This is a genomic window from Alcanivorax sp. 97CO-5, assembly GCF_000524665.1.
In the GTDB taxonomy this organism is placed as follows: domain Bacteria; phylum Pseudomonadota; class Gammaproteobacteria; order Pseudomonadales; family Alcanivoracaceae; genus Alcanivorax; species Alcanivorax borkumensis.
On sequence record NZ_KI965904.1, the window covers coordinates 1 to 57,671 of the forward strand.

The 57,671-nt window shown below is 53.6% G+C and carries 57 protein-coding genes and 1 tRNA gene; 19 read left to right on the forward strand and 39 right to left on the reverse strand.

Translation table 11 applies throughout. The features are described 5' to 3' along the window. Window positions 1–3: 3 nt before the first annotated feature. The 10 genes from Y017_RS10590 to Y017_RS10630 all read right to left on the reverse strand — a co-directional run bounded on the left by Y017_RS10590 (window position 4) and on the right by Y017_RS10630 (window position 9,515). Entirely contained in the window at window positions 4–1,143 is a 1,140-nt protein-coding gene (locus Y017_RS10590; protein WP_051428757.1) for a DEAD/DEAH box helicase, read from the reverse strand. A gap of 1 nt (window position 1,144) precedes the next feature. Continuing rightward, window positions 1,145–2,062 carry a DUF1837 domain-containing protein gene (locus tag Y017_RS10595; protein WP_035460770.1) on the reverse strand — a complete coding sequence of 306 codons (918 nt, stop codon included), beginning with the start codon at window positions 2,060–2,062 and terminating at the stop codon, window positions 1,145–1,147. 562 nt (window positions 2,063–2,624) lie between these two features. Next, on the reverse strand, window positions 2,625–3,623 hold the full coding sequence (locus tag Y017_RS10600; RefSeq protein ID WP_035460771.1) for a DUF5924 family protein: 999 nt from the start codon (window positions 3,621–3,623) through the stop codon (window positions 2,625–2,627). A 113-nt stretch (window positions 3,624–3,736) separates the two neighbouring features. Continuing rightward, window positions 3,737–5,035 carry a sodium ion-translocating decarboxylase subunit beta gene (locus tag Y017_RS10605; protein WP_035460772.1) on the reverse strand — a complete coding sequence of 433 codons (1,299 nt, stop codon included), beginning with the start codon at window positions 5,033–5,035 and terminating at the stop codon, window positions 3,737–3,739. Next, entirely contained in the window at window positions 5,028–6,827 is a 1,800-nt protein-coding gene (gene oadA, locus Y017_RS10610; RefSeq protein ID WP_035460773.1) for a sodium-extruding oxaloacetate decarboxylase subunit alpha, read from the reverse strand. Before oadA ends, Y017_RS10605 begins: the two co-directional genes overlap by 8 nt. 15 nt (window positions 6,828–6,842) lie before the next feature. Beyond that, entirely contained in the window at window positions 6,843–7,088 is a 246-nt protein-coding gene (locus Y017_RS10615; RefSeq protein ID WP_046961737.1) for an OadG family protein, read from the reverse strand. A 414-nt stretch (window positions 7,089–7,502) separates the two neighbouring features. Then, window positions 7,503–7,579: transfer RNA gene (locus Y017_RS10620), tRNA-Arg, on the reverse strand. A gap of 90 nt (window positions 7,580–7,669) precedes the next feature. Beyond that, window positions 7,670–8,149, reverse strand: a complete 480-nt coding sequence (bfr, locus tag Y017_RS10625; RefSeq protein WP_011588126.1) for a bacterioferritin — start codon at window positions 8,147–8,149, stop codon at window positions 7,670–7,672. Between the two features lie 123 nt (window positions 8,150–8,272). Further along, window positions 8,273–8,509 carry a bacterioferritin-associated ferredoxin gene (locus Y017_RS15080; RefSeq protein WP_081424053.1) on the reverse strand — a complete coding sequence of 79 codons (237 nt, stop codon included), beginning with the start codon at window positions 8,507–8,509 and terminating at the stop codon, window positions 8,273–8,275. A gap of 280 nt (window positions 8,510–8,789) precedes the next feature. Continuing rightward, window positions 8,790–9,515, reverse strand: coding sequence for a hypothetical protein (locus Y017_RS10630; protein ID WP_011588125.1), 726 nt, complete (start codon window positions 9,513–9,515; stop codon window positions 8,790–8,792). Window positions 9,516–10,466: 951 nt separating this feature from the next. On the opposite strand from Y017_RS10630, the gene Y017_RS15240 reads away from it, so the two are divergent. After that, window positions 10,467–10,643: a hypothetical protein gene (locus Y017_RS15240; RefSeq protein WP_155849262.1), complete on the forward strand. Its 177-nt coding sequence runs from the start codon at window positions 10,467–10,469 to the stop codon at window positions 10,641–10,643. 398 nt (window positions 10,644–11,041) lie between these two features. Here the strand turns inward: Y017_RS15240 and adk are convergent, their stop codons facing one another. The 5 genes from adk to Y017_RS10655 form a co-directional block, all read right to left on the reverse strand. Further along, a complete protein-coding gene (gene adk, locus Y017_RS10635; RefSeq protein ID WP_011588124.1) occupies window positions 11,042–11,698 on the reverse strand; it encodes an adenylate kinase in 657 nt (218 codons plus the stop codon). Between the two features lie 284 nt (window positions 11,699–11,982). Then, the gene (locus Y017_RS10640; protein WP_011588123.1) at window positions 11,983–13,008 is read right to left on the reverse strand and encodes a cytochrome c biogenesis protein; all 1,026 of its coding nucleotides are present in this window, start codon (window positions 13,006–13,008) and stop codon (window positions 11,983–11,985) included. Beyond that, entirely contained in the window at window positions 13,005–13,442 is a 438-nt protein-coding gene (locus Y017_RS10645) for a cytochrome c-type biogenesis protein (protein WP_011588122.1), read from the reverse strand. The genes Y017_RS10640 and Y017_RS10645 overlap by 4 nt, the downstream gene beginning before the upstream one ends. Then, window positions 13,442–13,990 (reverse strand): DsbE family thiol:disulfide interchange protein, encoded by a 549-nt coding sequence (locus tag Y017_RS10650; protein ID WP_035460776.1) that lies wholly within the window; start codon window positions 13,988–13,990, stop codon window positions 13,442–13,444. The genes Y017_RS10645 and Y017_RS10650 overlap by 1 nt, the downstream gene beginning before the upstream one ends. Continuing rightward, window positions 13,980–15,950: a heme lyase CcmF/NrfE family subunit gene (locus tag Y017_RS10655; RefSeq protein WP_035460777.1), complete on the reverse strand. Its 1,971-nt coding sequence runs from the start codon at window positions 15,948–15,950 to the stop codon at window positions 13,980–13,982. The genes Y017_RS10650 and Y017_RS10655 overlap by 11 nt, the downstream gene beginning before the upstream one ends. Window positions 15,951–16,337: 387 nt before the next feature. Here Y017_RS10655 and fabA point away from each other — a divergent pair, with 387 nt between their 5' ends. Together fabA and fabB are read left to right on the forward strand one after the other, a co-directional pair. Then, complete coding sequence (gene fabA, locus Y017_RS10660; protein ID WP_011588119.1) at window positions 16,338–16,865, forward strand: 3-hydroxyacyl-[acyl-carrier-protein] dehydratase FabA; 528 nt, start codon at window positions 16,338–16,340, stop codon at window positions 16,863–16,865. 9 nt (window positions 16,866–16,874) lie between these two features. Further along, the gene (gene fabB, locus Y017_RS10665; protein ID WP_011588118.1) at window positions 16,875–18,089 is read left to right on the forward strand and encodes a beta-ketoacyl-ACP synthase I; all 1,215 of its coding nucleotides are present in this window, start codon (window positions 16,875–16,877) and stop codon (window positions 18,087–18,089) included. Window positions 18,090–18,594: 505 nt separating this feature from the next. On the opposite strand, the gene Y017_RS10670 is transcribed toward fabB, so the two are convergent. Continuing rightward, on the reverse strand, window positions 18,595–20,382 hold the full coding sequence (locus Y017_RS10670; RefSeq protein ID WP_035460779.1) for an acyl-CoA dehydrogenase: 1,788 nt from the start codon (window positions 20,380–20,382) through the stop codon (window positions 18,595–18,597). Window positions 20,383–20,474: 92 nt separating this feature from the next. On the opposite strand from Y017_RS10670, the gene Y017_RS10675 reads away from it, so the two are divergent. From Y017_RS10675 to Y017_RS10685, 3 genes are all read left to right on the forward strand, one after another. After that, window positions 20,475–21,467: a GlxA family transcriptional regulator gene (locus Y017_RS10675; protein WP_035460782.1), complete on the forward strand. Its 993-nt coding sequence runs from the start codon at window positions 20,475–20,477 to the stop codon at window positions 21,465–21,467. 171 nt (window positions 21,468–21,638) lie between these two features. Beyond that, the gene (locus Y017_RS10680) at window positions 21,639–22,328 is read left to right on the forward strand and encodes a response regulator transcription factor (RefSeq protein ID WP_197017562.1); all 690 of its coding nucleotides are present in this window, start codon (window positions 21,639–21,641) and stop codon (window positions 22,326–22,328) included. A gap of 66 nt (window positions 22,329–22,394) precedes the next feature. Beyond that, the gene (locus Y017_RS10685; protein ID WP_101235022.1) at window positions 22,395–23,261 is read left to right on the forward strand and encodes a GAF domain-containing protein; all 867 of its coding nucleotides are present in this window, start codon (window positions 22,395–22,397) and stop codon (window positions 23,259–23,261) included. A gap of 30 nt (window positions 23,262–23,291) precedes the next feature. Here the strand turns inward: Y017_RS10685 and Y017_RS10690 are convergent, their stop codons facing one another. From Y017_RS10690 to Y017_RS10705, 4 genes are read right to left on the reverse strand one after another with little or no spacing between them, the layout of a single operon-like run. After that, window positions 23,292–24,551 (reverse strand): HAMP domain-containing sensor histidine kinase, encoded by a 1,260-nt coding sequence (locus Y017_RS10690; protein ID WP_011588113.1) that lies wholly within the window; start codon window positions 24,549–24,551, stop codon window positions 23,292–23,294. Window positions 24,552–24,600: 49 nt separating this feature from the next. Next, window positions 24,601–25,617 (reverse strand): cyclopropane-fatty-acyl-phospholipid synthase family protein, encoded by a 1,017-nt coding sequence (locus Y017_RS10695; RefSeq protein ID WP_011588112.1) that lies wholly within the window; start codon window positions 25,615–25,617, stop codon window positions 24,601–24,603. Beyond that, the gene (locus Y017_RS10700; RefSeq protein ID WP_011588111.1) at window positions 25,614–26,387 is read right to left on the reverse strand and encodes a DUF1295 domain-containing protein; all 774 of its coding nucleotides are present in this window, start codon (window positions 26,385–26,387) and stop codon (window positions 25,614–25,616) included. Before Y017_RS10700 ends, Y017_RS10695 begins: the two co-directional genes overlap by 4 nt. Beyond that, a complete protein-coding gene (locus Y017_RS10705) occupies window positions 26,380–26,916 on the reverse strand; it encodes a DUF2878 domain-containing protein (RefSeq protein WP_011588110.1) in 537 nt (178 codons plus the stop codon). Before Y017_RS10705 ends, Y017_RS10700 begins: the two co-directional genes overlap by 8 nt. Before the next feature lie 138 nt (window positions 26,917–27,054). On the opposite strand from Y017_RS10705, the gene Y017_RS10710 reads away from it, so the two are divergent. From Y017_RS10710 to Y017_RS10725, 4 genes are all read left to right on the forward strand, one after another. Next, window positions 27,055–27,624, forward strand: a complete 570-nt coding sequence (locus tag Y017_RS10710; protein ID WP_035460783.1) for a nuclear transport factor 2 family protein — start codon at window positions 27,055–27,057, stop codon at window positions 27,622–27,624. Beyond that, window positions 27,606–28,130, forward strand: coding sequence for a chalcone isomerase family protein (locus Y017_RS10715; RefSeq protein WP_035460785.1), 525 nt, complete (start codon window positions 27,606–27,608; stop codon window positions 28,128–28,130). The genes Y017_RS10710 and Y017_RS10715 overlap by 19 nt, the downstream gene beginning before the upstream one ends. 88 nt (window positions 28,131–28,218) lie before the next feature. Beyond that, window positions 28,219–29,076 (forward strand): GGDEF domain-containing protein, encoded by an 858-nt coding sequence (locus tag Y017_RS10720; protein WP_011588107.1) that lies wholly within the window; start codon window positions 28,219–28,221, stop codon window positions 29,074–29,076. A 176-nt stretch (window positions 29,077–29,252) separates the two neighbouring features. Further along, window positions 29,253–30,407, forward strand: coding sequence for an OmpA family protein (locus Y017_RS10725; RefSeq protein WP_011588106.1), 1,155 nt, complete (start codon window positions 29,253–29,255; stop codon window positions 30,405–30,407). A gap of 140 nt (window positions 30,408–30,547) precedes the next feature. Here Y017_RS10725 and tadA read toward each other — a convergent pair whose 3' ends face one another. After that, complete coding sequence (gene tadA / locus Y017_RS10730; RefSeq protein WP_011588105.1) at window positions 30,548–31,006, reverse strand: tRNA adenosine(34) deaminase TadA; 459 nt, start codon at window positions 31,004–31,006, stop codon at window positions 30,548–30,550. Between the two features lie 161 nt (window positions 31,007–31,167). On the opposite strand from tadA, the gene purT reads away from it, so the two are divergent. Beyond that, window positions 31,168–32,361: a formate-dependent phosphoribosylglycinamide formyltransferase gene (purT, locus tag Y017_RS10735; RefSeq protein WP_011588104.1), complete on the forward strand. Its 1,194-nt coding sequence runs from the start codon at window positions 31,168–31,170 to the stop codon at window positions 32,359–32,361. A 25-nt stretch (window positions 32,362–32,386) separates the two neighbouring features. Then, a complete protein-coding gene (locus Y017_RS10740; RefSeq protein WP_011588103.1) occupies window positions 32,387–32,782 on the forward strand; it encodes a TM2 domain-containing protein in 396 nt (131 codons plus the stop codon). Between the two features lie 113 nt (window positions 32,783–32,895). Here the strand turns inward: Y017_RS10740 and Y017_RS10745 are convergent, their stop codons facing one another. Next, the gene (locus Y017_RS10745) at window positions 32,896–33,318 is read right to left on the reverse strand and encodes a DoxX family protein (protein ID WP_011588102.1); all 423 of its coding nucleotides are present in this window, start codon (window positions 33,316–33,318) and stop codon (window positions 32,896–32,898) included. Window positions 33,319–33,436: 118 nt separating this feature from the next. Between Y017_RS10745 and Y017_RS10750 the strand changes: the two genes are divergently transcribed. Beyond that, window positions 33,437–34,468, forward strand: coding sequence for a medium chain dehydrogenase/reductase family protein (locus Y017_RS10750; RefSeq protein WP_035460787.1), 1,032 nt, complete (start codon window positions 33,437–33,439; stop codon window positions 34,466–34,468). A gap of 26 nt (window positions 34,469–34,494) precedes the next feature. Here the strand turns inward: Y017_RS10750 and Y017_RS10755 are convergent, their stop codons facing one another. From Y017_RS10755 to Y017_RS10765, 3 genes are all read right to left on the reverse strand, one after another. Continuing rightward, window positions 34,495–34,809, reverse strand: coding sequence for a thioredoxin family protein (locus Y017_RS10755; protein ID WP_011588100.1), 315 nt, complete (start codon window positions 34,807–34,809; stop codon window positions 34,495–34,497). 387 nt (window positions 34,810–35,196) lie between these two features. Beyond that, entirely contained in the window at window positions 35,197–36,579 is a 1,383-nt protein-coding gene (locus tag Y017_RS10760) for a DegQ family serine endoprotease (protein ID WP_035460788.1), read from the reverse strand. Between the two features lie 169 nt (window positions 36,580–36,748). Continuing rightward, complete coding sequence (locus Y017_RS10765) at window positions 36,749–37,420, reverse strand: methyltransferase (RefSeq protein ID WP_035460790.1); 672 nt, start codon at window positions 37,418–37,420, stop codon at window positions 36,749–36,751. Between the two features lie 194 nt (window positions 37,421–37,614). Here Y017_RS10765 and Y017_RS15340 point away from each other — a divergent pair, with 194 nt between their 5' ends. Next, window positions 37,615–37,848: a hypothetical protein gene (locus Y017_RS15340; protein WP_162488612.1), complete on the forward strand. Its 234-nt coding sequence runs from the start codon at window positions 37,615–37,617 to the stop codon at window positions 37,846–37,848. On the opposite strand, the gene trmH is transcribed toward Y017_RS15340, so the two are convergent. Then, window positions 37,833–38,525, reverse strand: coding sequence for a tRNA (guanosine(18)-2'-O)-methyltransferase TrmH (trmH, locus tag Y017_RS10770; RefSeq protein ID WP_011588097.1), 693 nt, complete (start codon window positions 38,523–38,525; stop codon window positions 37,833–37,835). The two genes, Y017_RS15340 and trmH, sit on opposite strands and share 16 nt — an antisense overlap. Before the next feature lie 202 nt (window positions 38,526–38,727). Here trmH and Y017_RS10775 point away from each other — a divergent pair, with 202 nt between their 5' ends. After that, on the forward strand, window positions 38,728–39,936 hold the full coding sequence (locus tag Y017_RS10775) for a CaiB/BaiF CoA-transferase family protein (RefSeq protein WP_011588096.1): 1,209 nt from the start codon (window positions 38,728–38,730) through the stop codon (window positions 39,934–39,936). A 281-nt stretch (window positions 39,937–40,217) separates the two neighbouring features. Here the strand turns inward: Y017_RS10775 and Y017_RS10780 are convergent, their stop codons facing one another. After that, the gene (locus tag Y017_RS10780; RefSeq protein WP_011588095.1) at window positions 40,218–40,691 is read right to left on the reverse strand and encodes a group III truncated hemoglobin; all 474 of its coding nucleotides are present in this window, start codon (window positions 40,689–40,691) and stop codon (window positions 40,218–40,220) included. Window positions 40,692–40,740: 49 nt separating this feature from the next. Further along, entirely contained in the window at window positions 40,741–41,058 is a 318-nt protein-coding gene (locus tag Y017_RS10785; protein WP_011588094.1) for a DUF962 domain-containing protein, read from the reverse strand. A gap of 286 nt (window positions 41,059–41,344) precedes the next feature. On the opposite strand from Y017_RS10785, the gene Y017_RS10790 reads away from it, so the two are divergent. Next, a complete protein-coding gene (locus Y017_RS10790) occupies window positions 41,345–42,577 on the forward strand; it encodes an EstA family serine hydrolase (protein WP_035460791.1) in 1,233 nt (410 codons plus the stop codon). A 241-nt stretch (window positions 42,578–42,818) separates the two neighbouring features. Here Y017_RS10790 and Y017_RS10795 read toward each other — a convergent pair whose 3' ends face one another. From Y017_RS10795 to xerD, 6 genes are all read right to left on the reverse strand, one after another. Further along, window positions 42,819–44,387, reverse strand: coding sequence for a BCCT family transporter (locus Y017_RS10795; protein ID WP_011588092.1), 1,569 nt, complete (start codon window positions 44,385–44,387; stop codon window positions 42,819–42,821). A gap of 617 nt (window positions 44,388–45,004) precedes the next feature. Beyond that, window positions 45,005–46,087 carry a threonine synthase gene (gene thrC, locus Y017_RS10800; protein WP_011588091.1) on the reverse strand — a complete coding sequence of 361 codons (1,083 nt, stop codon included), beginning with the start codon at window positions 46,085–46,087 and terminating at the stop codon, window positions 45,005–45,007. A 134-nt stretch (window positions 46,088–46,221) separates the two neighbouring features. Then, window positions 46,222–47,523: a homoserine dehydrogenase gene (locus Y017_RS10805; RefSeq protein ID WP_011588090.1), complete on the reverse strand. Its 1,302-nt coding sequence runs from the start codon at window positions 47,521–47,523 to the stop codon at window positions 46,222–46,224. A gap of 42 nt (window positions 47,524–47,565) precedes the next feature. After that, window positions 47,566–48,756, reverse strand: coding sequence for an alanine transaminase (gene alaC / locus Y017_RS10810; protein WP_035460794.1), 1,191 nt, complete (start codon window positions 48,754–48,756; stop codon window positions 47,566–47,568). A gap of 121 nt (window positions 48,757–48,877) precedes the next feature. Continuing rightward, on the reverse strand, window positions 48,878–49,621 hold the full coding sequence (locus Y017_RS10815) for a DsbC family protein (RefSeq protein WP_011588088.1): 744 nt from the start codon (window positions 49,619–49,621) through the stop codon (window positions 48,878–48,880). A 45-nt stretch (window positions 49,622–49,666) separates the two neighbouring features. Further along, the gene (gene xerD / locus Y017_RS10820; protein ID WP_011588087.1) at window positions 49,667–50,605 is read right to left on the reverse strand and encodes a site-specific tyrosine recombinase XerD; all 939 of its coding nucleotides are present in this window, start codon (window positions 50,603–50,605) and stop codon (window positions 49,667–49,669) included. Window positions 50,606–50,790: 185 nt separating this feature from the next. Here xerD and Y017_RS10825 point away from each other — a divergent pair, with 185 nt between their 5' ends. Then, entirely contained in the window at window positions 50,791–51,045 is a 255-nt protein-coding gene (locus tag Y017_RS10825; RefSeq protein WP_011588086.1) for a GlsB/YeaQ/YmgE family stress response membrane protein, read from the forward strand. Between the two features lie 345 nt (window positions 51,046–51,390). Here the strand turns inward: Y017_RS10825 and rplS are convergent, their stop codons facing one another. From rplS to ffh, 5 genes are all read right to left on the reverse strand, one after another. Then, on the reverse strand, window positions 51,391–51,747 hold the full coding sequence (gene rplS, locus Y017_RS10830; RefSeq protein ID WP_011588085.1) for a 50S ribosomal protein L19: 357 nt from the start codon (window positions 51,745–51,747) through the stop codon (window positions 51,391–51,393). Between the two features lie 10 nt (window positions 51,748–51,757). Beyond that, window positions 51,758–52,555 carry a tRNA (guanosine(37)-N1)-methyltransferase TrmD gene (gene trmD, locus Y017_RS10835; RefSeq protein WP_011588084.1) on the reverse strand — a complete coding sequence of 266 codons (798 nt, stop codon included), beginning with the start codon at window positions 52,553–52,555 and terminating at the stop codon, window positions 51,758–51,760. Then, window positions 52,556–53,146, reverse strand: a complete 591-nt coding sequence (rimM, locus tag Y017_RS10840; protein ID WP_011588083.1) for a ribosome maturation factor RimM — start codon at window positions 53,144–53,146, stop codon at window positions 52,556–52,558. Continuing rightward, window positions 53,146–53,394, reverse strand: coding sequence for a 30S ribosomal protein S16 (gene rpsP, locus Y017_RS10845; RefSeq protein ID WP_011588082.1), 249 nt, complete (start codon window positions 53,392–53,394; stop codon window positions 53,146–53,148). Before rpsP ends, rimM begins: the two co-directional genes overlap by 1 nt. 378 nt (window positions 53,395–53,772) lie before the next feature. Next, on the reverse strand, window positions 53,773–55,194 hold the full coding sequence (gene ffh, locus Y017_RS10850) for a signal recognition particle protein (RefSeq protein WP_011588081.1): 1,422 nt from the start codon (window positions 55,192–55,194) through the stop codon (window positions 53,773–53,775). A 229-nt stretch (window positions 55,195–55,423) separates the two neighbouring features. Between ffh and Y017_RS10855 the strand changes: the two genes are divergently transcribed. Both Y017_RS10855 and Y017_RS10860 read left to right on the forward strand, forming a co-directional pair. Beyond that, complete coding sequence (locus Y017_RS10855) at window positions 55,424–56,224, forward strand: inner membrane protein YpjD (protein ID WP_011588080.1); 801 nt, start codon at window positions 55,424–55,426, stop codon at window positions 56,222–56,224. A gap of 175 nt (window positions 56,225–56,399) precedes the next feature. Beyond that, window positions 56,400–57,662 carry an HlyC/CorC family transporter gene (locus tag Y017_RS10860; RefSeq protein WP_011588079.1) on the forward strand — a complete coding sequence of 421 codons (1,263 nt, stop codon included), beginning with the start codon at window positions 56,400–56,402 and terminating at the stop codon, window positions 57,660–57,662. Window positions 57,663–57,671: the final 9 nt, after the last annotated feature.

The window sequence follows — 57,671 nt, forward strand, 5'->3', positions numbered from 1 at the left end:
TGTCTAGCAAACTGGTGGCGATTCAATAGAAGATGTAGATACAATGCCTTTTAACCCGTCCTCGATTTCGAAAAGCCTTATCTGTATTTGCGTTAATGACCTATGAAGCTTCCCGTTATGTACACCAAAACCCCGATCAATCATTGATGTTAAAGGCCAGTTTCTGGCGTAATTCTTTGATAGCCATCTAGAAAAATCTGTTAAAATTCCGCCTTTACGAGGAGGCAACTTATCTATAATAAGATTAGATATCTGGGTTATGTTGCTGTAAGTTCCTGCGTAAATAAGCGTTTTTTGGTGCCTATCCTTTATCAATGACAAAAGTGCCGCACTTTTTCTGGTAACATCATTCCCAATCTCTTCATAAAGGTTGTGTTTTTCAAGAAATACGGTGTTGAAGTCTAAGTGAATAAACTCGACATCTCTCGTAAACGGGTTATCTTTAAGAGTCGATATGTTTGGAGCAAGAAAATATTTCTGCTTCGATATCTTTCCAAGCTGAATCATAGCTCGAAGTAACGAGGGTGCGCGCTCTTTATCATGCTCAGCACTTGCTTTGTAAAATTCATCGATGACGAGAACATCGATAGAATCTAGCTTGTCAATATAAGAAACCGCTCTTTCCTGTGGAAATATAAAAATGTTTTTATCAGAAATTTCAACATCAGTTGTCGTGATTATTTTGTAATCACCAGAAAACTTCTGTTGAAGCCTTCTTCTTGTCTCATCCGCAAGAGCTATTGTAGGCACAATAATAACAATATTCTTAGGGTTACCTATTGATATAAAAGCATCTATCACAAAGCTCTTACCGAAACTGGTCGGCGCACTAACTGCTAGACTTTTTCCTTCCAGTAATTTTTTTAGTAGCAGAGACTGTTCTCTATGCAAGGTGACAGGCAACTCAAAGCCTATGTCAACCTTAAAAGATTCATAGACAAATCTATCTTCCCAGCTCGACGTTTCAGGATCGAGATACGGATAAAGTCCGGTTTCACGAATTAGGTGATTCACGAGAGGGGAATAGGAAACACCCTCTTTTTTGTGAAAATGCAGAACCTTTATTAGCTCATTTCTCGCCAACAAATCATCTCCACTTTGGATGTGATCGCTGATGCTACTACAGGTTTCAAAGATATCCATTTTATTGATCCTTGTAGTGTTCGACATTCTTCACGAACATATCGACTATCTTGTCTTTGTTAGGAACAGGGAAAAGAATTATGTGGAACGTTATGTCGGAATATAGATGGACGCTACCTTTAAGCTTCTTTATCTGCTTATTGAAATAGCTTGTCGCCCTATAGCAATGAAAGGACAGAACCTCACTTTTGTAACGCTCATCAACTTGAGTCGATTTTGCGGTTATTTCACACTCGTGCATAATCAAAATTGGTATGTGTAATCTAGGCTTTAAATCATCTATAGAGCTTTTGTTAGAAAGCGTGTTTTTTATTGTTTCCTTTAATTCTTTATCAATTAAAAGCTCGTCTAAGTCCTGGACATTGGTTATTATGGAATTTTCTTTTTTTAGCTTGTCTGTTTTGAGTGAGTTTTCTACTGAGGTGACAATGCTTGACAGTCGTGCATCTTCAATATTGTTATAAAACTTGGCTTCGCCAAACCATATCGAGAAATCACCATTAGACTCCACCACTATATGAACACTGTCAGCACCTTTTGCATTATCTTGTGAATTCTGTTTGTAAAATATTTTTGGGACAACAGGAAGTGCCTGATAGTGATGCTTCATCAGTCCGTAAAGAACGATTTCGGCAAGCTCGCTCCCTCGGCCAATATCTTCTTTATCAGAGTCTGTAAGGCGTAAGTTCTTCGCTGCTGCTACGAGCAGGGAATGATTAACCAAAGACTCCCTTTCCTTAAATGAAAGCGAAGTCTCAGCAATATTATCCCAGATAAAACTCTGAAACTTCGAATATCTCCACTGGCCATCCTCGAAATCATTTAGAAAGCTTGTAGTGAACTTTTTATCTATTGGGGCCAATGATTGATTTAAATTTATCTCTGAAAAAGAGCAATCAATTAATATTTCGAATTCCATGCTCAACACCTACTTCCTAAGTCGTCTCGGATTCTTTTGGTTTGTGTCATGATAATCAAACATGCCCGCAGATTGATCTTTGCATCAGTTCTGATTGCATATAACAGCGTATTCAGTCGAACGATTCGACCTATCTCTTTTCGACATAATTCTTTATGGCTTTCGAGAGAAACACAGAAATTCGCAAGGCCGTCAGATTCTTACCGTGAAAAAAAGAATCCATCTCGTCTGGCAAAACGCGAAGAAGCGGCCTATTTCCTGACTTTCCCCCGATACTCCCCAGTTCCAAAAACCACTCTATATCAACCGTTTAGCTTTTTCTGTAAGCCATATCCTACAAAGATATGGCGGGTTCTGTTGAGCACGGCATAGTCGGGATAGCGGTTTGGAGGGCTTCGGCCCAAAAGGGTCTGAAAAACCATTGGGCCTAGCGTCCGAAGAGGCAGAGGCTCGCGAAGGCACGGCAGTGACGTCAGCCTCTTCGCCTTGCGAGCAAGGCGCCAACGAGGGTTGGGGTGTTGAGGGGCTTAGGGGCGAAGGGGCGACTGAAGAGCCGCAGGAATCAAGGTGTGATAGTAAAGCGCATCACGCCGATGATCTGGTTATCCCCGGTACGCACTTCTACCCGCCAGTGCCCCTGTGACGGCACAGGAATGTGGCGTTTGTGGGACCAGGTGCGAAAGCCCGATTCCCGCCCGCCAGAGACGTTCAACGGAATGCGGTCCACCTGTTCGCCGTTGCGGAACCAGTAGTGGTACACCTCCTGCCCGAGCCCCAATGGCGCCTTGATGGCGGTGTAGGCATACAGCCCTTCGGCCACTTCGTTTGCGCTAAAAACTTCGCCACTCACCAGCGGCTTGCGCTCGGCGCGATTGAATGACAAAGCGACGGCGCGCTCCTGCAAAGACAACGTTAGCGGTGGCACCAGCGGGGCTAGCCAGCGCGGGGCCAGCGCAATTAGGCACGAGATCAGTATCAGCCCCAGCCAGCGAAACCACTTTCGTGGCCCGCCAAACCGCCAGAAGCTGGGCAAGGCAAACAGGGCGGTGAGCCAGCCTGCCCACGCCAGGGCCGAGTCGGTACTCCAGTGAAAGATTAGCGGCAACAGCACTAGCAGGGCCACAAACAACGCCCAGGCGTGGAAGCCGAAATACAGCGCCCGATGCCGGGCCAGCCAAAAATAGACCGGATCAATAATACTGGCCAAGGCCGCACTGACCACCAGGGTGGTGAAGAAAATATATTCCGCGCCACCGGACCATTGCAGCAACACGAATGGCAAACTGAAAAAGAAAGCCTCTTGATGCACTGCCTGCAATAACAATTTGAGCATGCCCTGGGGCAAGCCATCAAAACGGGTTCCGATGAATTTGTTCTGCCAGATCCCTTCGGTAAGCAGTAATAACCAGCTCAACACCAACAGCCCGGTGAGTACCGCCGCCAGCCAGGGCTGGCGATCCACTAGGAAATAACTACTCAGGCCCAACGAAAAACTGATAAACGCCCAGACATGTCGGATCCGATACAGTTTTTCAGTCAGCGTTTGTAGCGTCAGCGGCAACGGGAGAACTCCATCGAAGGGTGGGGATTGCGTCTTCGACGTACTATAACTCTGCGGGTTCCCCGTGGCAGCAAAGGATCGCGTGACCCTGGGGCCACCGCGGGGAAAATCGATCAGCCGGCAAAGTTGAGCAGCACGCCGGCGGCCACAGCAGAGCCGATAACTCCAGCCACGTTAGGGCCCATGGCGTGCATCAGAAGGAAGTTATGGGGGTTGGCATCCAGCCCTACCTTGTTAGCCACCCGTGCCGCCATAGGCACGGCGGAGACACCGGCAGCGCCAATGATGGGGTTAACCGGGTGGCGACTAACGCGGTTGAGCAGCTTGGCCATTAACACGCCGGTTGCGGTGCCAATCATGAACGCCGCCAGGCCCAAGGCTAGAATACCCAGGGTTTCCATCACCAGAAATTTGTCGGCGCTGAGTTTCGAGCCCACGGCTAACCCCAGCATGATGGTGACCACATTAATCAGCGCGTTACTGGTGGTATCCACTAACCGGTTCACAACACCGGATTCCTTCATCAGGTTACCCAAGCAGAACATGCCCAATAGCGGCGCGGCATCGGGAAGCACAAGGGCCACCAACACTAACAGCAAAATCGGGAACAGAATTTTTTCCACTCGACTGACAGGACGCAATTGTTCCATTTTTATCTGGCGTTCTTTTTCCGACGTCAGCGCACGAATAATGGGAGGCTGAATAATCGGCACCAGCGCCATGTAGGAATATGCGGCTACAGCAATGGCACCGAGTAAGTGTGGCGCCAGTTTGGTGGTGACATAGATCGAGGTGGGGCCATCCGCGCCACCGATAATGCCAATGGCCGCCGCATCCGATAGGGAAAACTCCAACCCTAGAAAATTCAGAGCCAACGCTCCCATCAAGGCGGCGAAAATACCGAACTGCGCGGCAGCACCCAGCAACAGGGTGCGAGGGTTCGCCAGCAGCGGGCCGAAATCCGTCATCGCTCCCACGCCCATGAAGATCAACAACGGAAAGATCCCGGTGGTCAGGCCCACGGTATAAATTAAATACAGAATTCCGTCACCGTAATTGGCGTTGCCGGCCAGATGGTGCAACTGGTCCTGTACTGAGGGGCCTGCCGATTGAGCCGCCGTATAAAGCGCCTCACGGCCAGCGTCGGGTTCCATGCCCAGCACCTGCGCCATGGAGCCCAACAGCTCGGCTGGACCAAAATGCAGCGCCTGGCTAATGGCAGACTCCGCCAAGCCCGCCAGAGGAATATTCGCCAGCAGGCCACCAAAACCAATGGGCAACAACAGTAGCGGCTCGAATTTCTTGTGAATCGCCAACCACAACAACACCAGACAAACCAGCAACATGACTAACTGGCCGCCGCTCATGTGAAACAGCCCGGTGCTGTGCCAAAGGGTTTGCAGCTTATCCATGGGCAGGCTCCACGCTGAGCAAGGCTTGCCCCACAGTCACGGCATCGCCCTCTTTCACAATAACCTCGCTGACCACACCGGCACAGGTACTGGACACATCGGTTTCCATTTTCATGGCTTCCAACACCATGATTTTTTGCCCTTCGCTGATCTGATCGCCAGGCTTTACCAGTACCTGAAAAATATTTCCGGCTAACGGCGCAGCCACCGGCACACTGTTGGCCGGGTTTGCGGCGGGCGCGGCGGCAGCCGTTTGATCGGCCCGGTCTCCCATTTCACGCAGGCCGGTGACTTCACCGCCCTCGTTCACTTTTACCGTGTACTGCTGGCCATCCACTTCCACGGTGTAAACGCCTTCAGCCTGAGCGCTATCACGCGTGTTCGCCCCGCGTTCATTGGGCGCCGCCTCAAACGCCGAGGCATCGCCACGGTTTTCCAGAAAACGTTGGCCAATTTGCGGGAACAGCGCGTAGGTGAGCACGTCATCGGTTAACCGCGGCCCTTCCTCCAGCGTCAGGCCTTTGTCTTTTGCCAAGCACAGCACTTCGTCACGCAGGCTGTCCATTTCGTTGTCGAGCAAGTCACCGGGGCGGCAGGTGACCGGCTCATCGCCATCCAACGCTCGCTGCTGCAATTCGGCATTGTACGGCGCGGGAGCAGCGCCATATTCACCACGCAGAATGCCGCGGGTTTCCTTGCTGAGCACTTTGTAGCGCTCGCCGGAAAGCACATTAAGCACTGCTTGGGTGCCGACGATTTGCGAAGTAGGCGTCACCAGGGGAATAAAGCCCAGGTCCTCGCGAACGACGGGAATTTCCTTCAGCACTTCATCGAATCGGTCCGCCGCGCCCTGCTCTTTCAGCTGGCTTTCCATGTTGGTCAGCATGCCGCCCGGCACCTGTGCCACCAGGATGCGTGCATCCACTCCACGCAAGCTACCCTCGAAGGCGGCGTACTTTTTACGCACCTCACGAAAATACCCGGCAATACGGGTCAGCTTTTTGATATCCAATCCGGTATCCCGGTCCGTACCTTCCAGCATGGCCACCACTGATTCTGTAGGGCTGTGGCCGTAGGTCATCGACATGGACGAAATGGCCGTATCCACGTTATCGATACCCGCCTCCGCCGCTTTCAACGCCGTGGCCGTGGACAGCCCAGTGGTGGCGTGAGACTGCATGTGCACGGGAATATTCAGGGCCGCTTTCAAGCGAGTTACCAGTTCATACGCCACCGCAGGCCGCAACAGCCCGGCCATGTCTTTAATGGCAACCGAGTGGGCCCCCATCTGTTCGATAACTTTGCCCTGCTCCACCCACATATCCAAAGTATGAACCGGGCTGACCGTGTAGGCGATGGTGCCCTGGGCGTGCTTGCCCTGTTTCACCACGGCGGCGATGGCCCGTTCAATGTTGCGCATGTCGTTCATGGCATCAAACACACGAAACACGTCCACGCCGTTTTCTGCTGCCCGCTCCACAAAGGTATCCACCACATCATCCGCGTAGTGGCGATAGCCCAGCAGGTTTTGGCCGCGCAGCAACATTTGCTGCGGCGTTTTCGGCATGGCCTGTTTCAATTCTCGGATACGTTGCCAAGGATCTTCACCCAGATAACGGATACAGGCGTCAAAGGTCGCCCCACCCCAGGATTCCAACGACCAAAAGCCAATGTCATCCAGTTCCGCGGCAATCGGCAACATGTCATCCAAACGCATACGGGTGGCAAACAGGGATTGGTGCGCATCGCGTAACACCACATCAGTAATGCCCAACGGTTTCAGGTCACTCATGGAATAATCCGGTATCTATGACAGAGAAGTCTGACGGTGCTGCTGCACCGCTTTTTCGATCGCTTTGATGATTGCCGGCGGCGGCAAATCTTGAGAAGGGGGTGAAGCAAGCTGCGGCGCCGGAGCTGATTGCTCTGGGGCAAATTTCTGGACCAGTGCCGACATAATGGTTGTCACAGCGACCAGCACAATCAGAAAAACAAATACAACCCCCATGCCAATCAGCATGAGTTCGACACCCTGGGCCATCATGGTGTTCATGGAACACTCCTTTTGGTTCCAAAAGCGGATTCAGTCACCGCGTGCGAAAGCATGAGGCACCGCCGTTTGGGCGGGCATCGTAGTGGCCTTGTGAGCCGATACTGCTTTCGCAGTTTAAAGGGCAATGTAGACAGATTGTCGACAATCTGCAATGAACCGTGCGAGGCTCTGGATGGTGATTTTGGTCAACTAACCGTGTGAAGGGAAGAACTCTCTAGGCCATTGAATAAAAAAATACCGCTGTACCTAGTATGAAAAGCAATGTGGTGTGTCGGGGATATTGAAAGCGCCTCACACTATAGAGCATGAGTGTGCCCACCAAGTCCGTAACGTGTTGCCTACGAGATGAAGCATCTGGCGCCCGCAGAGCGGCATAAAAAAAGGCTCCCATTTGGGAGCCTTCTTTTAATCGTATGGTGCACCGGGAGGGAGTCGAACCCCCGACCTACTGGTTCGTAGCCAGTTGCTCTATCCAGCTGAGCTACCGGTGCAAGTCTCGTTGCTGTAACGCCCCGAGAGGCTGCGCATTATTCCGAAAGCCCCGCGGTGAGTCAAGCGCATATCGGTTAAAAGTTCAGCAGTCAGCCTTCTGCAGACGCCATTTGTTTTTGCATGTAATTTTCCAAGCCCACTTTATCGATCAAACCGAGCTGAGTTTCCAGCCAATCGATATGCTCTTCTTCGGATTCAAGAATCTCTTTGAGCAGGTTACGACTGATGTAATCCTGAATGGATTCGCAGTAAGCAATACCTTCGCGTAGGTCAGGCACAGCCATTTGCTCCAGCTTGAGATCGCACTCCAGCATTTCCTTGGTGTTCTCACCAATCATCAACTTGCCCAGGTCCTGAAGATTAGGAATACCTTCCAGAAACAAAATACGCTCGACTAACATGTCAGCATGTTTCATCTCATCAATAGATTCGTGATATTCCTTGGCGTAGAGAGCCTGCAGTCCCCAGTCCTGATACATTTTGGCGTGGAGGAAGTATTGGTTGATCGCAACCAGTTCATTGCCGAGTGCACGGTTGAGGAATTCAATCGCTTTGGCGTCGCCTTTCATTGGGGTATCTCCGTCACATGAACTTGGGGGTAGGCGCCCATTGTTCAGCAAGAATGTGGCAGAGACAAGTCAAACAAAGAAAAGCGCTTCAAATACAAGCGCTTATGAAAATGAGAACGATTTTTATGCGGTTTGTGGCCAGAAAACAACGGCTTCACCAGCGGTAGAAGAATTCGAGAAAGAGGTCGCCTCATTCACGCTACGGGTTTCACGCAAAATTTGGCGGGCGTGACGGGCACATTTACCACACTGACTTCCAACCCCAAGTTCCCGACGAAGATCACGCAGGCTGTCGCAGCCAGAATCGACCGCTTCCCGTATATGGTTGTCAGTAATGCCCTTACAAATGCATATGTACATAAGTCGCCTTTCCTCAATCTCTGGAAAGGATGCTAACCCTAACGCGAATCATTATCAACTCCTTTTGGCGATCTATTCTTTACCTCTTCTACCCAGACCATAGAGGTCAAGCAGACCCATATCCCCATTCACTCACGCGGGTTACAGCCTCAAAGAAGCCCCTCGTCACTTCCCCGCCTTATTGAGCCCACCCTGCTCCCTTCCCGGCTAGGCAATATTCGCAGGCATAAAAAAGCCCCGCAGTGCGGGGCTTTTGGACTCTATAAAGCTCGCTAACGTATCAGGAAGACGCAGCCTTCTTGGCCGGAGCACGCTTAGCTGCCGCCTTCTTAGCAGGGGCTTTACGAGGGGTTGTTTTCTTTGCCGCAGGTTTACTGGCCACCGCTTTTTTGGCAGGCGCCTTCTTAGGCTTGCTTGGCGCTGCCTTCTTGGCAACACGCTTGGCTTTGGCTGCCGCTTTACGAGCTGCCACTTTCGCCTTTTGTTCAATCTTCTTCTGTTCTGCTTTAGCTTTCTTCGCCAGTTTACGTTCGTGATCACGTAACTTCGCTTTCAGATTACGCTCAGCTGTGCGCATTTTTTTCACTTCGCGGGCGACAACTTTCTTCGCGGCCTGGATCTCGGCGCGAATCAGTTTTGCTTCAGCACGAATATCCTGAAGTTTCAAGCGTCCGGTATTCATACGGCCACGAGCGGTATCAACAGCACGCTTAGCGGCTGCAGTAGGAGTTTTTTGTGCTTTTTCACGCTTGGCAGCAACATCAGCACGCAGCTTCGACAGCTTGGCATTTTCAGCGTCGATCTTGGCGCGATGTTTATCTAGTTTAGTTTGTGACTGGGTAACTTTCTTTTCTGCCTGAGCAACGGCTTTACCTTGTAGCTTAACCTTGGCCTCAGCGTTGGTAACAGATTTAGGAAGAGCCGGTGCTTTTACTGCAGCAGCTTTTTTTGCTGCGGGCCTACGTGCCGCAGTTTTTTTTGCGGCGGCTTTCTTTGCTTTAGCCATGATTGATCTCCTAAGCTATGGCATTGTCATCAATTACTGCGACAAATGGAAAATAGCATAAAAGAAAATCGGTTGGTACATTATTTAACCAACTCAATTTTTATTTCCTGATTTTTCACCGTTTCTGATAACTCTTTTTCCTTTCGTTTATCTTAATCGCTTCTTTGTTTTATTTTTCACAGCTTTTATTTCTTAACAAGTTAAGATCGGGCCTTACTAACACCACATCTTCGTTCCTTTGCCCTTCCCTACTGCACGCCCTAAGAAGCCTTTATTTCACCACTCCGCCCACCACCTTCATGCCATAGATAACCCGGCCCTTTAATACTCACATAGCTGCCAGATACAGATTCAAACCAACCTATCTATACAACCTATTTCATTTCTCACCGCATTTAAGACTGCAGTGGCCGAATGAACCCGTGCACCAACTACGGTAATAAAGTTGCCACCCTAAATGAGGAATCAAATGACCAAAAGAAGACGTTCCTTTACATCTGAACTCCAGCAGCAAGCCTGCCCACCGAGCTTTGGATCAGCGCTACACATTTTCTCAGGTCAGAATATCGCTGGGTGTTATCGAGGGTGCGCTGCAGCGCTGGGTTAAACCGTTTGAGGGTAAGCATCATGGCTAGAGGCCAAACTCTCGGCTCTGAACAGCGCGTGCAGAAGCCGCTCCAGCTACTACGAGCACCCTCATCAGCGGCGCCACCATATTAATGCGGAGCCTGTGGCCCTGAAGCTATCGTTAATCACGTGTTCAGGCAAAGTAGAAGCTCAGGGACAAGCCACACGATACAAAAGGCTCTTAATGGGCAAGGAGAGGAAATCGATCACATCACGGTGTGAAGCCTGTGACGTGAAATCGGCTTGATCTTTAAGCCGCCAGGCCCATATGCCTGCAAGCAAGCAGGCCAGATATACCGAACCATGGAGGGACGAAGGTTTACCGTGGCACCCCCGAATAAAATGTGGTGCGCAGAGATCCTCTATATCTGGATGGAGCAGAACATCCGCCTGCGAGGTAGAGAAAAAGATATCGGTGACTACCTGATGGGTTACTACAACCAGTACCGTCCTCATTCCTTTAACGGCGGCATCGCCCCGTTGTGGCAGAGGAATTCTTAAATCACTGTCCGGTATTCGTTGACCACTACAAGGTCAGCCGGGAAGAGAACCGCAAGGTAAACCCCCCAAAAATAATCGATATGCATATCATCCGCGCAATTGCGCTAACCGCGATGGCGCTAAAAGTAAGCCAGCAGCCGGCGAATTAAGTCCAGCCGCGCCTCTAAGGATGGCGCGTTTAGAATCACACACACGTTAGAAAGGCTTTGCGCTGGCAGGAATAGTAAACGGCCAAGAACACGGACCGGATGTGGTGCTAGGCAAGGCTAGGGCCCTGTGCACTGTGAATCCGCAAAAAAGAATACGCCATTATGTAACTGTGGTGGTAATAGGCAAAAAAACGGGAAGCCTCAGCTTCCCATTCTTTTTTTGCTATTCAGGTACCGGCAAAGCAGTAATCAGCCTTTAAGAGCAGACAGTACTCGATCGCGGATATCGTCCACGGAGCCAACGCCGGCAACACGCACATAACGTGGGGCGTTAGATTCTCCCTGTGTAGCCAGATCCTGGTAGAAGTCCACCAGAGGACGTGTCTGCGCTTGGTAAACCTCTAGCCGCTTACGCACCGTCTCTTCTTGATCGTCATCGCGCTGAACCAGCTCATCACCGGTTTCATCGTCTTTGCCTTCAACTTTTGGCGGATTGTACTTGGTGTGATACACACGACCGGAGGCCGGGTGAACACGACGCCCGCTCAAACGTTCAATAATTTCTTCATCATCGACATCGATCTCCACTACAAAATCGATATCAACGCCCTGCTCAACTAGCGATTGCGCCTGTGGGATAGTGCGTGGGAAGCCATCGAACAGGAACCCGTTGGCACAATCATTTTCCGTAATACGTTCTTTCACTAGACCAAGGATAATATCGTCGGAAACGAGACCACCCGCATCCATCACTTTTTTAGCTTCCAGGCCCAAGGGAGTGCCTGCTTTTACCGCAGCGCGCAGCATGTCACCGGTGGAAATCTGAGGAATATTGAACTGTTCCTTGATGAACTGCGCCTGGGTGCCCTTGCCCGCACCGGGGGCACCAAGCAGGATGACACGCATAGGATTCTCCATCTTTCTATCGTCAGAAGAGGTAAAAAGTGCCTCTGATTTGTTCACCTTCACCGCTGCGGCCCTATGTGTTCCAGCCCAGAAGCGACTCACACCTCTCTCCTTTGGGAGAGCGAAGGCCCGCCGTAGACGGCGCTAATCGGCGCAGTTTCAAGCGTATGGATGTACAAATCAGAGGAACCCAGCCTCCGAAGGGCTGCAACTTTACCTTGAGGCCCCGTTCATCACAAGGGATAGGGGCTGCTACTTAGGTAGCAGCCCAAGGCAACAAGCCCCTATTGGCGGGACAAATTAAGCACTGCGGGCTGGCGCTGGGGGAGTTTGAGCGGGGTGGGGACGGCGGTAATGGCAGCTTGGTCCACCGAGGCTCCAGGTGCCGGTGTATAACGTGCGCCAATGACAAGATCTGCCTGCTCGTCCGGATAGGACTGTAGCCAGTTAGCCGCCGTAAGCTCAATATTAATAGGGAAATGAGGGACAACTTTTCGTTGCGCAGCCAAGGGCTGCCCCGCACTACCCGCTTCACGCAGAAACACAAACAAAGTGCCCCCAGCGGGTAGATTTTCGCCATGAACTGTAGCGCTGAGATTGGCGAAAAGCCCTTCCCGTTGCTTCTGTTCTCTTGCTCGATTCAGTCCTCGCTGTAACAGATCTGCGGTTTCACCCTGACTGTGTCGCGACAGCAACGACGCCCAAGCCTGTTCCGCCAACGCGTAACGACCAGCTCGATCGGCCGACATGGCCAACAGCATCCAGGCACCATCATGATTCGGTTCACGATCCAGTACCCAGCGAATCTCATCTAAAGCGGGATCAGTTAGTCGTGCCTCGTTCTTTTCGATCAGTGCCCGAGCCAGTAATAAATGCATGGCGGCATTCTCTGGGTTGAGCTGCAGAGCCTTACGGGCAGCTTCCTCCGTTTGTACCGGCGCGCCTAGCTGATCATACAGGGCCCCCAATGCATACCAGCCCACGGCAGAGGGCGTTTGCGAAAGTTCAGACTGAAGAACCCGCACCAGAGCGCCAGCGGGCACTTCGGAGGCCGCCTTCTCCGGTGGTTGGCCGGCAATGATTTGCTGCGCAACATCACCGTATTCCTGCTTATGCGTTAACCAGGTGCCAGTGTGCTCATTTAGCCCAATTAATCCGTAGCCAGCACCCGCCAGAATCACCATCACCAATGGAATCCCCAAAGCCCCGGACATGTTTTTGCCGGCCTTGCGGGCTTCACTCCGCCACATCAACCACAGCATGGCAGCCAATATCAGTAACAGAACCAGCGACATCACCCACAACATCATTTTGTTCCCTCTCCCGGCTCTTTATTCTGCAATTTCTGTTCTTCCAGTGCGGCCTTACGGCTGGCTTTTCGCAGCAACAACACGATCAAAACGGCACCGCCCAGCAATAACAGTATTGGCCCTAGCCACAGGATCGAGGTGCCGGCATTCACTGGTGGCCGATAGCTGACAAAGTCTCCATAGCGGGAAACAAAATAATCAACGATCTGTTCATCGCTCTTGCCTTCCAGAATCATGGTATGCACCCGCGTACGCATGTCCTGGGCGATACCCGCATCCGAATCGGCGATGCTTTGGTTCTGACATTTCGGGCAACGCAGCTCTTCTGAAAGGATACGAAAACGCTGCTCCTGCTGCTGATTATCGAACTGGTAAACATCGATAGCGGCAAAAGCTGACATGGACAAGGTGAGCAACAAGACAATACGTAGCATTATTGGCCCCCCTTACCCTGCCCCGCCTGAGCGGGCAGTAACGGCAGGAATTTTTCTTCCCAAACACGGGCATTCAGATCACCCGCATGGCGCAATACGATCTCGCCAGCCGGGTTAATCAAAAAGGTTTCCGGGGCACCGTACACCCCTAAATCCAGACCCAGGTGACCATCCGCATCGACAATGACATGGGTGAATGGATTGCCCAAGTTGGCCAAATACTGGCGGGCAGCGGGCAGCTCGTCTTTATAATTCAAACCGGCAATGGCCACGCCCCGAGCGGCCAGCTCCAGTAAATAGGGATGTTCAACATGGCAAGTCGGGCACCAAGTAGCCCATACATTGAGTAACTGCCAGCGCCCTTTCAAAGAATCCTCCGTATAGGTTTCTTCGGTCAGCAGCGACGACAGAGAAAATGATGGCACCGGTTTACCCACTAGAGCAGATGGCAGTTCCTGCGGATCGCGCCCCAAGCCACTGGCCAACAGCACCGCTAGCAACACAAACCCGACCAAGGGCAAAAACACCCAGGGAGAATTAGCTTTCATTGGCCACTCCTGCGTCATTGGTGGCAAAACGGTTGCGCCGATAACGTTTGTCCGTCAATGCCAGCGCGCCGCCAAGGGCCATAATCAATGCCCCCAGCCAGATCCACCGAATGCCTGGTTTGAAATAAATACGCACAGCCCAAGCATCGCTGTTATCCAAGGGCTCACCTAGCGCCACATAGAGGTCGCGCCAGAAACCAGCATCAATCGCCGCTTCTGTCATTACCTGGCCACTGGCGTGATAAGTCCGCTTTTCCGGGTGCATCACCGCCACCGGGTCCCCGTCATGGCTGACATGGAAATGGCCGCGGGTGGCGTCAAAGTTGGGCCCGCTGTATTTATCCAAGCTGTCGAACACAAAGGTGTAATGGCCCAGGTCAGCCGTATCGCCCGGCCCCATACGAATGTCCCGCTCCACCTCATGGAAGCTCACCAATGTAATACCGGCGATCAACACCGCCAAACCACAATGAGCGAACACCATGCCCCAGTAACCGCGCCCCAGCTTACCCAAACCCGTAACGAAACCTTGCTTGTAAGCGCTAGCCCGGCGGATTACATCATCTATATGAGCAAAAACCAGGAACAAAGCCAGCATGATGGCCAAAACGCCCTGCCAGGGGCTTGGATCGGGCAATCGAGAGCCGAACCATCCCGCAATGATCGCAGCAGGAGCCAACAGGGCCATGCGTTTAAGCAAGGTATTGCCGTCCTGACGTTTCCAGTTACTGAACACCCCCGGCACCATCAATAGAATCAACACCAGCGCCAACGGCACAAAGAAACCATTGAAGTATGGGCTGCGGATGGAGATTTTCATGTCCAGCGCTTCGCCAATCAGGGGAAATAGCGTCCCCATCAACACCACAGAAGTGGCGGTTAGCAAAATCAGGTTATTACCCAACAGGAAAGCTTCCCGGGATACCGGTTTGAACCCCGTGTTGCTGCGTAACGATGACGCACGCAGACTAAACAACGTTAACGCCCCCCCGGCGACGACGATAAGGAAACCCAGGATAAAGGCCCCCCGTGCCGGATCATTGGCAAAGGCATGAACCGACGTTAGCACCCCCGAGCGGACCAAGAAGGTACCCAACAGGCTCAAGGAAAACGTAATGATCGCCAGCAACACTGTCCAGGCACGGAACATATTGCGTTTCTCACTCACCGCTAAAGAGTGAATGAGCGCGGTCCCGGCTAACCACGGCAGCAAGGAAGCGTTTTCCACCGGGTCCCAGAACCACCAGCCGCCCCAGCCCAACTCGTAATAGGCCCACCAGGAGCCCAGCGCGATGCCCACCGTTAGGAAGCTCCACGCTACCGTGGTCCACGGCCGCGCCCAGCGGGCCCAGGCTGGATCCAGGTTGCCCATCAGCAACCCCGCCACGGCAAATGCAAACGCCACCGCAAAGCCCACGTAGCCCATATAAAGCATCGGCGGGTGAATGATCAGCCCCGGATCCTGTAACAGCGGGTTCAGGTCAGCACCGTCCAGCGGAAACCAGGGCAGGTTTCGATCGAAAGGATTGGACGTAAGTAGCATGAACAACATAAAGCCCACGGCAATCATGCCCATGACAGACAATACCCGGCTCACCATGGGCAACGGCACACTGCGACTCAGCAGCCCGACCATGGCGGCCCACCCGGACAGCATCCAGCCCCACAACAACAGGGACCCTTCATGGCCGCCCCAAATGGCGGACAACCGGTACGCCAGCGGCAATGCCGAGTTACTGTGGCCAGCCACATAGGTCACCGAGAAATCATTGATGTAGAAGCAATAGCCTAACGCCACCATGGCGATGGTCATTGCCAACCATTGGATCCAGGCCAACGGTCGAGCGTACCACTGCCAAGCGGGCATGTTGCGATAAACGCCAATCAGCGGAAACACTGATAGACACAATGCTGCGGCCAGTGCCAACCACAGAGAGAGATGCCCGATTTCTGCCGCCACGAGAGCTCCTTACTTATACGACTAAATACACGACTGGGATAAACAACTTGCGATTCTGACTGGTCAAAGGGCCGCCGGACGCTGCTTTGGCGCGATCCAGCGCGCATAGCATCGGTAGATGGTCCGGCAATTGCAAGTCCATGGCTCTGCCACAATGAAACGATCCCCCTCAACGATACTAGACCGCCGTGGTCACGCTCCGTTCATCGGTCATTTTCGGTAAAACGACGCCAAGACATATTTTGAGACGGTTGCTATTCGTATGCTTTCACTTTGCTTTGCTACTATCAGCTAGAACATAACAGTGTGTCACCGCGCTGAAGATAAAACGTCACGAATAATCCATATACTCAAAATGCGTCGCCCTGGCCTGCATGGAGTAAGACTTTGAGCACTACGACAACACAAAAATCTTCTTATACACGCGAGGATCTCCTCGCCTGCGCGCACGGGGAACTCTTTGGCCCCAATAATGCGCGATTGCCTTTACCCAACATGCTGATGATGGACCGTATCACCCATATCAGCGACCAGGGGGGCAAATACGGCAAAGGTGAAATCATCGCCGAACTCGATATCCACCCAGATCTCTGGTTCTTTGATTGCCATTTTGAAAGCGACCCGGTGATGCCCGGTTGCTTGGGCTTGGATGCTACCTGGCAGCTGCTCGGGTTTTTCCTGGGCTGGGTAGGCAACCCAGGCCGGGGCCGTGCACTGGGCGTAGGTAACGTGAAGTTTTCCGGCCAGGTTTTGCCTACAGCCAAAAAGCTGACTTATCGAATCGACCTGAAACGGGTCATTTCCCGCAAGCTGGTTCTGGGCTTGGCGGATGCCACCGTATCTGTGGACGGAAAAGACATCTATCAGGCCGACGATCTGAAAGTTGGCTTGTTCACTTCTACCGATGGTTTTTAGGAGCGATTCATGCGCCGCGTAGTAATCACAGGGATGGGCATAGTTTCCTGTCTAGGCAACGACGCTGACAGCGTCACTCGTTCATTGCGAGAAGGCCGTTCCGGTATCCGCTTTAAAGAGCAATATCAGGAAATCGGCATGCGCAGCCAAATAGCGGGCACTCCCGACATCCAGCTTGATGATTTTATCGACCGTAAACCACGCCGCTTCATGGGTGATGCGGCCGCCTATGCCTACGTGGCCATGCAGAATGCGATTACTGACTCCGGGCTCAGCGACGAGCAGGTCAGCAATGAACGCACCGGCCTGATCGCCGGCTCCGGTGGCCATTCCTCCTTTAACCAGGTGGAAGCCGCCGACATCGCCCGCAACCGCGGCGTAAAGCGGGTTGGTCCTTACATGGTACCGCGGGTGATGGCATCAACCGTCTCAGCATGCCTAGCCACACCGTTTAAGATCAAAGGGGTGAACTACTCCATCGCTTCTGCCTGTGCGACCAGTGCCCACTGTATTGGCAATGCCGTAGAGCAGATTCAACTGGGCAAACAAGACGTGGTATTTGCCGGCGGTGGTGAAGAAGAACACTGGACCTTGAGCTGCTTATTCGATGCTATGGGGGCCCTATCCAGCAAGTACAACGACACCCCCGAACAGGCGTCACGGGCGTACGATGCCACCCGTGATGGCTTCGTGATCGCCGGCGGCGGCGGCATGGTGGTAGTGGAAGAGCTGGAACACGCCAAGGCCCGTGGCGCGACCATTTATGCGGAAGTGTTAGGCTACGGCGCCACCAGCGATGGCCACGACATGGTGGCCCCCAACGGCGAAGGCGCGGCACGTTGTATGCGTCAGGCGCTAGCCACGGTGGATGGCTCCATTGATTACATCAACGCCCACGGCACCAGCACACCCGTGGGAGACGTGGCCGAGCTGAAAGCTATCCGCGAAGTGTTTGCAGATCAGTGCCCCTCAATTGGTTCCACCAAGAGCCTGTCCGGCCACAGCCTGGGCGCAGCCGGGGTTCAGGAAGCAATCTACTGCATGCTGATGATGCAGAACGACTTCACCGCCGTCAGTGCCAATATTCAAACATTGGATGAACAAGCCGAAGGCATGCCAGTACTCGTGAAAGGCAAAGATAGCGGCCCCACCACCGTACTGAGCAACAGCTTTGGTTTCGGTGGCACCAATGCCAGCCTGGTGTTGCGCAAATGGCAGGACTAAGCTCAACCCTGTGCAGTAATGGCTGACAGCGCCAAAAGCGTTTTCTAGCCCTCACCAAAAAAGCCCGGCACTTACCGTAGCCGGGCTTTTTTGTGGAGCCAGAAAAACCGATTTCATCTCTCTACCAGGCTAAACGCTTGTGCGCCCACGGAAAGCGCATAGTTGGATTCATCCATGTCATGCCCCCCTAGTCACCGAATAGAAATCAGTACGACCATCACGGCCACAAGCAGCATCGTAGCGACACGATAAGGAGAGGACGTTTTGCTTTAGCAGCAAACATCTCGCATCGGCCATTGAGCAGAACACACAAAATCAGCCACCCTAGCACTGAGCCGAAATAACGGGTGTTTGTACGCTAACTCGCGCCCCCCCTAAAAAGCCCCTTAACGTGGGTTCAAAAAGCTAGCAGAGCGTCTTTTGCCAATGACAGATTTAAAGCGTGATAACGATAAGCGCACTCGGTTAATCCAACCTGCATAGCCCGATCGAAATCGAGGCAAGATTAGAACCAGCTGGGATCCATGTCTGCAAAAGTGTCGTCGCCATTAATCAACTGTTGTGCATCCCACTTTACCCGCGGCAATTCCCATCTGAAGAAGTAACGGGCGGCCTGCAATTTCCCTTTGGCAAAGGCTGCATCATCAGGATTCGTCAACAAGGCTGCCGCATTGGCCTGTCGCAACCACATCCACGCTGCCACCACCTGGCCAAGCAACTGCAGGTACGCGTTAGCGTTAGACAAGGCAATACGAGCACCTGCACTGGCCATTTGGTTGCCCACCGCCTGAGTCGCTTTTTCAATCAAGGGGAGCATGGCCTGCAACGCACCTGCCATGGGCTTACAGTTCTCATTAGCGGTGGCCAGCACATCGGCCATGATACGGCTGGCCAGCAGCACCAGGCCTTTGCCATTGTTTACCCACACTTTGCGGCCCAACAAATCTAGCCCCTGCACGCCAGTGGTGCCTTCGTGGATCGGGTTAAGGCGATTATCACGCCACACTTGCTCCACCGGATACTCACGGGTGTAACCCGCACCACCAAAAACCTGAATGGCCATGTCATTGGCTCTTACACCAAACTCAGAAGGCCAGGTTTTCAAAACCGGGGTCAGCAGATCAAGGAGCAGCTCAGCCTCTTTTGACGTCGTCTCGTTCCCGGTTTCAATATCGTCAACCAGGCGGTAGCCATACAAGCTCATTGCAATGGCGGCTTCTGCATAGGCTTTCTGGGTGAGCAGCAGCCGCTTCACATCGGCATGCTCAATGAGCGGCACCTGCGGATTGGAAAAATCGGCGTCGTCAGGGTGGCGGCCCTGTCGCCGGTCACGGGCATAATCCAGCGCAAACCGATAACCACGATAACCAAGCAAACCCGCGCCGAACCCGACACCGAGCCGCGCTTCATTCATCATCTGGAACATATAACGCAGGCCTTGATGGGCTTCACCCACCAAATAACCATGGCAATCATCAGCGTCGCCGAAGCTCAAGGCCGTGCTCGTGGTGCCACGGTAACCCAACTTGTGGATCAGACCCGCCAAAATCACATCATTGCGGACGTCCGGGTGGCCGTTATTATCAAGTCGATATTTCGGCACCACAAACAGAGAAATACCTTTAACGCCGACCGGGCCACCGGGAATTTTCGCCAACACCAAGTGGACAATATTATCCGCCAGCTCATTCTCGCCACCAGAAATAAAAATCTTGCTGCCCTTGATCCGATAACTGCCGTTATCCTGTGGAACCGCACGGGTGCGTATATCTGTGAGAGAAGAACCAGCATGGGGCTCCGTCAGCGCCATGGTGCCGGTGAAACGGCCCGCCATCATCGGTTCTAGGAAGCGGGCTTTTAGCGTGTCATTGCCAAAGTTGCGAATCACATTGGCTGCTGCCGCCGTCAGGAAGACATAACCGGTAGAACTGGGATTCACGCACGTGAACATGCCTTTACAAGCCGCGGCGGCAATTTCAGGCAGCTGCATACCGCCCTCTTCATAGCGGGCTCGCGATGAAAGAAAACCGGCGCGGATATAAGCATCAAACGCTTCTTTGACCTCTGGCCGCATCACCACTTTGCCATCCACAAAGGCCGGCTCCTCTTTATCAGACAGAGCGTTGTGGTTTGCGAACTTTTCCCGCGCCAGTTTCTCGGCAGTATCCAGTGCCGCTTCGATGGTCTCACGGCTGTGATCTTCAAAGCGCGGGCGGGCAAACAGGCTATCGGTATCCTGCACCTCAAAAAGCTGAAAGCTCAAATCACGGCGGTCAAGAATCACATCACTCACAATAGCCTCCCGTTATTTTGGATAACAGATTGCCATCGTTATGTTGCCTCTGGCATTGTCGCCTATGACTAATTCATGGCGGAAAACGACAGATGTTTACGGTAGCGGTATTAGCTTTTGACGGCGTCTTTGCCTCAGCCCTGACCGGAGTGGTGGATTTACTCAATTTGACCGGAGTGACCTGGAATCGAATCCACGGTCAACCCCTGAGCCGGCAATTTAAAGTACACGTGGTGTCTCGTGGCGGCACCCCGGTGCGTTGTACCAACGGCATACGCATGGCGGTGGATTGCTCTCTGGAGCAAATAGATCAAGCCGACCTGGTGGTGGTGCCCACCATTGGCGGTCAGATCGAAACCGTGTTGTCACAAGAAAAGGACACGCTGTCCTGGTTACGCTTTCTGCATCAGGGCGGCGCAGATCTGGCCAGCAACTGTACCGGCGCCTTCCTGTTAGCAGAAGCCGGATTATTAGACGGCAAAACGGCTACCACCCACTGGGGATTTAGCCAAGAATTTCGCCACCGCTATCCACAAGTCAACCTAACCGAACGGGAGCTGATTACCCGCCACGACAATATTTTTTGTGCCGGTGGCGGCACCGCCTGGCGAGACCTAACCATTTTGTTGGTTGAACGCTTTTGCGGTGCAGACATGGCCCGCGAACTGGCGCGAGCCTTTGTCATCGATGTACGCAACGACCTGCAAAGCATCTACGCAGGCTTGCCTGCCCATACCTACCATCAAGACGACCAAGTACAAGCCATTCAGGCCTGGATCCATGAGCACTTCAAGGAAAACACCAGTCTTGGAGAGCTGGCAGAGAGGGCGTGCCTGAGTCCGCGCCAGTTGCAACGGCGATTCACCACCACGCTAGGCGAGCCACCTTTGCAGTATCTGCAACGAGTTCGCATTGAAGCCGCTCGAAAAATGCTGGAGCGGGGCAGCAATAATCTGGCCAAACTAGCCGAGCGCGTGGGCTACCAGGATGTAAGCAGTTTTTCACGCCTCTTCAAACGTCACACCGGCTTATCACCCAGTCATTACCGGCAGCGCTTCGCTCGCACGGGTGCGCTGAATGACTAACACTCAATGAATAATATTGAGCCTGTTGAGCCGTTGATCGTTTGTGGATTGCGCTAAGGAAGGAAAGCGCTGAAAGTGGAATGATTCAGGCACGTGAAGGCAATTGACGGAACCTTGACGGGCGAGCAGTGAGGATACTCACAGACACACAAGGAGAGTCCTGTGAATAATCTGTCCATTTTGCTGGTAGAAGATCATCGCCAGCTGGCCCAAACCGTATTGGAATACCTAGAGCAACAAGGCGCCACTGTGGACTACGCCGGTAACACTCGCCTGGCCCGGGAACTGGTCCAGGAGCATCATTACGACTTGATGCTTCTAGATGTGATGCTTCCCGGCGAAGACGGCTACAGTTTCTGCCAGTACTTGCGCGAAGAACTGGCACTGGATATGCCCGTTATATTTATGACTGCCCGAGACCAACTGGAAGACAAACTAGAAGGGTTTGATCGTGGCGGAGACGACTACATCGTCAAGCCTTTTGCTTTACCGGAACTGGTTGCCCGGGTCTCTGCATTGATACGTCGACAGCGCAAAGAAGTGACCGCCAACACTCTGCAAATTGCCGATCTGGAGCTGGACCCGGCTCGCCAGGAAGTTCGCCGTGGCGGGCAACGGCTAAAACTCTCCCCCACCGCCTTCCGCATCTTGCGTATATTAATGCGTGAATCGCCCAAGGTAGTAAGCCGAGAACAACTGGAGCATGAGCTTTGGGGCGACTTGGTGCCCGATTCAGATGCCCTGCGCAGCCATCTGTATAATCTGCGCAAAGCCGTGGACAAACCCTTCGACGAGGCCCTGCTGAATACCCTGCCTGGAGTCGGTTTCAGCATCCAGGAAATGACCGAAATCGCACCGTGATCCAAGGGCACTTGCACTTTGATGGGTTAGGGGCTGAAAATGGGCAAAAAGTAATTTTGCCCATTTATGCCCATCGACAGCAACAGCACCAATAAAGCGTTAACCAGTTACTCTTCCTGCCCAGAGTTACTGGATGCTCACCTTGACGAACTACAAAAACGTTTTGGTATGGCCCTGTGGATGATCACCCGCCACCACAATGAAGAACTAACGGTACTGCGAACCCGGGATACTTATTACGGCTTGACCCAAGGCAGCCGCCTGCAATGGGCAAAAAACTATGGGGCCCGAATGCTGCAACAGGGCGCCCCCTGCATTACCGCCAACGCCCCGGCCACTCCGCTGTATAATCAGGCACCGATCAAAGATGAGCTGACAATCGGCGCCTATATTGGCTTGCCTCTGGTCGACCTAAAACACCAGCTTTTTGGCACCCTTTACGCACTGGATCCCACCCCCCAGAACCCAGCCTTGGAACAAGCCCTGCCCACTCTTCAGCATGAAGCACGGCTTATCAGCTTCTTACTAGCCCATGCCCTGCGTGACATCGAGCAACAGCGCATCAATATTTTCCTGGAACACCCAGATCGTTGCGTTGATACAGGCTTACCCAGCCAGCAGGGCTGGGCAGACATCATCACTCAGGAACAACAGCACTGTCGGGATTTTGGCATGGAATCGTCGGTGCTTGCTTTACAAGCACCCCAGGGTAGCAACAGCATAACGATCGCCGACTCTCTCGCGGCCCTGTTACGCGAGCAGGACAGCATTGCGCATCTGGGCAACAACCATTTCGGGATTCTTCTCGCTGACGCAGATTCCAACAAAGCGGAAAACACTATTCATCGCATTCGTGATGCGTTAAACGCCAAACAACTACTGGTCCGGATTGAACAGCGCCCCCTAAACAGAGCCCAGGAAATGGCGATATAAGAATGCGCTCCGCAGAGAAGAAATATACATTTAGAATTGCACTCTGACTTCCGTGCCTTTACCGGGTTCACTAGCTACCATCAACGACCAGCGATAGCGTTCGCACAGGCGCTGCACAATCGCCAACCCCAACCCATGGCCGCTTTCGATGCTCGTACCACGCTCAAAAGGTTGCATGATGCGCGATAATTCTTCCGCATCCATGCCCGCACCATAATCCACAACCTGCACCGCTTGCTCCATTACCACGATGGTGACATCACCCGATCCACTGTAGTTGATGGCATTGCGAACCAGGTTTGTCAGCACAATGGTCAACGCAGCTTCCGGGCAATTCACACTCAACAGTGCAGTCTGCCGGACCTGTAATCGAATGTGCTTGCGTTCGGCCAACGGGCTAAGGCGTTCGATCAAATTCACCGACAGATCATTAACAATCACGTCTTCACTTTGCTGGCTATGCTGCTCGGTACGAGCCAGCATCAGCAATGTCTCCAACGTCGCCTCCATATCATCAACCGTGTCATCCATACGCCGTATCAGTGGCCGATCCCCAATCTGAATCACCAGCAATTCCAGGTTGGCTCGAAACACGGCCAGTGGCGTACGTAACTCATGGCTGGCATCACGGGTAAACTGGCGCTCACGCTCTACAAACGACACTAACCGATTGGCATAACCATCCAAAGCGGTAACCAGCACAGCCACTTCACTGCCGGCGTCCGCCGCTATTTCGCTTAGATCAGGGCGAGCCACGCTTGGGTCGTTTACCGGAGTCTGTCGCAACGCATCAGAAAGCTGCACCAGTGGAGAGAGTAAATCGCGGGATTTTTTCCAACCGAGAAACGAGGTGATATAGATCACCAACAGCACCCCCGTCAGTGGTAAAATCCCGAACATGAATGCCAGCACTGACAAGCGCTTTTCATCAAAGATTAAATAAAGCCGGGCGTCATCGCGATGCTCGATATAAACAATAGGCCGTTCTCCGGCTAGATCCACACGTTGATAGCCATCAGGTAGATCCATGAGTACCTTCGGCACGGCATCATGCACCGCGTCACTGGTCAGCAAACCGAATAAGTGGCGGGTATTGGGCCGTGGTTGCGTTGAATTTGCCTCAAACAAAGACCAATAATGATCGGCCTCCTTGATTAGGGCCTGTTTGACCAACACATGCTCAATGATATTGGCCGTCGCCCATACACCCAGCACGGTGGCCAGACTGATCAGCAATAACTGAACCAGATAGACACGGGTTATACGATGCTGGACGCCGGTTTTTTTCATGCATAACTCATCATCAAAACGTTACATCAATGGCCGCAATATCGCCGGCTCAACTGACAACAGCTTTACTGAAACGGTAGTGTGCAACAAACCACTCTTGTCCCTCACCATAGTTAAACAACTCAGCACACGCCATGAAAAATATACGCCAACGCTGCAACCAGACTTTACCTTTCCCCTCGCCATAAACTTCATCCAGCAGGAGAATCAACTGTTCACGCTTTTCATCCGCCAACACCAACCAGGCCTCCAGCGTTCGTGCATAGTGCGTCCCATTCACCGCCCAACGCTGTTCCTCCTCAAGGTTCCCCGCGCACTGCGGCAGCCAATCATAGGCAGGCATCATTCCACCGGTGAAAAAATACTTAGCCATCCAGTCCTTGCTGCCTTCCGTCTCAAACAGGTACGTCAGATCATGATGGCAGAACACATGGATGAATAATTTCCCCCCCGGCTTCAACCAATCGTGAATACGTAACATCAAGGTTTTGTGATTTCGCATATGTTCGAACATTTCTACCGAAACCACCCTGTCATAGGGCTTGGAAGGCTGATACTGGGAAGCATCGACGGTAATCACGTCCACATTATCCAATCCGCGCTCAGCAGCGCGCCCTAAAATAAAGGCTCGCTGGGATGACGAATTGGAAATCGCTGTAATCCGACTATTGGGATACTGTTTAGCCATCCACAGTGTCAATGACCCCCACCCACAACCCATTTCCAGCACATCTTGACCATCTAACAAATCAGCTCGCTCACAGGTCATGGCCAACATCGCCCGTTCAGCATCGTCCAAGCAACTCGATGAACTAGGCCAATAGCCGCTGGAGTACTTCAAATGTGAGCCCAATACCTGCTCATAAAACCGAGCATCTACTTCATAATGCTGCTCATTGGCTTCATCTTGGCCCACCGCCACTGGCCCCTGCTGGAGAGCCGCTTCAAAGGTCTGACGGTTATCGCGCTGTTTTTCCTGCTGCAGCCGCTGTCTCAACAGACGACGAATACCCAAACGCACCAGCCCATCGGGTAACAGGCCAGATTCAGCCATTTGAATCATCATGATTTAGGTCTCCAAGGAAAGAACGCACTCGTGGTGCGCTGGTAGTCACGGTAATTATCACCGCGGGATTTCAGCGCCTGTTTTTCGGTATACGGAATGCCGGTGACAAACCACAGAAACACAAACATGGCCAACGGCAACAACCATAGCCATTCGCCGTGCAGCGCGCCGATGGCAATCACCGGGTAACTAACCCAGTGCAACCACTCGCCAAAATAGTTGGGGTGGCGGCTATACCGCCATAGTCCTTCACGACAGGTTTTGCCTTTGCTGTCCGGGCGCTTCTTAAACCTTGCTAACTGTTTATCTGCCAGAGACTCCAGAGCAATCGCAAACAAACCCATCCCCCCCCCGAGAAGAACCAGAGGCGTGGTGAAAAAGTCTTGCTCGGCCACCACCCAAAACGTCAGTGCAAAACACCAGGCCAGCAGCGCTTGGCCCCAATAAAAAAACAGAAAAACCGGCTGGGCCTTGCCTCCTAACGCCTCTCGCATAGCGGCATAACGTCCATCTTCTGATGTTTCCTGACTGACTCTTTGGAAAATATGACCGCCAAGGCGCAGCGACCACACCAATAAAAGACTGCCTGCAATCACACGGGGAAGCAGCGCGCCGCTACCTGTCAGCAAAAAGCTCATTCCGACAATACCCACGGACCAAGCCCAAAACACATCGACCCAACCGGCATTTTGAGTGCGCAGCTGTTGCAGCCACAACACCGTAGCCACCATCAGCAGAACAATAAGTAACAGGTAATGAATATTAAGCATTCTCTTTTCCCCGCATTGTCATCGTGGCAACTTGTGCCAATATTGGTACCGCTATGGCCCAACCAATAGCGTAAATAACCGCCAGCAATACCCAACCCTGTGGGGCACTCGCAGCCCCCAAACGCATACCCATAGTGACGGAAAAAACGCCTCCCACCGCACCAAATAAAGCAGCGAGAGCGGGGCGGCCACACAACCAGCCAAGGCTGTAACGAAAACTCACAGCAAACCCCATCCACAAAGCCCAAACCCAATGCGGAGCCCACCAACGATGCGGCCAATTCCTATATTCCAACACATCAGTCAATAGCCACAACGGCTCCATCACGACACATAGAGCCGCCCCTGCCACTACCAACACCCCATCGTTACGCCATCGACCGGTCAGTGCGACTTGCGTAATCAGCATGGCCAGCAACACACACCAAGCGAGCATGGCCCAACCCAGAGACGCGCCCAAAACGGCTGCTGGCCAGAGCAACTGGAAGGCAAGAAAATTCACAATGACAACATTAGCGGGCAGATTCATGGGTTGAGCTTGCGGCAGGCCTCGTCAAAGCCCCGTGAATCGTTATCCACATTCTTTACCCGGCTGGCCATACCTGCGTTGAAGTCTATTTTTCGAGGCTTCACACCCGATTCACTGCTTATTCGCCAGAGTGATCCGATGAATTCTTCCTTGAGATTACCCATTTCGTTATTGATGGCTGTGCTACTGAATGCGTGTAGCAGTACTGTCAAAGGCCCCTACGGGTACACAAACCAGTATCAGCAAGCACTCGCATCATCAGAAGCACAAGCCAGCCCCCCACCTGATAGCAGCGTAATAAATCGTTTTGCCGCTTTTTATAACCCACTGAACGCGACGCTGATTCCAGAACAAATCGACTCAATCTATGCCGACCCGGTGTATTTCAATGACACTCTAGTGACCCTGACAGCCCGAGACGAACTAGCCGCCCACTTACAGGCCACAGCAGAGGGCCTTAACAGCATGTCGTTGACGATTACCAAGGTTATCAATGACGGCAGCGATCTTTACTTACGCTGGGTAATGGACGCACGTTTTACGATGCTTGGAAGCGAACGGCTATCGCGCACGATAGGGATCAGTCAATTACGCTTTAATGCACAGGGACAAGTCATTTTTCAACAGGACTTCTGGGATAGCAGCCAAGGAGTTGATCAGCACTTACCCTTGATAGGACCAATAACACGATGGTTAAGAAAACACTGATAAGTCGAGCGGTACTGCTATTCGTTACTGCGATATTCACTGCCCCTGGCTACACCAGCGAGAACAACCAGCCTTGGCAGGTGTGTGCCCGTAGCGATGTAAAAGCACTGCGTTTCATTACGGTAGGAGAGGCCACTCTGTCACGGCACAAGTGCCAAACCAGCAACCTACAAAACCCTCCCATGCGGCTAAGCTTCCGCTACTTTCGTGAAGTGCCCGGTGATGCCTTCGCTAAGGCTGCACTCAATTTCCTGGAAAAAAATCTCAGCAAAGCTGACTTCGAACGCTATAAAGCGCGATTCAAACAATTCAACAACCATTATCAGGACATTGGTGACGGTGATGTCTATACCCTAACCTATCGCCCCAACAGCCTGACACTGGCACTTAACAACACCCTGCTGGCCACAGAAACCGGGGATGATTTTGCCCGCAACTATTTACGCATTTGGTTTGGTGAAACGCCTTATTCACGACCACTAAAAGAAAACCTACTACAGCGTTGATGCTCACTCGCTAACGGTTGCACGCCATGCGGGCAACCGTGATACTGACAAAGCATAATAATCAACACGTTGGGGGGGACCATCGAGCATGGGTAAGCTTTTTCATGTGGTAGCGACGACCGCCAAGCTAATCCGTAATAGCGACCGCCGCTCAGCGCTAAAAGGCACCGTCTTCATCACTCTCATTTCCATCTTGGTGTCCCTGGTGCTGACCAGCATTGGCATCATGCTGGTCGGTGAACGCGATTGGTTGTCGCCACTGGTTCTTGCCGTCTTACTACCCTTATTACTGGTTGCCCCACCGCTCTATCTATTCAGCTGCCGACTGGTCGCGCTAGACCGATATAACCACCAACTTCAACAACTGGCGCGAGAGGATCACCTCACCGGCTTGTTCAATCGCCCCCACCTGCTTGGCATGCTTGAACGGGAACTGGCGCTTAGCCAACGGCACAGTTACACCGTCTCCATCCTGCTTATCGAAATTGCGGATTTCACCCAGCTACTGGACCGTTACGGGCGCCATACTGGAGAAAAAGCCCTTCGCTTATTTGCAGACTGCATTCGGGAGAAAATCCGCGAGAGTGATCTATTTGGACGCTTTGATGGCGCTCAATTTCTTTTGGTGCTTCCCCACACCAATTTCGACGATGCCGCGCGCATGGGGGAAGGGTTAAAAACCTTGGCCAGCAATCTCGAGCTTTCCAGCCTAGGAGCGGCACCGCAGCCAGAAGAATCGGTTATCGTCTCAGCCCGTATCGGAGTCGCAAGCACTGAAAATAGCGGCCGCAGCCTTAACCCCCTGCTTAACGAAGCAGATTATGCGCTCTACCAGAACCGCAACGAAGGGCGTGAAAAAGTACTCCAACCCCCCTCATACAAAGACATCGCTGATGTAACACCTCAACAGGCCAAACAGGCTAATATTAAGGACCCACAAAAATAAAACTTTTAATGCTTTAACATTACAACGTTACAAAAAAACGCCTTCCTGCTACCGAATAAAATCCATATTTGTAAATTTTTTTATTAATCTCTATGTGAGGATTTACATGGGAGACAGGCTAGCCAACACTGGTAATGTGTTTGATCTGCCTACTGAATAAAATAAGGAAGGAGCTTATGAACGCTAAACGTTTTTTAGCGGCGAGCATTGCTTGCGCATCGGTCACCGCGACCACCACTGTCATTGCTGACGACATCCCCGAACAGTTTTTCTACTTCGGCGGGCACATCAGTGAAAATTGGCTGGACGTGGGTGACCACATTGACCAAAACACCAGCGATAGCGAAGTGACCCTTCCCGGCGCTCAAATGGGTTACCGCTTTAATCGTGACTGGTCCTTCCAAGGTTGGTGGGAGCGTAACAACTCCAACACCAATCTCGGCGGTGATGCCGATATCAATATTGCCCACGGCGCAATCCGCAAACATTTCGCAGGCAACTCCGCCTTCGAACCCTATGTGGGTATAGGTGCGGGTGAACTGCGTTTCGAGCCTACCAGCAACAGCTCAGACGACAATGCTGAAACAATCGGCACACTGGAAACGGGTTTCCAAACCCTCCTCCACCCACACTTTCTGCTGGACGTAGGCGCACGTCCTTACTACAGCTTTGACGCAGAGCGCTGGGATGCCGAAGTTTACGCTGGCCTTAACTTCCTAATCGGCGGTTCCAGCAACGAACAAGAACCGGCTCCGATCGAAAATGTCGTTACTGATAGCGATGGCGATGGTGTGCCAGACGACCGGGATCAGTGCGCCAACACCCCAGCAGGCGCGCAGGTAGATGCCACTGGTTGTGAACTGGACGACGACAACGATAGCATCGTCAACAGCATGGACGACTGCCCGAACACTCCTGCTGGGGCCCTAGTTGATGACAAAGGCTGTCAGAAATACCTAGAAAAGGACGTGAAGGAGACTCTGTACGTTGAATTCGGCCACGATAAAACCGAAGTCCGTCAGACCTCTTACCCGTCTTTGGAAAACCTAGCCGAAGACATGCGCCAGTACCCGTCAGCCAACCTAGTACTGGAAGGCCATACTGACAGCACTGGTTCAGCCGCTTACAACAAGAAACTGTCCCAGCAGCGTGCAGATGCTGTGAAGGCCGTACTGGTTGACAAGTTCGGCGTTAGCGCAGATCGCATCACCACTGTGGGTTACGGTGAAGAGAAGCCTATCTCTGACAACAAGACCAGCGAAGGCCGCGCCGAAAACCGTCGCGTAGAAACTATCCTGAAAGCGACCACCAAAGAAGCGCAGTTCCAGTAAGGAGCCACGCTAACTGAAAAGGGCCGGTTTTTACCGGCCCTTTTTTCGTTCTGTGATCTCAGCACTCTCACAGCAAGCAACACAACCTGAGCAGATCGTTTCTGCTGACGCCACGAAAGGTCTGTTTTCCCAGCAACGTTCTAACGCGGCCTCTTTCGACGATCCGCAAAGAAACGTTTGAGCAGCATAGCGCTTTCCTCTGCCAAAACGCCTTTTTCCACTTCCACCCGATGATTGTAGAAATCCACCGATGGCAGCTGCAACTGGCTTTCGCATACCCCCGCACGTGGCTCACTAGCGCCATATACAAGCCTGCCGATGCGGGCATGAACCATGGCACCAAAACACATGGTGCAGGGCTCTAGGGTGACATAGAGCGTACAACCGCTAAGACGGTAATTCTTTTCTGCAAGGGACGCACTACGCATGGCAATGATCTCCGCATGAGCACTGGGATCATTGGCGGTAATCGGCTGGTTATAGCCCTGCCCCAACAACTGCCCTCCACGAACCACCAGCGCCCCCACAGGCACCTCTCCCTGATCTGCCGCCTGACGAGCCAGCATTAGAGCCTGTTGCATCCAGTCTTGATCGTCCACCTACTCTCCTTAATTCACGCCCCAGACTAACTCGCCCAGCAAGCACAACACACCAAGTGTACCGCAAGCCTCCTGCGCACAGAATGAGGCAAGGGCAGCCACTGCTGGCGTAGCGTCTGCTTTTCATTACAATCAGGGCACCACACATATTGAGAGCTGTTATGACTGTCATTGGCACCCCTTTCACCGACAACGCCACCCGTGTGATGCTGCTGGGTTCCGGCGAGCTAGGCCGCGAAGTTGCTTTGGAACTAATTCGCTATGGCTGCGAAGTGATTGCGGTGGATCGTTATGCTCACGCTCCTGCCATGCAGGTCGCCCAACATAGTCATGTCATCAACATGCTGGATGGCACCGCCCTGCGAGCAGTAGTCGAACAGGTAAAACCTGCGCTGATCGTTCCGGAAATTGAAGCTATCGCCACAGACGAACTGGTTAAGCTGGAAGCAGAAGGCTACACAGTGGTACCCACCGCTCGCGCTGCACAGCTAACCATGAACCGCGAGGGCATCCGCTGCCTTGCAGCAGAAGAACTATCATTGCCCACCTCACCCTATCGCTTTGCAGATAGCCTGGCAGGCTATCAACAAGCCGTGCGCGAAATTGGCTTCCCCTGCGTGGTCAAACCGGTGATGAGCTCTTCAGGGAAAGGCCAAAGCACCCTGAAAAACGAAGCCGACATTCTGCCCGCGTGGGAGTACGCACAATCCGGCGGGCGCGCAGGTAAAGGACGGGTCATCGTGGAAGGGTTTGTGGACTTTGACTACGAAATCACCTTGCTAACGGTACGCCACAAGGCCGGCAGCGAGATTAAGACCAGTTATTGTGCCCCCATTGGTCACCGCCAAGAAAACGGCGATTATCAAGAATCTTGGCAGCCACAACCGATGAGCGCCGCAGCATTACAAGCATCTCGTGAAGTCGCACTGGCCATTACCGATGCCCTTGGCGGCTTGGGTATTTTCGGAGTCGAATTATTTATCAAAGGCGATCAGGTGTACTTCAGTGAAGTCTCCCCCCGCCCCCACGACACCGGGCTGGTCACACTGATTTCCCAAACCCTATCCGAATTCGCCTTGCATGCCCGCGCCATTCTCGGCCTGCCAATACCAACCATTGAACAACGAGGGGCGTCGGCTTCCTCCGTGCTACTGATACAAGGCCAGTCTGAAGCCATGCGCTACCATGGCCTGAACACGGCCTTAGCCAACGCGGATACGGAAGTGCGACTGTTTGGCAAGCCGGACATCAACGGCAGCCGCCGGCTGGGGGTGGCATTAGCAAAAGCAGATACTATTGACGCAGCACGAGACAAAGCCAACACCGCTATTGCAGCATTCAAGGTCGACCTGTAAACCCTCGTTATAAAAGGAATCAAATATGCAGAACCAAGACACACACAGTAAAGTGATTGGTTATCTACTATGGATCTTTGGCTTCATGGGTGCCCACCGTTTTTACTATGGCCGCCCGCTCACAGGCACGCTTTGGTTCTTTACCCTGGGGCTGTTCTTCATCGGTTGGATTATTGACCTGTTCCTGATTCCCGGCATGGATGACGCGGCGGACACGCGCTACGAGGCAGGCAGTATTGATTACAACCTCAGCTGGATTTTTCTCACCTTCTTGGGCATTTTCGGTGTTCACCGCTTTTACATGGGCAAAGTCGTCACTGGCATTATCTACCTGCTTACCGCAGGCCTGTTCGGACTAGGTATTCTCTATGATTTCTGGACACTGAACGGTCAGATCACAGAGAAAAATCGTCTGGCTTAATGCCCTGCGTAACCTAATATGGAAAAGCCCGATGCTTGACGTTGAAAAGACCTGACGCGATCGTCTTTATCTTTTAGCGCCCAACATCGGGCGCTAGGGATCCGATCAGCTAATCAGTTTTTCATCGCGTACTTTCCTGCCCCCAAGAATACTAACGCCGCCGCGGTGAACAAATAGAACGCCTGCAGTTCAATCGCCCAGCCACCAGTATTATTCAGGCTGAAAAGCTCTCCCATATGCGCTAATACCAGAGCGACCAGCATGTTGGTGACAATCAAGCCGGCGCCAATGCGTGTCTGATAACCCATAATGATCATCACTGGCGCGATCACCTCGCCAATGAATACCCCATAGGCCAAAACCCCAGGGAGATCATGCTGCGCTAACATAGCGAAAATCCAGCCCACGCCAGCATGAAGCTTATGGACACCATGCAACAGCAGCATTAGCCCTAAAGACAGGCGTAAAATTAGCTTTCCTATATCTGGATTATTCACTATTTTCAGGCTCCATCGACTACCGCTTTTAAAATCCATTCTTCACTTTCCTGAAAAAAAAGCAAAGACCACATCAAAGTCTAACCCTGCTTGGTGATGCACATTGAGGCCAACCCTTCGACAACGCATACTGCCCGTTTCACTGTCGGAATTCACCATGCCCACGCTAACGGCCTGGGAAACCCCCAAAGCGGGTAGCCTTGCCAGACTGACCCAAAAAACAATGCCTCTACCGACATTACCGCTCGGGCAGCTACGCATAGGCGTCCATGCAGTAGGCCTGAATTTTGCCGACATTTTCGCTCTCACCGGACTGTATTCCGCAACGCCACAAGGCGCGTTCACCCCAGGGCTGGAATTTTCCGGCACGGTCATCGATGCTGGGGCTCACAACAAAGCGACTGACAGTCTGTTTAAGGTGGGCGACCGGGTAATGGGCGTGACCCGCTTCGGCGGTTATTGCTCCGTGATTGATAGCGAACCTGATTATTTGATGCCACTGCCCCACCACTGGGATTTTCCTCAGGGCGCGGCTTTCCCCGCCCAGACACTCACCGCCTGGTATGCACTGACGACCTTGGGCAACCTCCAACCCGACCACAACGTCCTGATTCACAGCGCCGCTGGCGGTGTCGGTTTGCAAGCCATGAAGCTGACGCAAGCGCTGGGCGCCACCCCCGTGGGTACTGTGGGTAATCCAAACAAAGCACGAATACTGCAAGACATGGGTTTTAGCGATGTGTTGGTACGGCAACGGGATTTTTCACGGCAACTGACAGAAAGCGGCCACCGTTTTGATCTAGTACTCGATGCCATAGGCGGCACCGTCCAGCAAGCCAGCTTTGCAGCACTCAATCCCATGGGCCGTCTGGTGGTTTTCGGCGCCGCCGAATTCACACCGACCGGCAACCGCCCTAATTATCTTAAAGCCGCCTGGCGTTACCTACGCCGCCCTCGCTATGACGTCATGGACATGATCAGCAACAACCGATCGGTAATGGCTTTTAACCTGATCTGGCTATGGGAACAAAAAACCATCATGCAGACCTTGCTACGCGAACTACAAGCCATTGATTTACCCCCACCTCACGTTGGCCACCGCTTCGCCTTCGACGATGCCCATGCCGCCTTAGCACTACTGCAATCGGGTCAATCCGTGGGCAAGGTGGTTCTTGAAGTGCCTCAATAGCTCATACGCAATCCCCGGGGAAAGCGCTACAAGAAAAGTTGGCGAACCTGATCAGCACTCTCTGGCCGCACCACCCGGTTTATTTCCTCACCATCACGAATCGCTATCAATGTTGGCCATAACTTCACACGGAAACTGCGGCCCAGGGGCCTACCCGGCCCGTCTGCTATCTTTTCATGCTTGAGCTCAGGGTGTTCCGCTAGCGCCGCTTCGATATCCGGTTGTGCGGCAATGCAGTAGCCACACCAATTGGCGCCAAACTCAATAACCCTCAGCCCGGCACTCTCATCCAGCTGCTCGCGGGTAATGCTCTCATCCTCATACTCACGCACATACGTCATCACTTTCTCCAACTCTCTAGACGGCTATGCCGCAGGAGAGATACCGGCCAATCTTATGCTTAGATAATTTCTCTGTCATGATTTCGCGGCCAGAGAACCCAGGTGGTGCTGTGAGCGATCCCGTTGCGAACAACGCGAAGGCATTTATATCATCACCCTGAATCGCCAGGATAAACGCTACGCTGTAGACCGCCCACCGCTGATGCGCTGCGCGCTACTTTATACAACGCCGGGCAGAACCCGGCTCAGCATCTGGCTATTTTGCATGGCTCCGACAGTAACTCTGGCTGTCAGCATACAGCTACAGCTAAGCCGACCTACGGAAAATAAGAGACAAAAAAGCCGGCACTGATTGCCGGCTTTTTTGTCGGCGCTACCGACCGTCGATTAGCGCACTACCACAAAGAAAACGCCACCATTGCGGTTAACCCGCAACAACAGGGCAGCTTCTTTATCGTCCACCGCTTTACGTAATCCGTCCATGGTTTCAACATCCTGTCGATTCACGTTGATGATCACATCACCTTTACGCAACCCGGCACGCCAGGCGGGAGAGCCTCGTTCTACTTCGTCCACCAGCACGCCCGTGTCGGCATGTTGCAATTCGCCTTTTCTCAAGTCGCGCAGATTGGCACCTTCCAGGAATTTGGAAACCACCTCACCACCTGCGGTTTCCCGCGATAACTCGCTAATCACAGCAGTAATATTTCTCTTGTTACCCTCACGGAGGATACTGAGAGTGACCTTCTCGCCCACCGGAGCCATACCCACTTTATTGCGCAGGTCCGCGGCTCGGTTTACCGGGCGGCCGTCCACGGCAGTAACGACGTCACCACTTTTCAAACCCGCTTTCTCTGCCGCACTATCTTCAACCACTTGAGTAATGACTACACCACGCTGGCGCTCTACACCAAAGGCTTCAGCCAATTCAGCCGTTAAGTCCTGAATGGTGACACCAAGCATGCCACGGCGTACTTCACCGTGTTCAATCAACTGCTGCATCACGTTTTCGGCCATCTCCGTGGGGATGGCAAAACCGATGCCCACATTACCGCCGGCTGGGGCCAAAATGGCGGTATTTATACCGACCAACTCGCCGTTCAGATTAACCAGCGCCCCACCAGAGTTCCCAGGATTAATGGAGGCATCGGTCTGAATAAAGCTCTCGTACCCTTCAATGCCAAGACCAGTACGCCCCAGTGCAGACACGATACCGCTGGTCACCGTTTGCCCAAGCCCAAAGGGGTTGCCGATGGCCACCACAAAATCACCCACCCGCAAGCCTGTGGAATCAGCAATCGCAATCTGAGTCAGGCGCTCCGCATCTTCGAGTTTAAGTACGGCAAGATCCACTTCATCATCCACTCCCACCAGCTCCGCCGACAGTTCACGTCCATCAGTGAGAGTGACTTCAATGTTGTCAGCATTCTTAACCACATGGGCATTGGTCAGCACATAACCTTCTCTAGCATCCACAATGACCCCGGAGCCGGCACTAACCGCACGGCGCTCTGCAGGCCGCTGTTGTTCCGGTATATTGAAGAACCGGCGAAAGAAAGGGTCATCCATTAATGGGTTTCGCGCTGCCCTCACCCGGGTTTCGATAGCGATATTGACCACCGCCGGGGAGGTTTTCTCCAGCATGGGGGCCAGAGAGGGAAGCGCATCGCCTTCAGCGGTGACGGCAGGCAAGGCCGCATGAACCGGGGAAAAGGCCAGGTATAACAACATCAGCACACAGACAAGAGAAAGACTCGGCTTATTTTTCATAGACAACGTTTTTTCAAACAACGGTTGTTCCTCCTGTTGCAAGGAAACATCATCGTTAAAAACGATGATGAGCTAAAGGCAGTAGCGGATGACACCCAGAAATGCTTGTAGCACAAAGCGGGCACTAAGGATTGGGGGTCACCCACTTTTTTCTGACCAGAACAATCCGCTACGGTTCCGAAGCAAACAGACGAACGTGGTTATACTCTTGCGATTCCCCTAAGTCCGGCCAAGTACAAGATTCCCATTCTCCTAGTAAACGGTAACCTGGCGGGTTCAGGTCTGGCACCCGAGAGTCCGCCAACAGCACCGCACTGGCCAACTGCAACTGGGCCAGTAACGGCAGATTATCTCGGTCATAAAGGATATCAGCGGCGGTGGTTAAATCTGCTTCTTGTAGGGCCGCACTGAGATCATTACTCAAGCTCACATCAACACCGTTTTCCCGGGCGTTCATGGCCGTGGCAGTGAGCGCATCCTCATCCAAATCACAGGCAATCACCTTACGCGCCCCAGCCATGGCGGCGGCAATCGCAACCACCCCTGAACCCGGGCCGACGTCCACCACACAGCGTCCAGCTACACAACTGGGGTTATCCAGTAGATATCGCGCCAGTACCTGGCCCGAAGCCCAGCAGAACGACCAATACGGGGGCTCTTCCATAATTGCATTAACAATCTCTGGAGCCAGAGCTTGCTCAGGGAACAACTCATCGAGCAACCACAGGCGCAGGGCCGGTGTTTGCGGCAAAGGCTGGCACGACAAAGACACCGTCGGCAGCACACGATGCAGCCGTTCATGCAGGGCCTTAAGCCCTACTCTTTCCTGTTCTATTGGCATAATCTCAAATCTTCTTTTTCGCCTCTCTAACATCCTTAAAAAGAATCACAAAATGACTGTCAGACAGGGATGAATTGGTTTGATTACGCTGCTCGTCAGCGTTACTAGCGCCCCCTCTGCTACGCACGCGAAATCTGACCAGATCGTGTACCTGATGCCTATCGTAAGCGTTTTTGAGCGCTGCCCTAGAGGGCGTGACCACGGGCATATTCTATAAAGCCGATACTACTGCGGCGGTGGATCAGATTCGCCACGGCAAGGTCGTTGGTCGCGATGATCGCTCTGGCCTGCGAACGAGGCACCGATATTCGCCGCCTGCGCTACGCCACCATGGACAATACCCTGCGGTTCCCGGCGTGGGGGGCAATAATGCTCGGGCCGGTGGCGTCTATCGCAACCAACAAAGCCGCCACTACGCCTCCGTCTGAGTCTTCTGCAACAGCGCCGTAAGCGCGGCACTGTCTTTCACCTGCCCTTCTTCATCCAGCTCCGGATACGGCACGCCGTGGGCATCGCACAAGCGGGCAATACGGGCATAGCCCCAGCGGAACAACAGCTCATGATAGCGGGCCGCGGCCACCCGAGGCTGGTCATAAAAGCCCTTGGCACGGCGCTGCTCGCAGGCCTCGGAAAGAATGATCGCCGCCGCCACACTCACGTTAAATGACTCCACCATACCCATCATGGGAATGGTTACATTCTGATCCACCGCGCTGGCCACCTCATCGCTGACGCCAAACTTTTCAGTCCCCAACAGCAGTGCAGTGGGACGGGTGTAATCTACCTGCCGATACTCAATAGCGTCATCCGACAGGTGTGCCGCCAGCACCTGTACCCCCTGCCCCTGCAATTCACGGATCACGTCGGTGCTTTCATCGCGTTTGTGCACCTGCACCCAACGCTGGGAACCCATGGCCGTCCCTGCAGCCATGCGGGCACGATTTTTAGGCAGCACCGCATGTACATCAAGAATGCCCACCGCGTCGCAGGTGCGCACAATGGCGGCGATATTATGGGGTTTGTGAACACCGTCCATAATGACAGTCAGATCAGGCTGGCGGCGGTCCAGGGTATCGCAAATGCGACGGTAACGTTCCGGGGTCATGGGTTTTCCTTAGAGCCTATTCAGATCACTACACCGCTTCGCCGGCCGTCTTCATTCAGTAAAGAGACCGCTCGCTTATGAGTGCGATTATGTGGTGTCGCTATTCTACATGAACAAGCGCAATCGCGGGCGGCCCGACTGCCACTGACGCGCCGAATCCTATAGTCTTGTGCGCTAAAAAATTCACTTATCGGAGGCCCTAATGTCTGACACTCCATCCCGCCGCCTGCCTTTAGACGGCGTGCGCGTTATCGAACTGGGACAACTGCTGGCCGGGCCGTTTACCGGCACTCTGCTGGCTTACTTCGGCGCCGATGTGGTGAAAGTGGAGCCGCCCGGTGGTGACCCGATTCGCGGCTGGCGCAAACTGGACGAGAATGGCACCTCGTTCTGGTGGCGCAGCCTGGGGCGCAACAAGAAGTCGGTGACCCTGGATTTGAAAACCGACCAAGGCAAAGCACTGGCCCGTCGATTGATGGTGGGCGCCGATGTGGTGATCGAAAACTTCCGCCCCGGCACCATGGAAAACTGGGGATTGGGCCCGGACAGTTTTGCCACCGATAACCCCGGGTTAATCTATACCCGTATTTCCGGCTACGGACAGACCGGCCCCTACGCCAACAAACCCGGCTACGCCTCGGTGTGCGAAGGCATCGGAGGGCTGCGCTATGTGAATGGTTTCCCCGGCGAGCGCCCGGTGCGCCCCAACCTGTCGCTGGGTGACACCATTGCCGGTCTGCACGCAGCCCTTGGCATCCTGCTCGCCCTGTTCGAGCGCCAAAACAGTGCGCGTGGCCAAGTCGTGGACATCGCCCTGTACGAATCCGTGTTCAACCTACTGGAAGGCGTGATTCCCGAATTCGATGGAGCCGGCGTGATTCGTGAACCCGCAGGCTCCACGGTCACCGGCATTGTGCCCACTAACACCTACCGCTGTGCCGATCGCAAATTCGTGGTGATTGGTGGCAATGGCGATTCTATTTTCAAGCGTTTGATGGCCGCTGCGGGCCGGCCAGATATGGCCGAAGACCCGGCCATGGCCAACAATGCCGGCCGCGTTGAGCATGAAGAGGCCATTGATGCAGCATTGGACAGCTGGTGTCGCAGCCTGCCCAGCGACGACATTCTCGCCATCCTCGCCGAGGCCCGAGTGCCTTCCGGCCCCATCTATTCTGTAGCCGACATGATGGAGGACCCTCACTTTCAAGCCCGCGGCCTGTTCCAGCAGGTAGAGATCAACGGTAAACCCTTAAAAGTTCCGGCGATCACCCCGCGATTAGCTGACACCCCCGGCAAAACCCGTTGGCCAGGCGGAGAGGTGGGCAGCCATAACCACAGCGTACTCCGTGATGAACTAGGCCTAAGCGACGCGGAATTTGCTGAGCTACAGGCCCAGGGAATCATTGGCTAAATTGTGATGCTGTACGGCAGGCGAAATTGACAAAAAAATGGTTCCAAGAGTAAAACAAAGGTGCGTCGCGGGTTGCAGCAAACCATGCTCACTCTTTGCGTAACACACAGAAACTGCTTCACGACAATAAACGGGGCACCGTCATGAGCCAAATTCTCTGGATTGGGATGTTCATTGTGGCAGCAGGATTGCTGGGGGCTGGCGTGTATTTTCATTTGCGTCGAGAGGCACTGGGTTCAGATCCAATTTTGATTACCAGCTGCTACCTGAGTGGTGCGAGCTTACTCGTGGGTAACTTCATCATTCCCCTGTTCTAGGAAGCCGCTGGCCCGGCGGGCACTGAGCTGGCTATAGAGATTATTCATGACGCGCTGGGCAATCAAGCGAGCACGGTCAGTCATCGGCCCGTGAAAGTTGCCGTCCAGGTTCGCCATAAAATGCCCCAGCCACCGTTCGTGATGCTCCCCGGTCAGCGGCTCACGATCATCCAGCGCCCGATGCTTGGCCATCATGTGCCGCTGATAACCCTGTTCACCGAGTAGCATTTTGTACCAGTACTGGCAGATGGTCGGCAGGTGCTGCTGCAGGTCGATACCCGCCACCGCCAAAAATACCGGCGCCATGACTGGATCATTCAGCAAGCGCTGATAAAACCCGTGGACCATGGCATCAATATTTTCCCGACAATCCAGATCCGGCAGCTCACTATCCTTGGCCGACGATTCACCGGGCCGAAAATATCCAACCGCCGTCATTCTGCTTTCCTCGGGCGAGCGTCCAGCCTGTTGCCTGTGGTTACGCCCTCTACCACTCAATCCGCCCGGTGAGAATATCTTTGAACATGACGAAATCACCCGCAAGGCTGTACCAAGGGTGCTTGAACGTGGCTGGGCGGTTTTTTTCAAAAACATAATGTCCCACCCAAGCAAAGCCATAGCCCACTATCGGTAACAGCAATAGCCCCCACAGGTTGCCGGTCATCAACACACCGGCCAGCACACCGAACAGCCCCAGGGTGCCGAAAAAGTGCAGCCGGCGGCAGGTAGGGTTGCCATGCTCCTGCAGGTAATAGGGATAAAACTCCGCAAAGCTCTGAAAATTGGATTGCTTGATGGTCTCCATGGGGCCTCCTGTTAAGAGCTTTTGTTCTAATAAGTTATCGCGCCACAGCGAGGGCGCTCATCGTTGTAGCCAACAGCAGCGTAATAAACACTACGTTTCATTGTAACGCAGTAGACAGGTTTCAACGGGTCAATTTGTTGTGATTTAACGCCAATCAGATGGCGCAGGCAGCCATTGCAGTGCCCCAACGATCATGGACAATGTCGTACTTTCACAATAAATATAGCGTCGGCCTCTACTATCGCCGCCTGCATACTCCTTGTACGACCCTTTTAGCGAGACAATTATGGCCCTTCGCCCGCGTGTACGCCGCCTGATCAGTAAGCATGGCAACCCTATTCCCCGCAGCCTTGATGAACTAACCCTGCACGGTGATGAAGCGCCACTGAGCAAAACGGGCATGGGCTCCGAACAGGTTGAGGCTATCTGGCGTGCCACCCGCAAACTGTATCGCAGCGGCATGAGCCCAGCGATCAGCCTGTGCCTGCGTCGCCACGGCGAGCTCATGCTTAATCGCAGCATCGGCTATGCAGACCCACAGGCGCAACGCATCATGACACCAGATACTCCCGTGTGCCTGTTCTCTGCCTCCAAGGTGGTTAGCGCTATGCTGCTGCACCATCTAGTAGAACAGGGCCAGATCAGTCTAGATGATAAGGTAACCCGCTATCTGCCCGCCTACGGCCAGAACGGCAAGGGCCGGACAACCCTGCGCCATCTGCTTACCCATCAAGCCGGCATTCCACGCCCCCAAGAGCCGCTGGAAACAGACATCCTCTACCGGCCGCAGGAAATAATCGACATTCTCTGTGCCGCCAAGCCCAGCGGCCTCAATACGCAGGCTTACCATGCCATTACCGCAGGCTTCATTCTTGGCGCCGTGGTTGAAGCGGTAACCGGCGAATCCCTGAATGCCACCCTGGACCGGGTCATCCGCCAACCCATGGGAATGAAATACTTTACCTTCGGCAAGACCGGCGAAGAACGTGCGGTAGATGTATCCACTGGGGTGCCGTTGAAACTGGTCGATCTGTTTCTCAATTATGCTGTGGGCGGCAGCATTGATGAAGTGGTGGAGGTCACCAACGATGATCGTTTTCAAGAGGTGATCGTGCCCGCAGGCAACCTCTACGCCACCGCAGAAGAGGCCAGCCGTTTTTTCCAGATGTTGCTCAACAATGGCCGCTATGGTGACCAACAGATCTTCCAGCCAGAAACCGTTGCCCGTGCACTGGAGCCTGCCTACCACCGGCCTCGCTTCGACCGCACCCTGATGCTGCCACTGAATTTCTCCAGCGGCTTCATGCTCGGCAACCGGGGCATGAGCATGTTCGGGCCCGGTGCCCCGGAAGCCTTCGGGCATTTGGGCTTTATCAGCATCTACTGTTGGGCCGATCCACAACGCGATCTAAGCGGCGCCCTGCTGACCACCGGCAAAGGGATAATCGGCCCCCACTTGCCCGCCCTGCTCGGCTTACAGCACACCATCAACCGGCATACTCGGCTGCGCCGAGCCTGACATATCACGCCCCTGCTGTTTTTACCGTCGCACGTGCTGCGTGGAGCAGAGCGCGCTTTTATTCCACTACGGGCATATCCTGCTGATTCTGGAAATACAGGCCTCCACACTGTGCACCTAGTTTCCATACGATCACCCAACGCCGTTTGAAAAAACGGCCGGTTGATACCAGGTTGCAGCCGCTAAGCGACATAAAAATGCCCGCATAACGCGGGCATTTTTATCAATCACAGAATGTAGATCAAGCCAGTTTCAGGCGCTTACGTTCTGCCGATAAGGCCATAAACAGGCTCACACACATAAACAACAATACAATGGTAAACGGCAGGCCCGTAGTGACCGCACCGGATTGCAGAGCCTTGAGCGCTTCTTTACCGCCACCGTACAGCAACACGCCAGCGATCACCCCTTCCATTACAGCCCAGAAAATACGCTGAGGAACCGGGGCATCGAGCTTGCCGCCAGCGGTAATTGAATCAATCACCAGAGACCCCGAATCAGACGAAGTCACGAAGAACACTAGCACCAGCGCAATACCCAAGAAGGAAATAATCCCCGTCCACGGCAAGTGAGCCAGCATCTGGAACATGGCCAGGGAGGCATCACCCACCCCATTTGCCAATTCACCCACGCCATTGATGGATTGCTCCAGCCCAGTGGCACCGAACGCGGTCATCCAGATAATGGTGATCACTGTGGGAACCAGCAACACTGCCACAATGAATTCTCGCACGGTACGGCCTTTGGAAATACGCGCAATAAACATCCCCACAAACGGCGACCAGGAAATCCACCACGCCCAGTAGAAGACGGTCCAGCCGTGCATCCATTCCCCGTCTTCACGGCCAAACCAAGTACTCAGAGGAATAATATTACTGATGTAATCCACCGCCGTGGTGCCAAAACCCGTGAGAATCAACGCGGTGGGACCCGCGATAATCACAAATAGCAGAAGGAAAACGGCCAGGCTCATGTTGATATTACTGAGCACTTTCACACCACCATCCAAGCCACGGATCACCGATAGCACCGCAACAGCGGTAACACCGACAATGATGCCGATCTGTACGTTAATGGCGTTGGGCGTGTCAAACAGGAAGTGCAAGCCACCGGAAGCCTGTTGAGCACCCAGCCCCAGTGACGTGGCCAGACCAAAGATCGTCGCCAGCACAGCAAGAATATCGATGATATGCCCCGGCCAGCCCCAGCAGCGCTCACCCAGCAAGGGGTAAAAAGCCGATCGGATAGTCAGCGGCATTCCTTTATTGTAGGAGAAAAAGGCCAGCGACAATGCCACTACAGCGTAAATTGCCCAAGGGTGCAGACCCCAATGGTACATGGTAGCGCCCATCGCCATATGCCGGGCCTCTTCTGAGCCGGCTTCCACCGCCAACGGCGTGCCGTACCATTGCCCATTAAGATAGGCTACCGGTTCCGCCACGCTCCAGAACATCAGGCCAATGCCCATCCCTGCTGCGAACAACATGGCAAACCAGGACAGAGTAGAGAATTCCGGCTTGGCATTTTGCCCACCGAGGCGAATTTTCCCCAACGGCAGTACCGCCAACATCACGCAAAATAAAACGAAGACATTCCCGCTCACCATGAATAACCAGTCAAAGTGCTCAATAACCCAGCCTTTGGAGCCATTTAGCAAAGCGTTAGCTTGTTCAGGGAAAATTAATGTGCCAATCACAAAAGTAAGAATCAGTAATGCACTGATAAAGAAGACAGGATTGTGCATGTCCATTCCCATGACCTGCACGTTATCTTGGCCGACGTCATAGTCGGTCTCGTAATTAATTTTCATCTAAGCTCCGTATTCCGTCTTGCTTCGAGGGGCAGATTACCTGCCTTGCAGCCAGTCGGCTCGGACGATGCGAGGAAACCGAGTTGATCTCCTCTATAGCCTCACAGCCAAACATCATCTGAACGCGAAGCGACCCTGCGAGTCGCAGCTTTATCAGATCGTCAAAAATATAAACCTGCGCTAACCCTCTGCCCAGAGGCGCTAACGATGAAGCCATACGCCGGCCCAATGACACTTGGCGTTGCCAATAACGATGTTTTCATCAGTCTCTCCCTTCTTGGTCGTTTTAAACAGACTAGATGGTGGTCAACCAATGTCAAAGCCTCTCTGTAACGATGCAGTGGCACGCACAAAATGGGCTATTAGATTTGGTCAGGGGGGCAGGAACAAAGTCCAGCCAAAGATGGGCACAGTCAGCCCAGAGAGGAGGTATTACACGTAGGTGGTTTCAATAATCTCGACACCGGGTCGCCGTTCCTTTCGCCACAAAAGAACGCGCATGGTACCACACTGCGTAAGCACCCGCTTTTAGCACCCGCATCCGGTGGCGCCAGTCCGGCCCGCCCGTATCCATAAAAAAACGGAGCCAATGGCTCCGTCTTTTTATGTCCACAAGCTTAAGACATGTTTGACAGAATTGCGCCTTTCACCGCATCCAGATCCGCATCAATGGTCACCATGCGACTGTCCTGACACTGAGCAATGGCCGTGTCAGGGTCTTTCAAACCATTGCCTGTCAACGTGCAAACGATGGTAGAGCCTTCCGGAATCTTGCCAGATTGAATATCTCGCATGGCACCACCGATTGACGCGGCGGAAGCAGGCTCACAGAAAATGCCTTCTTTTTCTGCCAGCAATTTCTGTGCCGTCAAAATCTCGTGATCACTCAGCTCGTCGAACCAACCTTTAGACTCTTCCTGTAGCTTCCAGGCCTTGTCCCAGGACTGCGGGTTACCGATACGAATAGCGGTTGCTACCGTTTCCGGATCCTCAACCCGCTCGCCACGCATAAAGGGCGCAGAACCTTCAGCCTGATAACCAACCATCTTCGGCGCCGCATTTACGATGCCTGATTTGTGGTATTCGCTGTAGCCCATCCAATGTGCAGTAATATTACCTGCATTGCCCACAGGCAGGCAGTGGTAGTCTGGCGCGCGCCCCAGTTCTTCCACAATTTCGAAGGCAGCAGACTTCTGGCCTTGCAGACGATACGGGTTTACCGAGTTCACGATGGTCACCGGCGCCTTGTCAGCCACCTGTTTAACCAACTCCATACCCTGATCGAAATTGCCACGGATCTGCATGATCACGGCACCATACATCATCGCCTGAGCCAGCTTGCCCATGGCAATCTTGCCTTCCGGAATCAGTACGAAAGCAGTAATGCCCGCACGAGCTGCATAGGCTGCAGCGGCTGCAGAAGTGTTCCCGGTGGAAGCACAGATGATGGCATTACTGCCCTCTTCCACGGCCTTGGTCACCGCCATGGTCATACCACGGTCCTTAAAAGATCCCGTGGGATTAAGACCTTCGTATTTGACGTAGATATCCACGTCCTTGCCCAACAACTTGGGAATATTCTTCAGGCGAATTAGCGGGGTATTCCCCTCACCCAAGCTGATGATCGGCGTGTCATCATTCACCGGCAGGTGGTCACGGTAGCGGTTGATCAAGCCGGTGTAACGGTCACGAAAAGGCATGGTTAGGTCTCTGTTTCTAGTGTAAAGCCTCTAATCTAGGCTCTACGGTTCTTGAATGTGGTCATATTGAGCGACACGACATACGCTAGATGCGTGAGGCCGAACGCTTAAACCGCAGCGTCCAACATCGGAAATCAAGCGTCCAGCATTTCTACTCGAATCCGCATTATATCGCTATTCACCGACTCAAGGGCACCGATCTTGGCGAGGGCGGCACTCATGTCTCCTTCGCGGACCACGTGGGTCATCATGACAATGGGCACCAAACCCTGATCCACGTCACGCTGCACCAGGGCATCAATGCTGACATTATTGTCGCTGAGAATGCGCGTTACGTCAGCCAATACACCGGTCTTATCTTGCACGTGCAAACGTAGATAGAAGCTACAGGACACATCGTCGATGGTGAGAATCGGCTCATCAGACATCTGGTCTGTATGGAAGCCTAGGTAAGGTACCCGCTCGTCATAGTCTACGGTCAGCGCACGGCCCAGTTCGATGATGTCCGCCACCACCGCAGACGCGGTGGGCTCGGCACCCGCACCAGCACCGTAGAACAGTGTCGGCCCGACGGCGTCACCGTCGATCATGATCGCGTTCATTACGCCATTCACTGCAGACAGCATGGTTTCCTTGGGAATTAGGGTTGGGTGCACACGCAGCTCAATCCCGTTACCGGTGTCCTTGGCAATCCCCAAGTGCTTAATGCGGTAGCCAAAGTGCGCGGCGCTGGCCACATCTTCAATGGTGATCCGGCTGATGCCTTCGGTGTAGACCTTGGAGTATTGCAGCGGGATACCAAAGGCAATAGAAGCCAGAATGGTTAGCTTGTGGGCCGCGTCAATGCCTTCCACATCGAAGGTAGGGTCCGCTTCCGCATAGCCCAATTGCTGCGCTTCGGCTAGCACGTCATCAAAAGCGCGGCCGCCCTCTTCCATCTCGGTAAGGATAAAGTTGCCGGTGCCATTAATGATCCCCGCCAGCCAGTTCACGTGGTTCGCGGCCAGACCTTCGCCCAGGGATTTGAGAATGGGAATCCCGCCAGCCACAGAGGCTTCGAACGCCACATCCACGCCATTATCCTGAGCCGCCTGGAAAATTTCGTTACCGTGTTCGGCAATCAGCGCCTTGTTGGCAGTGACAACGTGCTTGCCATTTCTAATGGCGGTAAGTACCAACTCACGGGCAGTATCAATGCCGCCAATAAGTTCTACCAAAATGTCGATATCTGGATCTGTCGCCACAGCAAAAATATCGCGAGAAAGGCGAATATCACTGGTATCACAGGCCGCATTGTCGCGGCGCGCACCGATATGGGTAATTTCAATCGGACATCCGACGCGTCGAGCAATATCCCGCGCGTTACGCTTCAACACATTCACGGTGCCTGAACCAACCGTACCCAGACCAGCAATACCCACTTTCACCGATTTCACGACATTTCCTCTCTTTATTCAGGGGCGCCGAGGCGCATCCTGTTAGTCCAGCAACCCATCCTGACGGAACATCTTTTTGATGCCGCGCATGGCCTGCCGGGTACGTTGTTCGTTTTCAATCAGTGCAAAGCGCACATGATCATCGCCATAATCACCAAAACCCACGCCTGGCGACACTGCTACACCGGCTTCGATAAGCAGTTTCTTGGAAAACTCCAGCGAGCCCATGGCCCGATAGGGTTCCGGAATTTCCGCCCAAACAAACATGGTGGCGCGGGGTTTTTCAACCGGCCAACCAATGTCGCCCAAGCCTTCTACCAATACATCCCGCCGTTGACGGTACATCTCGCAGATTTCCGCAACACAACTCTGGTCCCCTTCGAGGGCCGCGATAGCCGCCACCTGGATCGGCGTAAAAGTACCGTAGTCCATGTACGATTTGATCCGGGCTAGGGCATGGATCAAGTCTTTGTTGCCGCAACAGAAACCCACCCGCCAACCAGGCATGTTGTAACTTTTGGATAGGGAAAAGAACTCCACCGCCACATCCTTGGCTCCCTCTACCTGAAGAATGGACGGTGCTTTGTAGCCATCGAACACGATATCTGCATAGGCGATATCGTGCACCACCCAAATCTGATGCTCACGGGCGATAGCGACCACTTTCTCGAAGAATTCCAGCTCCACGCACTGCGCGGTGGGATTGCCAGGAAAATTGAGCACCAACATTTTCGGCTTGGGCCAAGATTCCTTGATCGCCCGCTCCAACTCGACAAAGAAATCCACGCCCTTAACCATAGGGACATGGCGGATATCCGCGTTGGAAATCACAAAGCCGTAGGGATGGATCGGGTAGCTAGGGTTCGGCACCAATACCGTATCGCCTGGGCCCATCGTAGCCAGCGCCAAGTGCGCCAACCCCTCTTTGGAGCCGATGGTAACAATAGCTTCGGATTCCGGATCCAGATCCACCTCATATCGGCGCTGATACCAATCTGTCATCGCCTTGCGTAAGCGAGGAATACCACGTGACTGCGAATAACGGTGGGTATCTCCTCGTTGGGCGGTCTCTGTGAGCTTATCGACAATGTGCTTCGGTGTGGGCTGATCCGGGTTACCCATGCTGAAATCGATAATATCCTCACCCCGTGCTCGCGCGGCTGCCTTCATCTCTCCAACAATGTTGAAGACATAGGGAGGCAAACGACGGATTCGCTGGAAATCAGTTTCCACGACAACACCTTGGGTGGGAATAAAAGAAGGCGGACACATTAACGGCGCAGCTCGGCGCCGTCAATGTATCCGCCCTGTGTTTACAGCAGCAAACCGCCGTAATACGGGGGGTTCAGACTGATCAGTTCAGTCGCTTGAGCAAATCTTTCGGTGGTAAATACCCCCCCAGTTGCTTGCCCTCAGAGGTATAGATTGCCGGTGTACCACGCACCCCAAATTTCAAGCCCAATGGGTATTGCTCATCCACTGGCTTGGCACACTCACCCAGCTCGGCATCGCTAACCTTTTCGTTGAGCTTGGCATCGGTCAGTGCTTGAAGGCGATCTTCTGCGCACCAGATATGGCGCATGGCCGCTGCTGCCTTGGTGGTAGGGCCACCACGAGGGAAGGCCAGGTAATGGACAGTCACGCCCGAGTCCATGTATTCCTCAATATGGCGGTGCAATTTACGGCAATATCCGCAGGTAATATCAGTGAACACATACACTTCTGCTGTCTCTTCAGGCGCCACGTAAGAGATCATGTCGTCCTTGTTTAACGTCTTGATGCCGTCGGCGCGAACTTTTTCTAGTCGCTGCTCGGCCGGGTTGATCACCTCCCCGTCTTTTAGCTCCAGCAACTTACCGACCATCACAAAGCGGCCATTCTCACTCATATAAACGGTTTCACCACCGTTCACTTCAAGCTCAAGCATGCCCGCCATGGGGGCAGCGCGCACATCACTGACTTCAACCCCGTCAAAAGCGTTCTCGAACGCCGCTTTGGCTTGATCACCATCGATTTCGGCGTTCCCTTTATTACCTTCAGAACTGGCCCCACAGGCGGTCATCAGCCCCAATAATACAAACAGCAAACCTTTTTTCATTGTGTCGTTACTCCTTCTCTTAACCGTAAGAACCCGCCAACAGGCTCAAGTTCCCGATCGAGGGTGATGTTTCTGGTATACGTCTTGTAACCGCTGCTGCGCCACATGGGTATAAATTTGCGTGGTCGAGAGATCCGAATGGCCCAACAACAATTGCACCACCCGCAAATCTGCACCGTGATTCAACAAGTGAGTGGCAAAAGCATGCCGCAGTGTATGGGGAGAGAGCTTTTTTTGCACCCCTGCGACCACTGCTAGCTGCTTGATTCGATGCCAGAATGTCTGTCGGGTCATGCAGGTGCCACGGCGGCTGGGAAACAGTAGCTCCTGGTTGCCAGGCGTTGCAGCCCCCCCCATCAGCAACGCCCGTCCTTCACGCAGATAACGCTCCAGCCAGTGCAGTGCCTCTTCGCCCAACGGCACCAAGCGTTCCTTGTCGCCCTTGCCTATCACACGAATCACGCCTTGGCGGGGGTTTACCTGACTTTGCGTCAACGTCACCAATTCAGTGACCCGTAAGCCGGTGGCGTACAACACCTCCAGCATGGCCCGGTCGCGCAACCCTAAGGGGGTGGACAGGTCCGGCGCCGCCAACAGCGCCTCCACATCCGCTTCGCTCAGCGTTTTCGGTAACGGCCGCCCCAGTTTGGGACGCTCAATCAGCAGGGCAGGATCTTCACTAATACGCCCTTCGCGCTTAAGCCAACGGTAAAAGCTTTTCACCGCAGACAACTGACGAGCCACTGAGCGGGCACTGAGGCCCTGCTGGTGCCGGTAGGCCAAAAACTCCAGCAGTTGATAACGCTCGCAACCGAGCAGGGCTACCCGCTGCCCTTGCAACCAGCAAGCCAACTGGCTGAGGTCGCGACGATAATTAGACAAACTATGCTCACTCAGTCCTTTTTCCAGCCACTGCTGATCCAGCCAGCTATCAATCAGCCGGCGGTGGTCCTCGGTGAGCTGTCCATCGATTGCCGTTACCATGACGCCATCAAGCCTTATGCAAAAAGAGAAAACAACGTGTTACGCGGGCATTACCATGGATATCCGTGGGCGGTTTTACTAAATATTACCCCCACACCCGGCCATGTTAACGACAAACCCTGCCATTAAAGGCAACAATGGAGACGAGCAACATTGATTAGAAACCGTTACCAAGGAGAGCAATCGTGGGAATTTTATCTTGGATCGTATTCGGTCTTATCGCCGGTATCATTGCTAAATGGATTATGCCTGGAAAGGATCCGGGCGGCTTCATTGTCACCACCCTAATCGGTATCGCGGGTGCTGTGGTCGGTGGCTGGCTAGGCTCCATCACTGGCCTAGGCGGTTCGGTCAGCGGGTTCAGCCTAGGCAGCTTTGTCACCGCCATTATCGGTGCATTGGTACTGCTGGCTCTGTACCGGCAGATGAAAAAGTTTTAGCAAACAGCTGCAAGCCGCACGAGGATCCAAGCTCCTGCTTAGCACAAAAAGCAGGGGGTTCGCGCTGTAATCAAAATGAGGCAGAGTCCCTTGTAGAATCAACGCTCACCGAAACCCAGGCACCGCGTTTAATGCAACTGCAAAGCGGCTCCTGCGTTGCAGCTTTGTGGCTTGGAGTTGTCGCTCTTTGCGGATATTTAAGCCGCAGAGCGGACCCAAAAAAGCCGCTTCCTTTACGGGAAGCGGCTTTTTTGTTGGAGCAATCTACCGGGCCAGAGGTTGATTTCGCATGCCCTACAGCAAAGGCTAAACCAACATTCACTCGCGGTAGAAGGAATCCGCAATCTACCGGATTTTTTCTTTGATCCGTGCAGACTTGCCTGAGCGATCACGCAGGTAGTAAAGCTTAGCGCGGCTAACATCACCACGACGATTCACTTCGATGGAATCGATCAGCGGGCTATGCAGCTGGAATACACGCTCAACACCGACACCGTGGGAGATTTTACGCACAGTGAAAGCAGAGTTCAGCCCACGGTTACGACGAGCGATAACCACACCCTGGAACGCCTGCAGACGCTCGCGGGTACCTTCCTTTACTTTCACTTGCACGGTAACAGTGTCACCGGCACTGAATTCCGGAAGTTCGGACTTCAGCTGGGCTTCTTCGATGCCCTGGATAATAAGGTTCTTGCCACTCATGGCAGTGCTCCTAATCAGTAGTTTTTGCTGTATGCGACGGCTGCTCGGCGATGTATTCGTCCAGCAGCTGTTGCTCTTCTTTGCTCAAGCCCCGCGCCCGGCGGGCCTCCAGCAGGTCTGGACGCTGTTGCCAGGTCCGTCCCAACGCCTGCTTAAGGCGCCAGCGGCGAATCAGTTCATGATTGCCGCTGAGCAGTACCGGTGGCACTGCCTGCTCGCCATACACCTCCGGGCGGGTGTAGTGCGGGCAATCGAGCAAGTTTTCGAATTCACCCGAAAAAGAGTCCTGCTCGGCGGAGTCTTGGTGACCCAACACTCCGGGTATCAATCGGCTAACCGCATCGATCAGCACCAGCGCTGGCAATTCACCACCGCTGAGTACGTAGTCGCCGATGGAAATTTGCTCATCCACCTCGGCATCGAGCAAACGCTCGTCTACGCCTTCATAGCGCCCGGCCAGCAATATTAGGCCAGGCTGTTCCGCTAACGCCGTGGCCTTGGCCTGGGTTAACGGCTGCCCCTGAGGGGACAGGTAAATCACTTTGGCTGCCGGGTTGGCGACGCGTGCAGCCTGTAAGGCTTTCGCCAGCGGCTCCACTTTCATCACCATGCCAGGGCCGCCCCCAAAAGGGCGATCATCCACGGTACGGTGGCGGTCTTCGGTGAAGTCCCGAGGGTTCACCGTTTCCACCTGCAGCTGACCATTATCGACAGCCCGCCGAGTAACGCCAAAGCCAGTAATCGCTTGTGCCATCTCCGGAAACAACGTTACCAGAGTGACGGCAAACGTAGGCTTCGTCGTCATCATTTAAAAGTCCGGATCCCAATCCACCGTCATTTCGCCGTCTTCTAGGCTAATCGCAGTGATCACGTCCTCCGGAAGCCAAGGAATCAGACGCTCACGCCGATCCAGGCTATTGCGGTCCCCACGCACCACGACCACGTCATTGGCACCGGTTTCCACCATGCGCGTCACGCTGCCCAGGTCCATGCCATTCACATGTTTTACCCGTAGGCCAATCAAGTCGCGCCAATAATACTCACCCTGGCCTGATTGCGGCAGCAAATCGGCAGGTACGCCGATATCCTGCCCCACCAAGGCCGCCGCAGCTTCCCGGTCGGATACGCCTTCCAGTTGCGCGATCAACCCTTTCCCTTGAGGCCGAAAGCCGGTCACTTTCACCGGTTTCCATGTTCCAGCAGCGCTAGAACCGCCTGAGTTCAGGGCGCCCTGTTTCAGGTGCCAGGGCTGGTACTGCTGGAGGTTGACCATGGGGTCGGTATAGGAATACACCTTTACCCACCCCTTGACGCCGTGCACCCCAAGGATGCGGCCGACTACCACCAGCTGGGAGGACGCGCCCCCTTCAGCCGAAGAGGATTGTCCTCGCTCTGCCATCAGGCTGCCTTACGGGCCTGTTTGGCAAGGGTCTTAACACGGTCAGACAGCTGTGCACCCTTAGCAACCCAGGCATCCAGGCTTTCTAAGTTCAGCTTGAGAGGGATTTCACCGCCACGGGCGATGGGGTTGTAGAAACCCAGTTGCTCGATAAAACGACCATCACGTGCGTAACGGCTATCTGCAACAACGATGCTATAGAACGGGCGCTTCTTGGAACCGCCGCGAGCGAGACGAATAACTACCATGGTTTACTTACCTTATTTATCAATCCGGTTTCCCGGCCGAACCATCAACAAGACGCTCCGACCATCGTATCCGCTTGAAAGCCACCCGTGAGAAACACGCAGAGGCCGCGAAGGGCGCGAATTATACAGGGAGTCGAAGCAGGCAACAAGCACCACACTCCGTGCATTTTCATGCGCTTGCGAAAACACCTTTTTGAGTGCAGGCCTCTCGTAGCGAGAACCTGTACCGCAGGGCAATCAAGCATTGCCGGGCTTAACAGGAGAGACCGTGCTGCATAGCGTTTAGACTACCTCGCACCCCAAACGCAACGCGGGCAGAGGGGTAGACCTTGCCGCCCGCTCTGCCCGCGCTCTACAGCTTGCGCCTTGACGCTGTTCCTACATCGGCGGCATGCCACCTGGGCCACCCATGCCCCCTGGCGGCATGCCGCCACCGGGGCCGCCTTGGCCTCCCCCTCCCATCATACCTTCCATACCCCGCATCATGTTCTTCATGCCACCCTTGGTACGCATCTTCTTCATCATCTTGGCCATCATTTTTTGCTGCTTGATGAGACGATTCAGGTCCTGAATTTCCAGGCCGGCACCGGCGACAATGCGTTTCTTACGTGACCCTTTGAGCAATTCCGGGTTGCGACGCTCTTTCGGCGTCATGGAATCGATCAACGCTTCCATGTGCTTCATTTGCTTCATGGCTGCCGGATCTTGGGCTGCTTCCATCATCCCGCCCATGCCCGGCAGCTTGTCGAGCAGGCCGGCCATACCGCCCATATTACGCATCTGTTGGAACTGGTCCTTCAGATCCTCGAAGTCCATCGCCTTGCCTTTCTTGAACTTCTTGGCGATTTTTTCGGCTTTCTTTTTGTCCAGCTTGCGCTCGGCTTCTTCCACCAAGGACAACACATCGCCCATGCCGAGGATCCGGCTGGCAATACGATCCGGGTGAAACGGCTCCAAGGCATCGGTTTTCTCACCCATGCCGATAAACTTGATGGGCTTACCAGTAAGCTGGCGTACGGACAGCGCAGCACCACCGCGGGAGTCACCATCGGCCTTGGTAAGGATCACACCGGTGAGAGGCAAAGCCTCATTGAAAGCCTGGGCGGTATTCGCCGCATCTTGACCCGTCATGGCATCGACCACGAACAGGGTTTCCACCGGGCTAATAGCGCCGTGTAGACGCTTAATTTCGCTCATCATGTCTTCATCGACATGGAGACGACCAGCGGTATCAACGATCAGCACGTCCATATAGCGACGACGGGCTTCATCCAGCGCCGCATTGGCAATATCCACCGGATCCTGATCGCTGGAAGACGGGAAGAAGTGAGTCTCCACCTCACCAGCCAAGGTTTTCAGCTGCTCAATAGCCGCCGGGCGGTAAATATCCGCAGACACCACCATGACCTTCTTCTTCTCCCGCTCTTGCAGGAAGCGCGCAAGCTTGGCTACGGACGTGGTTTTACCTGCCCCCTGCAAACCCGCCATCAAAATAATGGCTGGAGGCTTAGTAGCCAAATCCAGACCATCATTGGCGTCGCCCATGGTATGGACAAGCTCGTCGTTGACGATCTTTACGAACGCTTGGCCAGGGTTCAGGCTCTGCAACACCTCCTGCCCCAAGGCTTTTTCTTTTACCTGCTCGACAAACTCTTTCACCACCGGCAAGGCCACGTCGGCCTCCAGCAGTGCCTTGCGCACTTCGCGCAGGGTGTCGCGGATATTGTCTTCGGTCAGGGAACCCTGACCTGCCAGGCTTTTAAGCGACGATCCCAACCGATCGGTGAGATTCTCGAACATGGGTCTACCTCCAAATGCACCATGTCTGCGGCCAGGCATGCCTGCCGCAGTGACAGGGGCGCAATTATAGCCCTCCTTGGGCATCAACGTCATGGGGCACGACCGTAACACACTCATCCGAACACAAAATGAGAATGATTGTTGATAGACAACTGGCGCCTATGCCAGACTTCAGCGGGCTTGGCCCGGAATTTTATACCCGGGCGCCTACTTCGGATAACAACGGCTTATGAACTTTTCCGTGATCACCGGCTTCGCGGCGTTTATTTTGTATCTCACCGCCTGCCTGATCCTGTATCGACAATTTCGCGGCAAGACCGTGCCATCCCGGGCCAGCATCCTGATCCCCGGCACATTGGCCGTGATTGCCCATGGAGCCAGTCTTTGGCAGGTGATGATCACCGACGAAGGGCTGCAGCTAGGGTTGTTCCCCATTGCCTCCGCCACAGCCGTGACGGGTGCCGCCGTGGTGCTTACGTCTAGCCTGTATCGTCCTTTCGAGTGGATATCCGCTCTCGTCTACCCGTTTGCGGCGGCTACCATTCCCGCCATGCTATGGGTAAACACGGGCTATACCGCTCACCCACTAACCCACGGGCTTGGCGCCCACGTGCTGCTTTCCATTATTGCTTACGCAATACTGGCCTTAGCCGCGTGCCAGTCGATTCTGCTTTGGGTGCAGGATCGGCAGCTTAAAAATGGCCACATCCGGGGGGTAATGCGCGTATTCCCGCCCATCCAGGTCATGGAATCCATGTTATTTGAAGCCATTTGGCTGGGCGAAATCCTACTCACCATCGCCATACTCAGCGGCTTCCTTTACGTAGATAATTTATTTGCTCAGCATCTGATGCATAAAACAGTGCTGACGCTCATATCCTGGGTAGTGTTCGCTATTCTACTTGGCGGTCGTCATCTACGCGGCTGGCGAGGGCACACAGCCATTCGCTTCACTCTTAGCGGTTTTGCCATGTTGCTAGTCGCCTTCTTCGGCAGCCAACTAGTTCTAGAATTCATATTGAAACGCTGAAAACGATAAAAAGTTGTGCCGCCAAAGGGGAAGAGTGCGGCGGCGGCCGCAGCAACGGGCTAAGGCCGTGCCCACGGTTCCACTTTTAACTTCCAACTCGCTCCCGCTTTCCTTGACACCTCAACCCCTCGGCCCGAACAATAGCGGGCCGACTGGCGGATAAACGATATTTCCTTTGGATACCTACTCTGACGGGTTGCTGATTGGCGCCCTGGTTATTCTCATTCTTGTTTCTGCTTTTTTTTCTAGTAGTGAAACCGGCATGGTGGCGATCAATCGTTACCGGCTTCGGCATTTGGCCCGCCAAGGTCAAAAAGCGGCCAAACGGGTCGAAACCCTGCTCAAACGAACAGACCGTCTGTTGTCTGTCATTCTGATCGGCAACAATTTCGTCAATAACTTTGCCGCTACCGTAGCCGCTATTTTGGCCATCCGCTGGTTAGGCGACAGCGGCGCAGCAGTGGCCCCGGTGGTAATCACCATCATCATGTTGGTGTTCGCGGAAATCACCCCAAAGACCTATGCTGCCATGCGCCCAGAGCGGGTAGCCTTTCCCGCCAGCCTGATCCTTAAGCCTTTGCAGGTTGTGCTCGCGCCCCTGGTATGGATGGTGAACGGGGTTAGCAGCATGCTACTACGGTTAGGCGGCATTCGCCCCAACGAGCATGATGACGACCACCTCAGCCCAGAAGAGCTGCGCACCGTGGTGAATGAAGCCGGCGGCCTAATCCCAGAAAATCATCAGAAAATGTTGCTTAACATTCTTGATCTGGAAACTGTCACCGTGGAGGACATTATGGTCCCCCGTAACGAGATGGTGGGAATCGATCTGGATGATGACATGCACGACATCCTCACCACTCTGCGCTCCAGTCAGCACACTCGTTTACCCGTTTTCAACGGCGACCCGAACAATATGATCGGCCTATTACACCTGCGTAAATTGAGCCGTTTACTGCTCAAGGAGGAAATCAACAAGGCCGAGCTAATGCAGTACACCGTCGAGCCTTACTTCGTCCCGGAAGCGACCTCCCTGCACCAGCAATTAATCAATTTCCAGAATGCCAAGCGCCGCATCGGCATAGTCGTAGATGAATACGGAGACGTACACGGCCTGGTCACCCTGGAAGATATTCTCGAAGAAATTGTCGGCGAATTTACCACCGACCTGGCCGCCACCAGCCAGGACATTCACCCACAGGAAGACGGCAGCTACGTGATTGATGGCTCCTCTACCTTGCGAGACATTAACCGCGCCTTGCAATGGGAACTCCCCACTGATGGCCCAAAGACGTTGAACGGCCTGATTCTGGAGTACCTTCAGGACATTCCCGACGCCAACATCTCGGTAAGAATCGACCGGTACCTGATTGAAATCTTGCAAGTGAAAGACAATATGGTGAAGGCTGTGAGAGCGAGGAGGGCAGAAGTTAATTAATCACTACGG

Bases quoted from the DNA above. Each gene is read 5' to 3' on its own strand.
- rpsP (WP_011588082.1), bottom strand. From the start codon at position 53,394: ATGGTAGTTATTCGTCTCGCTCGCGGCGGTTCCAAGAAGCGCCCGTTC.
- Y017_RS10700 (WP_011588111.1), bottom strand. From the start codon at position 26,387: ATGCTTAATATTCATTACCTGTTACTTATTGTTCTGCTGATGGTGGCT.
- Y017_RS10755 (WP_011588100.1), bottom strand. From the start codon at position 34,809: ATGACGTATGTGCGTGAGTATGAGGATGAGAGCATTACCCGCGAGCAG.
- Y017_RS10595 (WP_035460770.1), bottom strand. From the start codon at position 2,062: ATGGAATTCGAAATATTAATTGATTGCTCTTTTTCAGAGATAAATTTA.
- oadA (WP_035460773.1), bottom strand. From the start codon at position 6,827: ATGAGTGACCTGAAACCGTTGGGCATTACTGATGTGGTGTTACGCGAT.
- Y017_RS10815 (WP_011588088.1), bottom strand. From the start codon at position 49,621: ATGAAAAAAGGTTTGCTGTTTGTATTATTGGGGCTGATGACCGCCTGT.
- Y017_RS15080 (WP_081424053.1), bottom strand. From the start codon at position 8,509: ATGTACATATGCATTTGTAAGGGCATTACTGACAACCATATACGGGAA.
- Y017_RS10630 (WP_011588125.1), bottom strand. From the start codon at position 9,515: ATGGCTAAAGCAAAGAAAGCCGCCGCAAAAAAAACTGCGGCACGTAGG.
- Y017_RS10785 (WP_011588094.1), bottom strand. From the start codon at position 41,058: ATGGAGACCATCAAGCAATCCAATTTTCAGAGCTTTGCGGAGTTTTAT.
- Y017_RS10645 (WP_011588122.1), bottom strand. From the start codon at position 13,442: ATGCTACGTATTGTCTTGTTGCTCACCTTGTCCATGTCAGCTTTTGCC.
- adk (WP_011588124.1), bottom strand. From the start codon at position 11,698: ATGCGTGTCATCCTGCTTGGTGCCCCCGGTGCGGGCAAGGGCACCCAG.
- Y017_RS10775 (WP_011588096.1), top strand. From the start codon at position 38,728: ATGTCTGACACTCCATCCCGCCGCCTGCCTTTAGACGGCGTGCGCGTT.
- Y017_RS10760 (WP_035460788.1), bottom strand. From the start codon at position 36,579: ATGAAAAATAAGCCGAGTCTTTCTCTTGTCTGTGTGCTGATGTTGTTA.
- Y017_RS10790 (WP_035460791.1), top strand. From the start codon at position 41,345: ATGGCCCTTCGCCCGCGTGTACGCCGCCTGATCAGTAAGCATGGCAAC.
- Y017_RS10715 (WP_035460785.1), top strand. From the start codon at position 27,606: ATGGTTAAGAAAACACTGATAAGTCGAGCGGTACTGCTATTCGTTACT.
- trmH (WP_011588097.1), bottom strand. From the start codon at position 38,525: ATGACCCCGGAACGTTACCGTCGCATTTGCGATACCCTGGACCGCCGC.
- Y017_RS10725 (WP_011588106.1), top strand. From the start codon at position 29,253: ATGAACGCTAAACGTTTTTTAGCGGCGAGCATTGCTTGCGCATCGGTC.
- Y017_RS10640 (WP_011588123.1), bottom strand. From the start codon at position 13,008: ATGATGTTGTGGGTGATGTCGCTGGTTCTGTTACTGATATTGGCTGCC.
- Y017_RS10765 (WP_035460790.1), bottom strand. From the start codon at position 37,420: ATGCCAATAGAACAGGAAAGAGTAGGGCTTAAGGCCCTGCATGAACGG.
- Y017_RS10685 (WP_101235022.1), top strand. From the start codon at position 22,395: ATGCCCATCGACAGCAACAGCACCAATAAAGCGTTAACCAGTTACTCT.
- thrC (WP_011588091.1), bottom strand. From the start codon at position 46,087: ATGCCTTTTCGTGACCGTTACACCGGCTTGATCAACCGCTACCGTGAC.
- Y017_RS10795 (WP_011588092.1), bottom strand. From the start codon at position 44,387: ATGAAAATTAATTACGAGACCGACTATGACGTCGGCCAAGATAACGTG.
- rplS (WP_011588085.1), bottom strand. From the start codon at position 51,747: ATGAGTGGCAAGAACCTTATTATCCAGGGCATCGAAGAAGCCCAGCTG.
- Y017_RS10615 (WP_046961737.1), bottom strand. From the start codon at position 7,088: ATGAACACCATGATGGCCCAGGGTGTCGAACTCATGCTGATTGGCATG.
- rimM (WP_011588083.1), bottom strand. From the start codon at position 53,146: ATGGCAGAGCGAGGACAATCCTCTTCGGCTGAAGGGGGCGCGTCCTCC.
- Y017_RS10690 (WP_011588113.1), bottom strand. From the start codon at position 24,551: ATGAAAAAAACCGGCGTCCAGCATCGTATAACCCGTGTCTATCTGGTT.
- Y017_RS10855 (WP_011588080.1), top strand. From the start codon at position 55,424: ATGAACTTTTCCGTGATCACCGGCTTCGCGGCGTTTATTTTGTATCTC.
- Y017_RS10590 (WP_051428757.1), bottom strand. From the start codon at position 1,143: ATGGATATCTTTGAAACCTGTAGTAGCATCAGCGATCACATCCAAAGT.
- purT (WP_011588104.1), top strand. From the start codon at position 31,168: ATGACTGTCATTGGCACCCCTTTCACCGACAACGCCACCCGTGTGATG.
- Y017_RS10740 (WP_011588103.1), top strand. From the start codon at position 32,387: ATGCAGAACCAAGACACACACAGTAAAGTGATTGGTTATCTACTATGG.
- Y017_RS10650 (WP_035460776.1), bottom strand. From the start codon at position 13,990: ATGAAAGCTAATTCTCCCTGGGTGTTTTTGCCCTTGGTCGGGTTTGTG.
- bfr (WP_011588126.1), bottom strand. From the start codon at position 8,149: ATGAAAGGCGACGCCAAAGCGATTGAATTCCTCAACCGTGCACTCGGC.
- Y017_RS10720 (WP_011588107.1), top strand. From the start codon at position 28,219: ATGGGTAAGCTTTTTCATGTGGTAGCGACGACCGCCAAGCTAATCCGT.
- Y017_RS10605 (WP_035460772.1), bottom strand. From the start codon at position 5,035: ATGGATAAGCTGCAAACCCTTTGGCACAGCACCGGGCTGTTTCACATG.
- Y017_RS10710 (WP_035460783.1), top strand. From the start codon at position 27,055: ATGAATTCTTCCTTGAGATTACCCATTTCGTTATTGATGGCTGTGCTA.
- xerD (WP_011588087.1), bottom strand. From the start codon at position 50,605: ATGGTAACGGCAATCGATGGACAGCTCACCGAGGACCACCGCCGGCTG.
- Y017_RS10705 (WP_011588110.1), bottom strand. From the start codon at position 26,916: ATGAATCTGCCCGCTAATGTTGTCATTGTGAATTTTCTTGCCTTCCAG.
- Y017_RS10745 (WP_011588102.1), bottom strand. From the start codon at position 33,318: ATGGATTTTAAAAGCGGTAGTCGATGGAGCCTGAAAATAGTGAATAAT.
- Y017_RS10780 (WP_011588095.1), bottom strand. From the start codon at position 40,691: ATGACGGCGGTTGGATATTTTCGGCCCGGTGAATCGTCGGCCAAGGAT.
- Y017_RS10695 (WP_011588112.1), bottom strand. From the start codon at position 25,617: ATGATGATTCAAATGGCTGAATCTGGCCTGTTACCCGATGGGCTGGTG.
- trmD (WP_011588084.1), bottom strand. From the start codon at position 52,555: ATGATGACGACGAAGCCTACGTTTGCCGTCACTCTGGTAACGTTGTTT.
- Y017_RS10675 (WP_035460782.1), top strand. From the start codon at position 20,475: ATGTTTACGGTAGCGGTATTAGCTTTTGACGGCGTCTTTGCCTCAGCC.
- fabB (WP_011588118.1), top strand. From the start codon at position 16,875: ATGCGCCGCGTAGTAATCACAGGGATGGGCATAGTTTCCTGTCTAGGC.
- ffh (WP_011588081.1), bottom strand. From the start codon at position 55,194: ATGTTCGAGAATCTCACCGATCGGTTGGGATCGTCGCTTAAAAGCCTG.
- Y017_RS10750 (WP_035460787.1), top strand. From the start codon at position 33,437: ATGCCCACGCTAACGGCCTGGGAAACCCCCAAAGCGGGTAGCCTTGCC.